Source organism: Nonomuraea sp. NPDC049504 (assembly GCF_040676845.1).
GTDB classification, from domain to species: Bacteria; Actinomycetota; Actinomycetes; order Streptosporangiales; family Streptosporangiaceae; genus Nonomuraea; species Nonomuraea salmonea.
Genome location: NZ_JBFAPT010000008.1, coordinates 226,860 through 282,275 on the forward strand (window position 1 = coordinate 226,860; position 55,416 = coordinate 282,275).

At 72.8% G+C, this 55,416-nt stretch carries 55 protein-coding genes (2 of these 55 running past the window's edge); 34 read left to right on the forward strand and 21 right to left on the reverse strand.

Going from position 1 to position 55,416, the window contains the following annotated elements:
• The 4 genes in view from AB0K28_RS17900 to AB0K28_RS17915 are tightly spaced (at most 37 nt apart) and all read left to right on the forward strand, a layout consistent with a single transcriptional unit that may run on beyond the window.
• Positions 1-55: the 3' end of an SDR family oxidoreductase gene (locus AB0K28_RS17900; protein WP_364370938.1), read on the forward strand. It extends 743 nt beyond the left edge of the window; only the last 55 of its 798 coding nucleotides appear in the window; its start codon lies beyond the left edge, outside the window; it ends in the stop codon at positions 53-55.
• A 37-nt stretch (positions 56-92) separates the two neighbouring features.
• Positions 93-1,280, forward strand: a complete 1,188-nt coding sequence (locus AB0K28_RS17905; RefSeq protein ID WP_364370941.1) for a cytochrome P450 — start codon at positions 93-95, stop codon at positions 1,278-1,280.
• Between the two features lie 13 nt (positions 1,281-1,293).
• Entirely contained in the window at positions 1,294-1,503 is a 210-nt protein-coding gene (locus AB0K28_RS17910) for a ferredoxin (RefSeq protein ID WP_345388421.1), read from the forward strand.
• Positions 1,504-1,510: 7 nt separating this feature from the next.
• Complete coding sequence (locus AB0K28_RS17915; RefSeq protein ID WP_364370944.1) at positions 1,511-2,512, forward strand: NAD-dependent epimerase/dehydratase family protein; 1,002 nt, start codon at positions 1,511-1,513, stop codon at positions 2,510-2,512.
• A 93-nt stretch (positions 2,513-2,605) separates the two neighbouring features.
• Here the strand turns inward: AB0K28_RS17915 and AB0K28_RS17920 are convergent, their stop codons facing one another.
• Genes AB0K28_RS17920 through AB0K28_RS17930 form a run of 3 tightly spaced genes read right to left on the reverse strand, consistent with a single transcriptional unit; the run spans position 2,606 to position 5,092 of the window.
• On the reverse strand, positions 2,606-2,812 hold the full coding sequence (locus AB0K28_RS17920) for a ferredoxin (RefSeq protein ID WP_364370947.1): 207 nt from the start codon (positions 2,810-2,812) through the stop codon (positions 2,606-2,608).
• 2 nt (positions 2,813-2,814) lie between these two features.
• Positions 2,815-4,011, reverse strand: a complete 1,197-nt coding sequence (locus AB0K28_RS17925; protein WP_364370950.1) for a cytochrome P450 — start codon at positions 4,009-4,011, stop codon at positions 2,815-2,817.
• A 25-nt stretch (positions 4,012-4,036) separates the two neighbouring features.
• Positions 4,037-5,092, reverse strand: coding sequence for a methyltransferase (locus tag AB0K28_RS17930; RefSeq protein ID WP_364370953.1), 1,056 nt, complete (start codon positions 5,090-5,092; stop codon positions 4,037-4,039).
• 214 nt (positions 5,093-5,306) lie between these two features.
• Between AB0K28_RS17930 and AB0K28_RS17935 the strand changes: the two genes are divergently transcribed.
• Positions 5,307-5,705, forward strand: a complete 399-nt coding sequence (locus tag AB0K28_RS17935) for a SchA/CurD-like domain-containing protein (protein WP_345388411.1) — start codon at positions 5,307-5,309, stop codon at positions 5,703-5,705.
• Here AB0K28_RS17935 and AB0K28_RS17940 read toward each other — a convergent pair.
• The gene (locus AB0K28_RS17940) at positions 5,682-6,689 is read right to left on the reverse strand and encodes a methyltransferase (protein WP_345388409.1); all 1,008 of its coding nucleotides are present in this window, start codon (positions 6,687-6,689) and stop codon (positions 5,682-5,684) included. The genes AB0K28_RS17935 and AB0K28_RS17940 overlap by 24 nt on opposite strands.
• Positions 6,690-6,889: 200 nt before the next feature.
• Here AB0K28_RS17940 and AB0K28_RS17945 point away from each other — a divergent pair, with 200 nt between their 5' ends.
• The 8 genes from AB0K28_RS17945 to AB0K28_RS17980 all read left to right on the forward strand — a co-directional run bounded on the left by AB0K28_RS17945 (position 6,890) and on the right by AB0K28_RS17980 (position 11,577).
• Positions 6,890-7,627 carry an SDR family oxidoreductase gene (locus AB0K28_RS17945; protein ID WP_364370958.1) on the forward strand — a complete coding sequence of 246 codons (738 nt, stop codon included), beginning with the start codon at positions 6,890-6,892 and terminating at the stop codon, positions 7,625-7,627.
• Positions 7,628-7,645: 18 nt separating this feature from the next.
• Positions 7,646-8,497, forward strand: a complete 852-nt coding sequence (locus AB0K28_RS17950) for an LLM class flavin-dependent oxidoreductase (protein WP_364370960.1) — start codon at positions 7,646-7,648, stop codon at positions 8,495-8,497.
• 31 nt (positions 8,498-8,528) lie between these two features.
• On the forward strand, positions 8,529-8,909 hold the full coding sequence (locus AB0K28_RS17955; protein WP_345388407.1) for a SchA/CurD-like domain-containing protein: 381 nt from the start codon (positions 8,529-8,531) through the stop codon (positions 8,907-8,909).
• Positions 8,906-9,814, forward strand: coding sequence for an NAD(P)-dependent oxidoreductase (locus AB0K28_RS17960; RefSeq protein WP_364370964.1), 909 nt, complete (start codon positions 8,906-8,908; stop codon positions 9,812-9,814). Before AB0K28_RS17955 ends, AB0K28_RS17960 begins: the two co-directional genes overlap by 4 nt.
• Positions 9,811-10,263 carry a DUF1772 domain-containing protein gene (locus tag AB0K28_RS17965; protein WP_345388403.1) on the forward strand — a complete coding sequence of 151 codons (453 nt, stop codon included), beginning with the start codon at positions 9,811-9,813 and terminating at the stop codon, positions 10,261-10,263. The genes AB0K28_RS17960 and AB0K28_RS17965 overlap by 4 nt, the downstream gene beginning before the upstream one ends.
• Before the next feature lie 85 nt (positions 10,264-10,348).
• Positions 10,349-10,609 (forward strand): acyl carrier protein, encoded by a 261-nt coding sequence (locus tag AB0K28_RS17970; RefSeq protein WP_345388401.1) that lies wholly within the window; start codon positions 10,349-10,351, stop codon positions 10,607-10,609.
• 1 nt (position 10,610) lies between these two features.
• A complete protein-coding gene (locus AB0K28_RS17975; RefSeq protein ID WP_364370968.1) occupies positions 10,611-11,066 on the forward strand; it encodes an SRPBCC family protein in 456 nt (151 codons plus the stop codon).
• Between the two features lie 37 nt (positions 11,067-11,103).
• A complete protein-coding gene (locus AB0K28_RS17980) occupies positions 11,104-11,577 on the forward strand; it encodes a DUF1772 domain-containing protein (protein WP_364370971.1) in 474 nt (157 codons plus the stop codon).
• Between the two features lie 92 nt (positions 11,578-11,669).
• On the opposite strand, the gene AB0K28_RS17985 is transcribed toward AB0K28_RS17980, so the two are convergent.
• Positions 11,670-14,246 (reverse strand): FtsX-like permease family protein, encoded by a 2,577-nt coding sequence (locus AB0K28_RS17985; RefSeq protein ID WP_345388395.1) that lies wholly within the window; start codon positions 14,244-14,246, stop codon positions 11,670-11,672.
• A 5-nt stretch (positions 14,247-14,251) separates the two neighbouring features.
• Positions 14,252-14,986, reverse strand: a complete 735-nt coding sequence (locus AB0K28_RS17990; RefSeq protein WP_345388393.1) for an ABC transporter ATP-binding protein — start codon at positions 14,984-14,986, stop codon at positions 14,252-14,254.
• 175 nt (positions 14,987-15,161) lie between these two features.
• On the opposite strand from AB0K28_RS17990, the gene AB0K28_RS17995 reads away from it, so the two are divergent.
• Together AB0K28_RS17995 and AB0K28_RS18000 are read left to right on the forward strand one after the other, a co-directional pair.
• The gene (locus tag AB0K28_RS17995) at positions 15,162-15,731 is read left to right on the forward strand and encodes a MarR family transcriptional regulator (RefSeq protein WP_364370975.1); all 570 of its coding nucleotides are present in this window, start codon (positions 15,162-15,164) and stop codon (positions 15,729-15,731) included.
• Positions 15,732-15,924: 193 nt separating this feature from the next.
• Positions 15,925-16,200, forward strand: a complete 276-nt coding sequence (locus AB0K28_RS18000) for a hypothetical protein (RefSeq protein ID WP_364370978.1) — start codon at positions 15,925-15,927, stop codon at positions 16,198-16,200.
• Positions 16,201-16,265: 65 nt separating this feature from the next.
• Here the strand turns inward: AB0K28_RS18000 and AB0K28_RS18005 are convergent, their stop codons facing one another.
• Positions 16,266-16,529, reverse strand: coding sequence for a hypothetical protein (locus tag AB0K28_RS18005; RefSeq protein WP_364370981.1), 264 nt, complete (start codon positions 16,527-16,529; stop codon positions 16,266-16,268).
• Between the two features lie 194 nt (positions 16,530-16,723).
• Here AB0K28_RS18005 and AB0K28_RS18010 point away from each other — a divergent pair, with 194 nt between their 5' ends.
• Together AB0K28_RS18010 and AB0K28_RS18015 are read left to right on the forward strand one after the other, a co-directional pair.
• A complete protein-coding gene (locus AB0K28_RS18010; protein ID WP_364370984.1) occupies positions 16,724-19,702 on the forward strand; it encodes an ABC transporter permease in 2,979 nt (992 codons plus the stop codon).
• Positions 19,699-22,338, forward strand: a complete 2,640-nt coding sequence (locus AB0K28_RS18015; protein ID WP_364370987.1) for an FtsX-like permease family protein — start codon at positions 19,699-19,701, stop codon at positions 22,336-22,338. Before AB0K28_RS18010 ends, AB0K28_RS18015 begins: the two co-directional genes overlap by 4 nt.
• A 76-nt stretch (positions 22,339-22,414) precedes the next feature.
• On the opposite strand, the gene AB0K28_RS18020 is transcribed toward AB0K28_RS18015, so the two are convergent.
• On the reverse strand, positions 22,415-22,930 hold the full coding sequence (locus AB0K28_RS18020) for a helix-turn-helix domain-containing protein (protein WP_345388372.1): 516 nt from the start codon (positions 22,928-22,930) through the stop codon (positions 22,415-22,417).
• A gap of 87 nt (positions 22,931-23,017) precedes the next feature.
• Between AB0K28_RS18020 and AB0K28_RS18025 the strand changes: the two genes are divergently transcribed.
• The 3 genes from AB0K28_RS18025 (at position 23,018) to AB0K28_RS18035 (ending at position 25,572) form a co-directional block, all read left to right on the forward strand.
• Positions 23,018-23,665, forward strand: a complete 648-nt coding sequence (locus AB0K28_RS18025) for an NAD(P)H-binding protein (protein ID WP_345388370.1) — start codon at positions 23,018-23,020, stop codon at positions 23,663-23,665.
• 238 nt (positions 23,666-23,903) lie between these two features.
• Entirely contained in the window at positions 23,904-25,013 is a 1,110-nt protein-coding gene (locus tag AB0K28_RS18030) for a C45 family peptidase (protein WP_364370991.1), read from the forward strand.
• Between the two features lie 154 nt (positions 25,014-25,167).
• Positions 25,168-25,572 (forward strand): spore-associated protein A, encoded by a 405-nt coding sequence (locus AB0K28_RS18035; protein WP_364370994.1) that lies wholly within the window; start codon positions 25,168-25,170, stop codon positions 25,570-25,572.
• 105 nt (positions 25,573-25,677) lie between these two features.
• Here AB0K28_RS18035 and AB0K28_RS18040 read toward each other — a convergent pair whose 3' ends face one another.
• The 5 genes from AB0K28_RS18040 to AB0K28_RS18060 all read right to left on the reverse strand — a co-directional run bounded on the left by AB0K28_RS18040 (position 25,678) and on the right by AB0K28_RS18060 (position 30,634).
• Positions 25,678-26,577, reverse strand: coding sequence for an ADP-ribosylglycohydrolase family protein (locus AB0K28_RS18040; RefSeq protein ID WP_364370997.1), 900 nt, complete (start codon positions 26,575-26,577; stop codon positions 25,678-25,680).
• A gap of 26 nt (positions 26,578-26,603) precedes the next feature.
• Positions 26,604-28,394, reverse strand: a complete 1,791-nt coding sequence (locus tag AB0K28_RS18045; protein ID WP_364371000.1) for an FtsX-like permease family protein — start codon at positions 28,392-28,394, stop codon at positions 26,604-26,606.
• A 5-nt stretch (positions 28,395-28,399) separates the two neighbouring features.
• Entirely contained in the window at positions 28,400-29,137 is a 738-nt protein-coding gene (locus tag AB0K28_RS18050; protein ID WP_345388360.1) for an ABC transporter ATP-binding protein, read from the reverse strand.
• Positions 29,134-29,664 carry a PadR family transcriptional regulator gene (locus tag AB0K28_RS18055; protein ID WP_345388358.1) on the reverse strand — a complete coding sequence of 177 codons (531 nt, stop codon included), beginning with the start codon at positions 29,662-29,664 and terminating at the stop codon, positions 29,134-29,136. Before AB0K28_RS18055 ends, AB0K28_RS18050 begins: the two co-directional genes overlap by 4 nt.
• A 94-nt stretch (positions 29,665-29,758) precedes the next feature.
• Positions 29,759-30,634, reverse strand: coding sequence for an AraC family transcriptional regulator (locus tag AB0K28_RS18060; RefSeq protein WP_364371004.1), 876 nt, complete (start codon positions 30,632-30,634; stop codon positions 29,759-29,761).
• Between the two features lie 261 nt (positions 30,635-30,895).
• On the opposite strand from AB0K28_RS18060, the gene AB0K28_RS18065 reads away from it, so the two are divergent.
• Genes AB0K28_RS18065 through AB0K28_RS18085 form a run of 5 tightly spaced genes read left to right on the forward strand, consistent with a single transcriptional unit; the run spans position 30,896 to position 35,525 of the window.
• Positions 30,896-31,819, forward strand: a complete 924-nt coding sequence (locus AB0K28_RS18065) for a PmoA family protein (protein WP_364371007.1) — start codon at positions 30,896-30,898, stop codon at positions 31,817-31,819.
• Positions 31,816-33,126, forward strand: coding sequence for an ABC transporter substrate-binding protein (locus tag AB0K28_RS18070; protein ID WP_364371010.1), 1,311 nt, complete (start codon positions 31,816-31,818; stop codon positions 33,124-33,126). Before AB0K28_RS18065 ends, AB0K28_RS18070 begins: the two co-directional genes overlap by 4 nt.
• Positions 33,123-34,070 carry a sugar ABC transporter permease gene (locus tag AB0K28_RS18075; RefSeq protein WP_345388350.1) on the forward strand — a complete coding sequence of 316 codons (948 nt, stop codon included), beginning with the start codon at positions 33,123-33,125 and terminating at the stop codon, positions 34,068-34,070. The genes AB0K28_RS18070 and AB0K28_RS18075 overlap by 4 nt, the downstream gene beginning before the upstream one ends.
• Complete coding sequence (locus AB0K28_RS18080) at positions 34,067-34,990, forward strand: carbohydrate ABC transporter permease (protein WP_364371013.1); 924 nt, start codon at positions 34,067-34,069, stop codon at positions 34,988-34,990. Before AB0K28_RS18075 ends, AB0K28_RS18080 begins: the two co-directional genes overlap by 4 nt.
• Positions 34,991-34,997: 7 nt before the next feature.
• Complete coding sequence (locus AB0K28_RS18085) at positions 34,998-35,525, forward strand: hypothetical protein (RefSeq protein WP_364371015.1); 528 nt, start codon at positions 34,998-35,000, stop codon at positions 35,523-35,525.
• A 15-nt stretch (positions 35,526-35,540) separates the two neighbouring features.
• Here the strand turns inward: AB0K28_RS18085 and AB0K28_RS18090 are convergent, their stop codons facing one another.
• Positions 35,541-37,838 (reverse strand): tetratricopeptide repeat protein, encoded by a 2,298-nt coding sequence (locus tag AB0K28_RS18090; protein WP_364371018.1) that lies wholly within the window; start codon positions 37,836-37,838, stop codon positions 35,541-35,543.
• A gap of 407 nt (positions 37,839-38,245) precedes the next feature.
• On the opposite strand from AB0K28_RS18090, the gene AB0K28_RS18095 reads away from it, so the two are divergent.
• Complete coding sequence (locus tag AB0K28_RS18095) at positions 38,246-39,271, forward strand: LacI family DNA-binding transcriptional regulator (protein ID WP_364371021.1); 1,026 nt, start codon at positions 38,246-38,248, stop codon at positions 39,269-39,271.
• On the opposite strand, the gene AB0K28_RS18100 is transcribed toward AB0K28_RS18095, so the two are convergent.
• Positions 39,256-40,728, reverse strand: a complete 1,473-nt coding sequence (locus AB0K28_RS18100) for a glycoside hydrolase family 43 protein (RefSeq protein ID WP_364371023.1) — start codon at positions 40,726-40,728, stop codon at positions 39,256-39,258. The genes AB0K28_RS18095 and AB0K28_RS18100 overlap by 16 nt on opposite strands.
• Positions 40,729-40,852: 124 nt before the next feature.
• Between AB0K28_RS18100 and AB0K28_RS18105 the strand changes: the two genes are divergently transcribed.
• From AB0K28_RS18105 to yicI, 4 genes are read left to right on the forward strand one after another with little or no spacing between them, the layout of a single operon-like run.
• Positions 40,853-42,205, forward strand: a complete 1,353-nt coding sequence (locus AB0K28_RS18105; RefSeq protein ID WP_364371026.1) for an extracellular solute-binding protein — start codon at positions 40,853-40,855, stop codon at positions 42,203-42,205.
• Between the two features lie 51 nt (positions 42,206-42,256).
• Complete coding sequence (locus tag AB0K28_RS18110; protein WP_345388328.1) at positions 42,257-43,183, forward strand: sugar ABC transporter permease; 927 nt, start codon at positions 42,257-42,259, stop codon at positions 43,181-43,183.
• Positions 43,180-44,064, forward strand: coding sequence for a carbohydrate ABC transporter permease (locus AB0K28_RS18115; protein WP_345388326.1), 885 nt, complete (start codon positions 43,180-43,182; stop codon positions 44,062-44,064). The genes AB0K28_RS18110 and AB0K28_RS18115 overlap by 4 nt, the downstream gene beginning before the upstream one ends.
• 5 nt (positions 44,065-44,069) lie before the next feature.
• Entirely contained in the window at positions 44,070-46,304 is a 2,235-nt protein-coding gene (gene yicI / locus AB0K28_RS18120) for an alpha-xylosidase (RefSeq protein WP_364371031.1), read from the forward strand.
• On the opposite strand, the gene AB0K28_RS18125 is transcribed toward yicI, so the two are convergent.
• Positions 46,289-47,458: an NADH:flavin oxidoreductase gene (locus tag AB0K28_RS18125; protein ID WP_364371034.1), complete on the reverse strand. Its 1,170-nt coding sequence runs from the start codon at positions 47,456-47,458 to the stop codon at positions 46,289-46,291. The two genes, yicI and AB0K28_RS18125, sit on opposite strands and share 16 nt — an antisense overlap.
• Positions 47,459-47,551: 93 nt before the next feature.
• Here AB0K28_RS18125 and AB0K28_RS18130 point away from each other — a divergent pair, with 93 nt between their 5' ends.
• The 3 genes from AB0K28_RS18130 (at position 47,552) to AB0K28_RS18140 (ending at position 48,975) form a co-directional block, all read left to right on the forward strand.
• A complete protein-coding gene (locus AB0K28_RS18130; RefSeq protein ID WP_364371037.1) occupies positions 47,552-47,755 on the forward strand; it encodes a hypothetical protein in 204 nt (67 codons plus the stop codon).
• A 100-nt stretch (positions 47,756-47,855) separates the two neighbouring features.
• On the forward strand, positions 47,856-48,425 hold the full coding sequence (locus AB0K28_RS18135; protein WP_364371040.1) for a DUF5709 domain-containing protein: 570 nt from the start codon (positions 47,856-47,858) through the stop codon (positions 48,423-48,425).
• A gap of 10 nt (positions 48,426-48,435) precedes the next feature.
• Positions 48,436-48,975 (forward strand): hypothetical protein, encoded by a 540-nt coding sequence (locus AB0K28_RS18140; protein WP_345388318.1) that lies wholly within the window; start codon positions 48,436-48,438, stop codon positions 48,973-48,975.
• A gap of 52 nt (positions 48,976-49,027) precedes the next feature.
• Here the strand turns inward: AB0K28_RS18140 and AB0K28_RS18145 are convergent, their stop codons facing one another.
• The 3 genes from AB0K28_RS18145 to AB0K28_RS18155 are packed head-to-tail and all read right to left on the reverse strand — an operon-like array spanning position 49,028 to position 53,896.
• Positions 49,028-50,983, reverse strand: coding sequence for an alpha/beta fold hydrolase (locus tag AB0K28_RS18145; RefSeq protein WP_364371043.1), 1,956 nt, complete (start codon positions 50,981-50,983; stop codon positions 49,028-49,030).
• On the reverse strand, positions 50,959-52,746 hold the full coding sequence (locus tag AB0K28_RS18150; protein WP_364371046.1) for an N-acetylglutaminylglutamine amidotransferase: 1,788 nt from the start codon (positions 52,744-52,746) through the stop codon (positions 50,959-50,961). The genes AB0K28_RS18145 and AB0K28_RS18150 overlap by 25 nt, the downstream gene beginning before the upstream one ends.
• Before the next feature lie 7 nt (positions 52,747-52,753).
• Positions 52,754-53,896, reverse strand: a complete 1,143-nt coding sequence (locus AB0K28_RS18155; RefSeq protein WP_364371049.1) for a glutamate--cysteine ligase — start codon at positions 53,894-53,896, stop codon at positions 52,754-52,756.
• Between the two features lie 187 nt (positions 53,897-54,083).
• Between AB0K28_RS18155 and AB0K28_RS18160 the strand changes: the two genes are divergently transcribed.
• The gene (locus tag AB0K28_RS18160) at positions 54,084-54,740 is read left to right on the forward strand and encodes a DUF2071 domain-containing protein (protein WP_364371052.1); all 657 of its coding nucleotides are present in this window, start codon (positions 54,084-54,086) and stop codon (positions 54,738-54,740) included.
• On the opposite strand, the gene AB0K28_RS18165 is transcribed toward AB0K28_RS18160, so the two are convergent.
• Complete coding sequence (locus tag AB0K28_RS18165; RefSeq protein ID WP_345388313.1) at positions 54,699-55,250, reverse strand: YetF domain-containing protein; 552 nt, start codon at positions 55,248-55,250, stop codon at positions 54,699-54,701. The two genes, AB0K28_RS18160 and AB0K28_RS18165, sit on opposite strands and share 42 nt — an antisense overlap.
• Positions 55,251-55,375: 125 nt before the next feature.
• A protein-coding gene (locus tag AB0K28_RS18170) for a MarR family transcriptional regulator (protein ID WP_345388312.1) crosses the window boundary here: on the reverse strand, positions 55,376-55,416 show its 3' end. Its footprint extends 433 nt past the window's final position; 41 of the gene's 474 nt are visible here — the last part of the coding sequence; its start codon lies beyond the right edge, outside the window; its stop codon occupies positions 55,376-55,378.

Here is a 55,416-nt window from a genome sequence, read left to right on the forward strand (position 1 = left end):
CGAGGCCAACGGGAACGTCAGCGGTCAGGTGATCCACGTGGCCGGGGGCCATTGAGCCGCCCGGCCGTTCAGGACACGGAGCAGGAGAGAAGATGACCACAGCACCGCCCGCCTTTCCCCAGGCGCGCGTCTGCCCCCACCTTCCACCCCCGGCGTACGCGGAGCTGCGCGGGGGACCGGCGCTGCGCCGGGTGACGACCCACGCCGGGCAGCTCGCGTGGCTGGTGACCCGCTATGATCAGGCCCGTACGCTGCTCAAGGACCCGAGGCTGTCGTCCGACCGCAGGCGTCCAGGCTTCCCCGTCATCTCGGTGCAGGTCCAGCTGCTGACCGAGCGCAAGCGCCAGGCGCTGATCGGGATGGACCCGCCGGAGCACGACGAGCAGCGGCGGATGTTCCTGCCGGACTTCACGCTGAAGAAGGTGCGCGAGCGGCGCGCCGACATCGAGCGCATCGTGCACGAGTCACTCGACGACATGCTGGAGCACGGCCCGCCGGCCGACCTCTACCAGGAGTTCGCCCTGCCCGTGCCCTTCCGGGTGATCTGCCGGCTGCTCGGCGCCCCCTGGGAGGACCGCGACTTCTTCCAGGACGCCATCCGCCGGCTGGTGCGCACGTTCGACACCGCCGAGGGCCGCCAGGCGGGCGCCGAGCTGCTCGCCTACTTCGAGCACCTGGTCACCGAGTACAAGAAGACCCCCGACGGCGCCGGGCTCATCGGGCGGCTGGCCGGCACCGGCAGGATCGGCGACGACGACCTCGCGCTCGCGGCCATGTCGCTGCTCATCGCCGGCCACGAGACCACTGCGGCGATGATCTCGCTGGGCGCGGTCACGCTGATGGAGAACCCCGACCAGCTCGCCGCCATCCGCGCGAACCCCGAGGCGATCACGCCGGCCGTGGAGGAGCTGCTGCGCTTCCAGTCGATCGCCGACAGCGCGAACCTGCGGGTCGCCACCGCCGACATCGAGATCGACGACGTGGTGATCAAGGCGGGGGAGGGCGTGCTGATCCCCGGCTCGCTCGCCAACAGGGACGCCGGCGTCTTCACCGACCCCGACGTCTTCGACCCGAGCCGCGACGCGGGCGGGCACATCGCCTTCGGCTACGGCAGGCACCAGTGCCTCGGCCAGAACCTCGCGAGGCTGGAGCTGCAGATCGCGCTGACCGCGCTGTGGCAGCGCATCCCCACCCTGCGCATGACGGTGCCCGCCGAGGAGCTGGCCCCCCGCCCGCCCGGCGCGATCCAGGGCATCGACGCGCTGCCGGTGACGTGGTGAGAGGGGGAGCGGCATGAGCGTCGTGGGTGACCAGCGGGTGTGCGTCGGCGCGGGCATGTGCGCGCTGACCGCGCCGGGCGTCTTCGACCAGGACGAGAACGGCCTGGTGGTGGTGCTCACGGAGACGCCCTCAGGACAGGCCATGGACCAGGCGCTGCGCGCGGAGCGGCTGTGCCCGTCGGGAGCGGTGCGGGTCGGCACGCTCTCTCGTCCAACGGAATGAGGATCGGATGCGCATTCTCCTGCTTGGCGGTACGGAGTTCGTCGGCCGCGCCGTGGCCGAGGCGGCGCTGGCCAGAGACTGGGACGTGACCGTGTTCCACCGGGGGCGGCACGCGCCGCCGCCCGGCGTGCGGGCCCTGGAGGGCGACCGCAACCTGCCCGACGGCATGCGGGCACTCGCGGACGGCGAGTGGGACGCGGCGGTCGACACGTGGTCGGGCCCTCCCCGGGTGGTCCGCGACACGTTGCGGCTGCTGGACGGCCGGATCGGCCACTACACCTACGTCTCCAGCCGCGGCATCTACGACTTCCCCGTGCCCGCGCCGCTCACCGAGGAGCGGCCGGTGGTGGCCGGCTCGCCGGACGGCGAGGAGATCGGCTACCGCGACGCGAAGGCGGGCGGGGAGGTGGCCGCTGAGCGGGCGCTCGGCGAGCGCGCCCTGCGGGTGCGGCCCGGCCTGATCTTCGGGCCCCGCGAGAACTCGGGGCGGGTGCCGTGGTGGCTGCGGCGCGCCGCCCGGGGCGGGGTCCAGCTCGCGCCGGGGCCGCGTACCTCGTCGCTGCAGTACATCGACGCCCGCGACCTGGCCGCCTTCGTCCTGGACGCGGCGGGCCGCGGCCTGCACGGCGCCTACAACCTCGTGTGCCCGCCGGACCACGCCACGATGGAGGCGTTCGTCACCGCCTGCGTCGAGGTCACCGGCGCCGGCGCCGAGCTGCGCTGGGTCGACCCCGAGCCGATCCTGGCGGCGGGGATCCGGCCCTGGGTCGATCTGCCGGGCTGGCTGCCGCCCGGCGACATGTACGAGCTGCTGCACAGGACCGACGTGTCCAGGGCGGTGGCGGCCGGGCTGCGCTGCCGTCCTGTCGAGGAGACCGTGGCCGACACCTGGGCCTGGTTGCGTGACGTGGGCGGCGACGTGCCGGAGAGCTCCCAGAGCGCTTATCGCGCGGACCACGTCCCGGCCGACCTGGACCCGGACCTGGAGGCGAAACTCCTGGCCGGCTGAGCCAGGGGCAGGAGCGTCCGGCTCGGCGCGGGCCGGAGACGAGGCGGCCGCCGGCGGTACATCCGCCGGCGGCCGCTTCATGCCGGGCCCCGATCAGTCGCCCGCACGGGCGTCGAACAGCCGGATCGTGCCCGTCGGGCAGCGCCTGGCCGCCTCGCGGACGAGGTCGGCGAGCGCGGCCGGCGGCTCCGGGTCGCGTACCACGACCACGGTCTCGTCGTCGTGGCCGAACACCTGCGGCACGGCCGCCACGCACAGGCCGCTGCCGCAGCACGTGTCACGATCCACCGTCACGCGCATGCTCACCACTCCACCGGAATCCTCAGCAGCCCGCCGATCAGCGTCCCCTCACTGCGTCCCAGCTCGGCCGAGGGCACGGCGAGCCGCAGGCCGGGGAAGCGGCGCAGCAGCGTGTCCAGCACGATCTGCAGCTCCAGCCGGGCCAGCGAGGCGCCGATGCAGAAGTGCGGCCCCACGCTGAACGTCAGGTGGTAGTTGGACGGCCGCGCCACGTCGAACTCGTGCGGGCAGCAGAACACGCTCTCGTCCCAGTTCGCCGACTCGACCGCCGGGATGACGCTCGTGCCCTTCGGCACCGTCACCCCGCCCACCTCGATGTCGTCGGTGACGTAGCGGAGCATCGACAGCGAGCCGTTGAGCAGCTTGAAGCGCAGCACCTCCTCCACCGCCGACGGCACCAGCGACAGGTCCGCGCGCAGCTTGGCGAGCTGGTCGGGGTGGGCCAGCACCTTCGCCACCATGTAGCCGATCTGGCTGGCCGTGGTCTCGTAGCCGACCAGCAGGAGCAGCCGGCACCACCAGTGCAGCTCGTACTCGCTCAGGCGGGTGTCGTCGTCCTCGTGGACCTGCGTCAGCGCGCTGATCAGGTCGTCACGGGGGTTCGCCCGCCGCTTCTCGATCAGCGCCCCCATGTACGCGCTGATCTCGCGCATCGCCGCGCCGATCTCGGGCCCCGAGTACTTGCCGGTGGACAGGAACCGGTCCGTCCAGCCGCGGAAGCGGTCCTGGTCCTCGGGGGGCACGCCCAGCAGGTCGCAGATGACCCGGATGGACAGCGGGAACGCGACGGCCTCCGACACGTCGGCCGGGCACGGCCCGTTCTCCATCTTGGTCACCAGCTCGTCCACGATCTCCTGCACCTTGGGGCGCAGGTTCTCCACCATCGTGGCGGTGAACGCCTTCATCACCAGCCGCCTGACCCTGGTGTGCTCAGGCGGGTCGGGGTCCATCCGCTCGTCCTGGAACATCTTGTTGTTCGAGGTCATGCGGGCCGCGTCGGGGCGGTTGAGATTGCGGCTGACCCGGTGGTCGGTCAGCACGGACCGCACGTCCTCGTACCGCGTGACCAGCACCGCCCGGTCGCCGCTCGGCAGCACCACGGGGAGCACGGGACGCTCGCGCAGGTCCGTCAGCTCGGCGGGCACGTCGAGAGGGGAAGGGCGCGGGAACGGGTACGGGACCGGCTGTTCGCTGCTCATCTGGTCACCTTTCTGATCAGGCGGCTCACACCGGCCGCGCCTCGACGATGCTGTGGGGCGGCTCCGTCGGGTGGATGTCGACGACCTCGAAGCCCGACTCCTCCACGAGCCGCGTCCAGTCGGCGACGGTCCGCTCCCGGCCGCCGTTGGTGACCGCCATCGAGATGTCCATCAGCTTGATGTAGTGGGGGTCGTTGCCCTCTGGGACGACGCCGTCCACGATCAGCACGCGGGCGTCGGCGTCGTCGCCGATCGCCTGCCTGATCCTGCCCAGCACCTTGCTGCACTCGGCGTCCGCCCAGTCGTGCATGACGGCCTTCAGCGTGTACGCGTTCGCGCCCGACGGCACCTCGTCGAAGAAGCTGCCGCTGACCAGCTCGACCCGGTCGGCGACGCCCTGCGCGGCGAGCACCGGCGGCGCCGTCGCGATGGCGGTCTCGATGTCGAACAGGATGCCCCGCGAGTCCGGGTAGCGGCGCAGGATGGCCGACAGGAACCGGCCCTGGCCGCCGCCGATGTCGGCGATGGTGGCGAAGCGCCCGAAGTCGAAGGAGTCGGCGATCTTGGGCGCGCGGCTCTCGTTCAGCTCCGACATGGCCTTGTGGAACGCGGCGGCGAACTCGGGAGCCTCCTGCTCCAGGTACTCGAAGAAGTTCTTGCCCTCCCGCAGCTTGCGGCCGTTGGGCTCGCCGGTGCGCACGGTGTCGTAGGCGTAGCCCCAGCAGTTCCACACGGTGGTCTCGCCGTAGAAGTAGGCGAGGTACCTGAGCGAGCCCGGCACGTCGCTGCGCAGGTACTGCGCCTTCGGCGTCAGCTCGAAACGCCCGTCGCCGCGCTCGGCGAACACGCCGACGGACGCGGCGGCGCGCAGGAACCGGTGCAGCGTGGGCGCGTGGCTGCCGGTCCGTGCGGCCAGGTCTTCGACGCCGCACGGGCCGTCGGCGAGCAGGTCGGCGACGCCGAGGCGGGCGAGCACGTTCAACGTGCCCGCCACCCATTTGCCGGCCAGCATCATGAGCAGTTCCTGCTGCTCCTCGCCGGGACCCTGCGCCGGTACGCGGTCGGTCGAGGTCGTGGTCATCCCGATTCCTCCTTCTGGGTGACAGGTCGTTTCCGCCGCCTTCGGGCCGGTCAGGGGCCTGCCATGCCCGGCAGGCTGCCACCGGCGGCTCAAGGGCGGATCAAACCGGCATGGAGCGCGTGCCGGGCGTTCCGGCCGAGCGGTTCGCGAGGGCGTTTCGAGCCTCGCCGCGCATCCTGGGGACCCACGTTCGCGATCTCCCCGAGGAGTTGCCATGCCGTACACGGCGATCACTTATGACATCAAGGGCGGACACGAGGACGAGGTCGCCGAGGTGTTCGCGAACTTCCGGCGGCCGTCGGGGAACGTCGTCCCCGGGGCCGACGGCGGCCAGGCCGGCCGCATCCTCGCCACCGCGGTGTTCATCAGGGACAGCATGCTGGTGCGGTTCATCGAGTACGAGGGCGACCTCGACGCGGTGATCAGGTTCATGGCCAGCCAGCCGGGCGTGGCCGAGGTCGAGCGCAAGCTCGCCCCCTACCTGAACAAGCCGCGCGACACCGGCACGGTCGAGGGCTTCACCAAGACCTTCAACGCCAGCCGGCTGCGCTGCATCACCCAGTTCGCGGTGCCCAGGAACCCGGAGCCCTCAGCCTCTGCGGCAGACCAGTAGCGTGTCGAAGTCGCCGAGCGGCCGGTGCTCCAGCGCGGTGAAACCGGCCGCCGCGGCGTGCTGCCTGACCTCCTCGACCGGATACTCCGAGCCGCCCTCGGTGACCAGCATCATGTCGAGGCTGATCACCAGGTTCTCGATCAGGGCGGGGCCCTCGTCGAGCATGCGGTCGTAGATCACCAGCGCGCCGCCCGGCTTGACCGCCGCGCCGGCCTTCTCCACCAGGAAGCGGCGGCTCTCCTCGTCGTAGTCGTGCAGCACGTGCCCCAGGACCACGACGTCGGCGCGGGGCAGCGGGTCCTTGAAGAAGTCGCCGCCGTGGAAGCTCATCCGCTCGGTCAGGCCGAGTCCTGCCATGTGCTCGTCGAAGAACGGCTCCATCTGCGGCAGGTCGAACACGGTGCCGGTCAGGTCGGGGTGCGCCTTGGTGATCTGGCCGGCCAGGTTGCCCCGGCAGCCGCCGACGTCGAGCAGCGTCGCGTGGCCGGAGAAGTCGAACGCCTCGATGAGCTGCGGCCCGAGCACCTGGGTCAGCGCGTCCATCATGTGGATGAACCGGCCCAGGATCTTCGGGTCGCGCAGGACGTCCTGGAAGTCGCCCTTCGCCTGCGGCTCGCCGGTGCGCAGGGCCTCGGACAGCTTGCCCCAGGCCGGGTAGAGGTTGTCGTTGGTCCTGCGCATGAACCCGCCGATGTACGTCGGCTGCTCGCGCACCAGATACTGGTCCGCGCCGGCGGCGTTGCGGAAGCCGTCGCCCTGGCGTTCCAGCAGGCCGAGCGCGGTCAGCAGGTGCAGGAAGTCGCGCAGGCCGCGGCCGTGCAGCCCGAGCCGCTCACGCAGCTCCTCCTCGGTGGCCGGGTTGTCGTGCAGGACGGTGAACAGGTCCAGCTCCACCGCGGTGAGCAGGGCCTTGGCCTCGCAGAAGGCGTTGCACAGCCGGATGAGCCCGGTAGGGGTGGTGACGTCCGGAGCGATGCCCGTCATACGTGACTTCCTTTCTCGCAGCCCTGGCCGACGGTCGTGCCGGGTCGCTCGCGACGCTTCCATCGCGAGGTGGAGACCGGCTCGAAGCCGGTTGGAGCGCGACGGCGGCGCCGCCCGGCCTCGACCGGGAATCGAGGGGCGGACCAGCCGGTGCCTGCACGATGGGCCGAGCCGTACGTCGCAGCGAGAGGAATGGTCTGGTGGATCAAGGGCTACGCGGCAAGCGCGTGCTGGTGACCGGTGGGACCAGGGGCATCGGTCGTGCCACGGTCCTGGCCTTCGCGCAGGCCGGCGCACACGTTCTGGCATGTCATCACACCGAGGGCGAGGACGCCGACACCCTCGCCAGGGAGCTGAAGGAGCTCGGCGACCGCAGCCGGGTGGTGCGGGCCGACGTGACCGACTCCGCGGACGCCCGCCGGCTGGCCGGCACCGTGGACTCCGAGTTCGGCGGGCTCGACGTCCTGGTCAACAACGTCGGCGTGGACGGCGCGGCCCCGTTCGCCAAGATCTCGGGCGAGGAGTGGCAGCGGCTGCTCGACCACAACGTGACCTCCGCCTACCTCGTCACGCAGTCGATGCTGCACCTGCTGGCCGACGGCGCCTCGGTGATCAACATCGGCGCGTCGGCGGCGCTGCGCGGGCGGATGAACGGCGTGCACTACTCCGCCTCGAAGGCGGCGCTCATCGGGTTCACCCGGGGGCTGTGCAAGGAGCTGGGCGCCCGCGGCATCAGGGTCAACCTGGTCGCGCCTGGCCTCACCGAGACCGAGCCGGGTGCGGGGCTGCCGCCGCAGGTCGTCGAGCGGATCGTGTCGATCACGGCGCTCGGGCGGCTCTGCCGGCCGCACGACGTGGCCGGCGCGGTGCTGTTCCTGGCGGGCGACACCTCCCGCTACATCAGCGGCGTGACCCTGAACGTGGACGGCGGGATCTGAGCGGCGGGCGGGAGACCCATGGACATCGGAGTCGGCGCGCCGAGCACCGTTCCCGGCACGGACGGCAGGGAGCTGGCCGAGTTCGCCCGCCGGGCCGACCGGCTCGGCTTCAGCACGCTGGCCGTGCTCGACCGGCTGGTCTACGACAGCTACGACACCGTGGTGACGCTGGCCGCCGCCGCGGCCGTGACCGAGCGCATCACGCTGGCGCCCACGATCCTGCTGGCCGCGTACCGGCCGAGTGCGACGCTGCTGGCCAAGCAGCTGGCGAGCGTGGACCGGCTGTCCGGCGGCCGGCTGGTCGTCGGCGTCGCGGCGGGCGGCAGGGAGGACGACTTCACCGCGACCGGCGTGCCGTACGGCGGGCGCGGGCGCCGCCTCGACGAGGTGCTGGAGGAGATGGAGCGGGTGTGGTCGGGGGAGGTCCCCGGCGTCGGCCCGCGCCCGCGGCGCGGGCGGATCCCGCTCTGGGTCGGCGGCAACTCGGCCGCGTCGATGGCGCGCGCCGCGAGGTACGGCATCGGCTGGATCTCCGGCAGCACCCCGCTGCACCGGTACGCCGAGGTCGCCGCCGCCGTACGCAAGAGCTGGGCCGACGCGGGCCGCACCGACCAGCCCCGGCTGGGCGCGCTGGCCTACGTGGCGCCCGGTGCGGACCGCAGGCAGGCCGGCGCCCGCTACCTGCTCGACTACTACGCCTACACCGGCCAGAAGGCCCGCTTCCTGGCCGAGAACGTGATCACCGACGACACCCGGCTGCGCGAGACGATCGACGGCTACGCCGCCGCCGGATGCGACGAGCTCATGCTGATCCCCTGTACGTCCGATGCCGGCCAGCTCGACCTGATCGCCAAAGTGGCCTTCGGCTGAGCCCGCGCCGACGATCCAGAAGGAGGACGCCATGCCGTACGCGGCCATCACCTACCGGGTCAAACCGGGTTACGAGGACGAGATCGCCGAGATCTTCGCCGGCTTCCAGCGGGTGGACACCCCGGTGTTCACCGGCGACGACGGCGCCGCGGCGGGCCGGTTGCTCGGCACCGCGGTCTTCATCAAGGACGACGTGATGGTGCGGATCATCCACTACGAGGGCGAGTTCGCCGCCATCGCCCGCCACATGGCCGGGCAGCGCGGGGTGCATCTGATCGAGGAGCAGCTCGCCCCCTATCTCCAGGAGCAGCGGGACACCGGCGACGAGGCCGGGTTCGGCCGGTACTTCCGCGACTCCGTCATGCGCTGCATCTCGCAGCTGTCCGTCGAGACCCACCCCGCGCAGCGATGAGCGAGCGGCCGACGTCGATCGCGGTGCTCGGGCTGGGCGGCATGGGCGCGGGCATGGCGCGGGCCCTCATCGCCGCGGGCGCGCGCGTCACCGCGTACAACCGGAGTCCTGACAAGGCCGTGCCGTTGCGCGAGGCGGGGGCCGCGATCGCGGCCACCCCGGCCGAGGCGGTGGCCGGCGCCGAGGTCGTGCTGCTCAGCCTCGCCGACGAGGCGGCCGTGGAGCAGGTGCTGTTCGGCGCGCTGGACGGGCGGCTGCCGCCCGGCGCGGTCGTCGTGGACACCTCGACGGTCACCCCGGCCTTCGCCGTGGAGGCCGAGGCGCGGCTGGCGAAGGCGGGGGTGCGGCGGGTCGAGGCGTGCGTGCTCGGCAACCCGGCGATGGCCGCGAAGGGCGAGCTGCGGGTCTTCGCCGCCGGTGCGGACGCGGCGGTGGCCGACGTGCGCCACGTGCTGGAGGCCATCGGGCAGGACGTCCGCGTGCTCGGGCCGACCGGGAACGCGAGCGCGCTGAAGCTGGCGTTCAACCTGATGCTGGGCGTGCAGATCATCGGGCTCGCGGAGGCGGTGACGTTCGTCGAGGCCATGGGCGTCGATCGGGGCGTGCTGCTGGACGTCTTCGAGCGCAGCGGCTGGCGCTCGCCGGTGCTGTCGTTCCGTGCGCAGTTCATGCGCGGGCGGACGTACCGGCCGGCGGCCTTCCGCGCCACGCTCATGCACAAGGATCTCCGGCTGGCGATCCAGGAGGCGCAGGCGCACGGGGCTGAGCTGCCGGTGACGGCGAGCGCCCTCGACCGCTACGCCGCCGTCCTGGAGGCCGGCCGCGGCGACGACGACGCCGCCACGGTCGCCGAACCGACACCCCGCGCCGAGCCGGCGACGGACGGCGGAGGTCAAGGGCCGTGATCACGGATCTGCTGGCCGTGGCGGCGCTGGTGGGCAGCGGGGTCGTGGCCGGGGTGCTGTTCGCGGTCGCGCTGAGCGTGCTGCCCGCGCTCCTCGCCATGCCGGCCGACCGCTACGTCTACACCCACCAGCTCGTGGGCCGCCGGTGGGACCCGACCATGCCGATCATCGTGCTGACGTCGATGGTCCTCGACATCGTGCTCGCGGTGCTGACCAGGGCCGAGCCGGCCGCGCTGTTCGCCACGGCGGCCGTCCTGCTGCTCGGGGTGTCGGTGGTCTCGCACTTCTGCAACGTCCCGATCAACCGGGTGGTCAAGGCCCTCGACCCGGACGAGGTGCCGCCCGACTGGCGCGACCCCCGCCCGCTGTGGCGGCGCTGGCACCTGCTGCGCACCGCGCTCGCCCTGCTGGGCGTGACGGTGAACGCCGTCGCCGTGGTGCTCGCCTGACCGCGTCGGGCACCGCGCCGCAAAGCCGGATGAGAAGTCAGAAAGCGCCGGAACATGGCGCTGCCGACCGAATGGAGAAACTGCAATGAGCGCCTTCGACATGGACGAACTGAAGGACATCCTGCGCAAGATGGGCGGCGTCGACGAAGCGGACCTCGACGGCGACATCGCCGACACGGAGTTCGCCTTCCTCGGCTACGACTCGCTGGCCCTGCTGGAGCTGTGCAGCCAGGTGGAGCGCCGCTACGGCGTCCAGATCAGCGACGAGGCCGTGCTGGACATGCCGACCCCGGCCAAGGCGGTCGACTACGTCAACTCGCTGCTGACGGCGAAGGCGGGTGCGTGACATGGCGGGGCACACCGACAACGAGATCATCATCAACGCTCCCATGCAGCTCGTCTGGGACATGACCAACGACATCGAGTCGTGGACCGAGCTGTTCAGCGAGTACTCAGAGGCCAAGATCCTCTCGGACCGTGACGGCACGATCCTGTTCCGGCTCGCGCTGCACCCCGACGAGAACGGCAAGGTGTGGAGCTGGGTGTCGGCCAGGCGCCCCGACGAGGCCACGAAGACCGTCCGCTCGCAGCGGGTGGAGACCGGGCCGTTCAAGTACATGTGGATCTACTGGGAGTACCTGCAGGAGGACGGCGGCGTGCGCATGCGCTGGGTGCAGGACTTCGAGATGAAGGCGGAGGCGCCGGTCGACGACGCGACGATGCAGGCGCGGCTCAACCGCAACACCCCCGTGCAGATGGCACTGATCAAGCAGAAGGTGGAGGCCGCCGCGGCCGCCCGCTGAGCGGTGCGGACGCGAGGGCCGGTGGCAGGCTGACCGTTTGGAGGAGCTCGTGCTGGAGATCGTCGTCCCGCTCGTCCTGCTGGCCAACGGGCTGGCCGCCGGGGTGCTGCTCGGCACCCAGATGGGCGGCTGGCCGCTGCTGGACAGCCTGCCACCCGACCGCTACGTGCACGCGCACGCCTTCTTCTCGACCAGGTTCGACCCGTTCATGCCCGCCTGCCTGCTGCTCACCACCGTCGGCGACCTCGCGCTCGCCCTGCTGGTGGACGGCCCGGTGGCGCGGGTGCTGTACCTGGTGGCGGCCGCGCTCTGCCTCGGCACGATCGCGATCTCGGTGACGAAGAACGTGCCGGTGAACCGGTGGGTACGCACCCTCGACCCCGACCACCTGCCCGACGACTTCGCGCAGCGCGACCCCCGGCGGCAGTGGGGCTCGTGGAACCGGGTGCGCACCGCCCTGTCCACCCTCGCCCTGATCGTCAACTGTGCCCTCGTCGGCCTGACCCTGTGACTCCCGCGACGTCACCCCCATGACGCCAAAGGCCGGCTCCCGTGCGAGAGGAGCCGGTCCTTGACGTGTCCTGTCGACGTCACATCCGCCGTTCACTCGGCTTTGGCGGCCTCCAGCACCGGCACGCTCGCCGCCCGGCGCGCGGGCAGCGCCGAGGTGAGCAGCGTCGCCACCGCCGCGCCCGCCACGAGCGCCAGGAACAGCCACCACGGCGGCGCCGGGCGCAGGAACGAGCTGCCGCTGGTGACGTACAGGAGCCCCAGGGTCCCGATGCCGATCACCAGGCCGAGCAGCGTGCCCAGCACGACCACGGTGGCCGCCTCCCAGCGGACGATCCCGCGTACTTGCCGCACGGTCGCGCCGACGGCACGCAGCAGCCCGAACTCGCGGGTGCGCTCAACCACGCTCATCGAGACCGTGGTCGCCATGCCGAACAGGGCCAGCAGCAGCGCCATGCCGACGAAGCTGTACGTCGAGCGCAGCGCCCTGGTCTGCGACTGCGATGCGGCGTCCACGTAGGCGTCCCTGTCGAGCACCCGCACCCCCGGCACCCCGGACAGGGCGCTCTCCAGCGCCTGCGCGGAGCCGCCGCGGACGAGCACCGCCAGCGTGGCCGCGTTGGTGTCGAGCCGGTCCATCGTCGCCGGGGCCACGAGTGCCTGGTCGGCGAACAGGTGGGACGGGTCGTGGTAGGAGCCGGCGATCTTGAGCGTGACCCGGCCCTGGAGGCCGCGTACCACGATGTCCTGGCCGCGCCGCAGCCCCCGCTCCTTCATCACGGTCGAGGCCAGCGCGATCTCCCCGTCGCGCAGGACGGGCGGCCTGCCGCCCAGCCGCAGGACCTCGCGCAGGCCGCTCTGCTCGGCACCGCTGACCAGGAAGCGGTACGGCTCGGCGCCGCCGGGCGACACCAGCGTGACCTCGCTCTGGGTCAGCAGCGCGCTCGCCGACACGCCGGGCGCGTTCGCGACCTTGGCCGCGACGTCGCGGGCCAGCGGCGCGGGCGCGCCCTCCGCGGTCCGCGCGGTCGAGGCGATCGCGTGTTCGGCGACCATCACCTGCCGCCCCGCCTCGATGAACCGGTCCTGCACCGACATCGTCACCAGCACCAGCGAGGCGACCAGCGCGACGCCGAGCATCAGCGACGAGGCCGCCGAGGAGACCCGGCGCGGGCTGCGCGTGATCGTGGCCCGCGCGAGCCGCCCGGTCTCCCCGCTGACCATGGTCCCGACCCGCCCCACCAGACCCCCGAGCGGCCCGACGAAGAACGGGGTGAGCACGGCCAGCCCTGTCACGCCCAGCATCGACGCGAAGAGCACCATCAGCGTGATCGCGAACGTGCGGTCCGAGCCAGGCGTGTCGCTGATCCGGACCGCCACGGCGACTCCGCAGAACAGGAGGGCGCCGGCGAAGAGCCCGCCCGCGAGCAGCAGCCGGGGCCAGCGGCGTTCGACCGGCTCGGCGACGGTGCTGCGCAGCGCCTCGATGGGCGAGACCGCCCCGGCGCGGCGGGCCGCCCGCCAGGCGGCGGCCTGGGTGACGAGGATCCCGGCGGCGGCGGGCACGAGCAGCGCGGCGACGCCGAACTGCGGGTCGGACGCGGAGACGTCGAAGCCGTCTTTGGCGAACAGCCAGATGATCAGCTCGGCCAGCGGGAAGCCGGCGGCCACGCCGCCCACCGCCGCGACCGTGCCCAGCACCAGCGCCTCCAGCCGGATGAGCCGGCCGATCTGGCGGGGCGTGGCGCCGATCGCGCCGAGCAGCGCGAGCCGTCTGGTGCGCTGCCTGACGAGGGTGCCGAAGGTGTTGGCCACCACGAACAGGCCGACGAAGATCGCCACGGAGGCGAGCATGCCGACGACGCCGGCGATCGAGGCGCCCTCGCCCGCCGCCGCCGCGGTCTGCGCGGCCCGTACGGACGCGGCGGTGCGTACGGTGGCCGTGTCGCCCAGCTCGCGGGAGACCTCGTCGCGCAGCCGGTCGGCGGACACGCCGGGAGCGGCCTTCAGCCAGACGCCCTGCCAGCTGCCCGGCGGCAGCATCGCGGCCTGCCGCACGGTCTCGGGCGGCGCCAGCACGAGGTCGCCCGCCGCCACCGCGCCGCGGTCCTGGACGCTGACGATGCCGGAGATCCGCACCTGGCGGGTCTCGCGCGGCAGCGTCAGCGTCAGCGGGTCGCCGACGCCCAGCTCGCCGGCGCGCGCCAGGTGCCGGATGACCACCACCTCGCCGTCGGCGGCCGGCGCGCGGCCCGCCTCCAGCCGGTACGGGCTCAGCCGCGCATCGGCCACCCAGGGACGCAGCAGCGTACGGCCCTCGGCCGCCGCCATGATCGCCTGCCCGTCGGCGCGGGTGGCCGTCACCGCGACCGTGGCGTCACCGGCCGCCGCGGCCACCCCGGGCCGGGAGGCGAGCCGGTCGAGCTGGATCCGGCCGTCCGGCGGCGCGAACGGGTCGGCGGGATCGACCGTGCCGCCCTGCACGAGCACGTCGGCGTTGGCGTACTCACTGGCGTCGCTGCCGGCCACCGCCTCCTGCGCGCGCAGCGCGAACTGCGTCGAGCCCGCGATGAGCGCGATCGAGCCCAGTGCCGCCAGCAGCGTGGCGGTGAGCCGCACCCAGCCCTCGGCGAACGTGCGGCGCGCGATCAGCCACAACGGGTTGCCCATGACGCTCAGCCCTCGATCTTGCGCATGCGGGCGTGCACGGCGTCGATGGTGGGCCCGGCCAGCTCGTCCACGATCATCCCGTCGGCCAGGAACAGCACCCGGTCGGCGTACGCGGCGGCGGCCGGGTCGTGCGTGACCATGACCACCGTCTGCTGGTAGTCGTCCACGGCGGCGCGCAGGAAGCTCAGCACCTCGGCGCTGGAGTTCGAGTCCAGGTTCCCGGTGGGCTCGTCCGCGAACAGTACCTCCGGCCTGGTCAGCAGCGCCCGCGCGACGGCGACCCGCTGCTGCTGGCCGCCGGACATCTCGGAGGGCCGGTGGCTCAGCCGGCCGCGCAGGCCGAGCGCGTCCACGATCGTGTCGAACCAGCCGGGCTCCACGTCGCGGCCCGCCAGCCGGCCGGTGAGCCTGATGTTCTCCTCGGCGGTCAGCATCGGCAGCAGGTTGAACGACTGGAAGACGAAGCCCATGCGGTCGCGGCGCAGCTCGGTGAGCCGGGTGCGGGACAGCTGGGTGAGGTCGGTCTCGCCGACCCTGATCGTGCCGGACGTCACCACGTCCAGACCGGCCAGGCAGTGCATGAACGTCGACTTGCCCGACCCCGACGGGCCCATGATCGCGGTGAACTCGCCGCGGACGAACGCGGCCGAGACCCCGCGCAGCGCGTTGACCGCGCCGTCGCCTGATCCGTAGGTCTTGGCCACCTGCGAGGCGACCATCACCTGGCCCGCCCCGGTCATCGCGCTCCTCCCGCGTGGCGGGGGAGCGGGCGCGGCGCGTCCTGCCGGGCCGTGGCCTGGCGTGTGCGGCTGCGGGTCGGCTCGGGCATGACGATCTCTCCTGGTCGGCGAATATTTGAACTCCTGCGAGATAATCTCACTGCGAGACTATATCGGATGGGACTACAGTGGGCGCATGCTCCAAGATCTGCTCGAGCGCTTCCTGGCCGGAGAGGGCGGCCCCGCCGCCGACCATGTGGGGCTCGGGATGTTGCTGGCCGAGGTGCACAACCAGAGCCGGGAGCGGCTCAACCAGGCGCTGCGCCCGCTGGGCCTCAATGTCCGCACGTTCGCCGTGCTGCTCGCGCTCCCGATGTACGGCCCGGTCAGCCAGCGTGATCTCATCGACCGCCTGCGCATCGACAAGTCCGCGATGGTCCGGCTCATCGACGAGCTGGAGGCTCGTGGGCTGGTCGCCCGCGAGCGGGCGCCGCAGGACCGGCGGGCCTACTGCATCGTGCTGACGCCCCAGGGCGAGCAGACGCTCGCGGCGGCGCGGCAGGCCACCGACCGGATCGGCGGCCACCTCTTCGGGCCGCTGCCGGAGGCCGAGCGCGGGCTGCTCGTCGAATTGCTGCGCGGCGTGGCGGAACGCGCCGCCACTTCTTCGCCGGACGTCACTTCTTCGCCGGGCGCCGCTCCTTCGCCGGGTGCCGCTCCTTCGCCGGACGCCAGTTCTTCCCCGGGCGCCACTGCCCCCCGCTGAACGCCGCGGCCCCCCCGCTCAGCGCCGCGGCCCCCCGCTGACCTGCGCCCCGTGCGAGGAGTGGTCAGGGGTCACTTGCGGTCGCCCGTTATGGCGACATTTCGGTATTGACACCCTTCGGGCAAGATCCGTAACGTGTCGGGTAAAGGCCGAAATTTAGGGCGCTCTTGAACGCCTTGCGGAAAGGAAAAGTGTGCGACGCAGACTGGCGAAAGTCGCTTCGATCCTCCTCACGACAGGATTCCTGACGGCGGGAGGCACCTTCCTCGCAACCACCTCCGCACAAGCGGAAACCACCCGTGCATCGAATGTCGCGGCCCCGCCGGCCGTATGGGTGGACTACAAGAACTACCTCGACTACGAGGCCTGCCGGCAGCAGGGCAGGGAAATGCTCGGCGGCGGCGTCGTCATCGCCTACAAGTGCGATTGGGACAGCCCTTACTTCATTCTGCGCGTACGCATCGAATAGGTGCGGAAAAGGTCCCGGTCAGGGCGGCGAAAGGTGCTCCGCCGCCCTGACCGGGTTTCATTCTCTCAGCGGTAGACGCTCAGCAGCCAATAAGGGCTGTCCCATGAGCAGTCCCAGTCCTTGATGATTCCGGCGTTCAGGAGTTCGCCGCCCTCGCGGGCGCACGCGGCGTGGGTCGCGTAATTCTTGTACGGTGACCAGCCGGCCGCGGCCTGCGCCTGCCACGTCGTTCCAGCCGCCGCTGGAGCGGCTGAGAGGAAGGTTGTTCCGGCTGCCAGGGCTGCCGCCGCCATAAGCGTCGAGGTTGCTCGCGCCAGTCTACGTCGCACGCTTTTCCTTTCCGCGGGAAACCGATTATTCGGCTTTTCAGGACACGCTACGGATCTTCACGGAGATCTGTCAACGCTGGATTTCGGACAGCACTTCGCCTGATCACCTTCCCGTATCGGCTGGCCGATCGCTCTTGCCGCCGGTCGCGCCCGCGTCCGAAGGTCGAGAAGGATCGGGGGAAGGAGAGGCGGGAATGCGGGCGCCGCTGGTCGTGAAGCGGGCCCTGGACGAGCCGTTGCTCCTGCTCGGCGCGTTCGGGGCGATCCTCCTGGCAACGACCACGCTGGTGGCGATGACCATGTACGCCGCCGCCGTCTCCGGCGCGGGCGTGCGCGAGGCGGTGCGGGACGCCCCCCACCGCCAGACGAGCGTCACCGTCACCGCCCAGGTCGACGCCACGACCTTCCCCCAGTACGACCGCCTGGTCCGCGACCGGCTGACCGAGACCTTCGGAGCGCCGCCCGACGTCACCACCAGCCTGCGCTCCGACTCGTACGTCATGCCGGGCGAGGACGACGAGGAGCTGCCCGGCCTGCTGCGCTTCGGCAGCCACGACGGGCTCGACCGGCACGCCACCCTGGTCGCCGGCAGGTGGCCCCAGGCCGGGGAGGACACGGTGGAGGCGGCGATCTCGGAGCCGGCGGCCACGGCCACCGGGTTCGAGGCCGGTGAGGAGTTCGTCACCAGGGCGCGCGGCGACGGCCACCCGGTCGAAGTCCGCGTCGTCGGCGTCTTCCGGCTCGACGACCCGCTGGGCGAGCGCTGGGCCGGCGAGGAGCTGCTGAGCCGGGGCGTGGAGCGCGGCGAGTACACCACGTACGGGCCCCTCACCGTGACCCCCGAGACCTTCGTCGCCGGCTTCGCCACCCGCGTCAGGGCCGTCTGGGCGGCCGAGCCCGGCTTCGGCACGCTGACCGCCGAGCGGCTGCGCCCGCTGGCGGCGGCCGTCGGCGGGCTGAGCCGCGGGCTGCCGGCGGCGGGCTGCGTCACCTGCCTGACCGCCACCGAGCTGCCCGCGCTGCTCACCCAGCTCGACAGCGCGTCCCTGGTGACCCGCTCGGTGCTGCTGATCTCGATGCTGCAGCTCATCCTGCTGGCCGGCTACGCGCTGGTGCTGACCGCGCGGCTGCTGACCGACCACCGCCGCATGGAGACGGCGCTGCTGCGCTCGCGCGGCGCGGGCACGGGCCGGCTGGTGGCGCTGGCGGGCGGCGAGGCCCTGCTGATCGCGCTGCCGTGCGCGGTGGTCGCGCCGCTGCTCGGGCCGCCGCTCATCGCGCTGATCGGCCTGCTGTCCGGGACTTCGGTGCGGCCTGAGCCGGACGCGGGGGCGTACCTCGTCTCGTTCGGGGTGGCGCTGGCCGCGGCCGTGCTGCTGGCGCTGCCGGCCGTGGCGGGCGGGCGGCGCACGTACGTGCAGGAGCAGTCGGCGCGCGGCCGTGGCCTGCGGCGCGCGCTGATCCACGGCGCGGGCGGCGACCTGGCGCTGCTGGCGGCGGCCGGGCTGGCGATCTGGCAGCTGCAGCGCTACGGCGGCCCGGTCACCGCGACGGCGGCGGGCGGGCTCGGCATCGACCCGCTGATCATCACGGGCCCCGCCCTGGCCCTGCTCGCGGGCGGGCTGCTGGGGCTGCGGCTCGTGCCGCGCGTGTCGCGGCTGGCCGAGCGGGTCACCGCGCGCCGCGCCGGCCTCGCGCCCGCGCTGGGCGCCTGGCAGGTGAGCAGGCGGCCGCTCAGGTACGCGGGCCCCGCGCTGCTGCTGACCCTGGCCATCGCGATCGGCGCCATCTCCCTGGCCACCACCGCCACCTGGCAGACCTCGCACCGCGACCAGGCCGACCACCAGGCGGGCGCCGACCTGCGGCTGCGCGGGCCCTCCGAGGGCCCTGAGCTGGGGGTGCTCGGGCGGGGGACGGCGTTCGCGGCGCTGCCCGGTGTCACCGCCGCCTCGCCGGCCTTCCGCGCGCAGACCGAGGTGGGCGGCGAGAGCGCGCTGCTGCTCGCGCTGGACGCGGGCCGGCTGCCCGAGCTGCTCCACCTGCGTCCCGACCTGTCGGCGAGGACCGTCCCGCAGCTCGCCGCCGCGCTCACGGGTGATCGGGGCGGCCGGCTGGAGCTGCCCGGCAGGCCGCGCGCCCTCACCGTGCGGGCCGACGCGCGCGCCGCCGGTCCCGGCAGGCTGGTGCTGTCCGACGCGCTCGGCGTCTGGCACGACCTGCCGCTCGGCGAGCTGCGAGAAGGCGCCAACACGGTCGAACTCGACCTGGCGTCGCTCGCGGGCCGCTCCGGCACGATCACCTATCCGCTGTCCGTGCGCGGCCTCGCGGGGGCGGGGGACCCGCGGCTGACCGGGCTGAGCGCGGACGGCGGTGACGTCCCGGTGAGCGGGGCGCTCGGCACCGCGCGCAGGCCGCTGCCCGTGGTGCTCACGTCCGGCCTCGCCGCCGCGCTCAAGCTGGCCACGGGGCGGTCCGGGGAGGTGCGCTTCTCCGGACTGGTCGTGCGGATCGAGGTCGTGGGCATCGTGACGAGCCTGCCCACCAGCGACGCCGGGCAGGAGGCCGTGCTGGCCGACTGGGAGTCGCTGCACGCGTACGAGCTGGCCGCCGCGCAGCCGTCCAGGCCCGCCACCGAATGGTGGCTCGCCACCCCCGACTCGGCGCCCGCCAGGCAGGTGCTGCGCCGCAACCCGCAATGGGACGTCACCGCGGTGGACCGGCACGAGCTGGCGGCGAAGCTGCGCGACGACCCGCTGGCCGGCGCGCTGCGCGGCGGGCTGACGCTGGGGTTCGCGGCGGCGCTCGGCTTCGCGGTGCTCGGCTTCCTGGTGAACGCGGTGGCCGCCGCGCGGGAGCGGCGGGCCGAGTTCGCCGTGCTGCGGGCGCTCGGCACCGGGCTCCGGCAGATGGCCGGGCTGCTCGCCACCGAGCAGGCGTTCGTCATCGGGTTGTCGCTCGCGTCCGGCACCGGGCTCGCCGTCGCCGTCGGCGGCCTGGTGGTGCCGCGGATCGTGCTGAGCGGGCAGGCGGCGGCGGTGGTGCCCGACGTGCTGTTCCGGTTTCCTTGGGCGTCCGTGGCGGTGCTGCTGGCGGTGGTGACGGCGGTGCTCGCGGTGATCGTCGCGGGGCTGGCCAGGCGCATGTGGCGGGGACAGAGCTTGGAGGAACGGTGAGGATCCCCCTGGGCGTCCGCACGCACGCGGGCACCGTCGCGCTGCTCGCCGTGCTGACGGCGGTCGCCTGCCTGCTGGTCTCCGGGCTGCCGCGGACCATGCAGGCGTCGTACGACGAGGCGCTGCGCAGGTCGCTGGCCGGGGCCGACGTGACGGCCGCCGATCTGACCGTCACCGGCGCCCCGGCGCAGCAACCCGGCGAGCTGCACTCGCGCGCCGAGTTCGCGTACGCGGCGCGGCGCTGGCGCGCACTCGTGCCGGCCGCGCTGCGCCCCCTGACCGGGCCGGGCGGCCACATCAGCGCCAAGACCTTCCGCACGCCCGCCGATGGGAAGGGCCCGATCCGCGAGTTCGTCAACCTCGGCTGGCTCTCCGACGCCGTCCGGCGCGTGAACTGGGTGCGCGGCCGTGCCCCGGGCGCGCCCACCACCATGCGGTACGCGGGAAGCACGATCCCCGTCATCGAGGTGGGCGTCGTCGAGGAGGCCGAGTCCCGGATGGGGCTGCGCGTCGGCGAGACCAGGCTGCTCGGCGAGAGCGTGCACACGGCCGTGCGCATCGTCGGCGTCTTCCGCGCCAAGGACCCGGCCGACCGCGCCTGGGGCCACGACGCCGACGTCCTGCACGTCACCCACGCCGTGCCCGCCGACGGGCCGGAAGAGCTGCACACCACCACGCTCATGGCGGACGCCGGGCTGGCCGCGCTGGCCGACCCCACCCGCAACCTCACCTACCGCTGGGTGTTCCCGCTCGACCCGCGCGCCGCGAACGCCCTGTCCGCGCCCGGCGTCCCCGCCGCGGTCGCCGAGTTCCGCCGGCAGGTGGACGTCCAGGGCACCGGCCTCATCAGCTACCGCCTGGCCACCGGGCTGCCCCAGCTCGTCACCGCCTTCCTGACCGCGCTCGCCGCCGCCCAGACCGTCCTGTACCTCGTGCTCGGCGGGCTGTTCGCGGTCGCGCTCGGCGTCATCGCGCTCGCCGCGCGGCTGCTGACCGACCGCATGGAACGCACGCTCGCCCTGGCACGGGCGCGCGGCGCCGCGCTGGGGCAGGTGGTGGCCGCGGGGACCGCGCTGACCGCGCTCACGACGGGGCCCGCCGCGCTCGCCGGGTACGCACTGGCGTACCTGCTGCCGGGTCCCGCGCCGCCGATCGTGCACATCGGGCCCTTGGCCGTGGTCGTCGTCACCGTGGCCTTCGCCGGGACGCGCGTGGCGCTCGCCCACCGCACCCCGCTGCGCGAGCGGCGCGGCGACCTGGCCGCGGTCCGGCCGTCCGCGCGGCGCGTCACGATGGAGGCGCTGGTCGTCGTGCTCGCGCTGGCGGGGGCGTACCTGCTGCGGGCCAGAGGGGTGCCGGGGACCGCGCAGCAGGATCCGTACCTACTGGTGATCCCCGTCGCGCTGACGCTCGCCGCCGCGCTGATCACCCTGCGCTGCCACCCCTACCCGCTGCGGCTGCTCGTCCGGCTGGCCGCGCGCGGGCGGGCCGCCGTGCCGTTCCTGGGGCTGGCCAGGGCGGCCAGGCAGCGCGCCACGGGGGCGCTGCCGGTGCTGATCCTGCTGCCCGCGCTGAGCCTGTCGGTGTTCGCCGCGGTGATCCACGACGGGATCACCACCACCCAGCAGATCGCGTCCTGGCAGAAGGTGGGCGCGCCCATCAAGCTCACCGCGGCCGGCCTCACGCCCGAGACGATCCAGCGAGTACGCACCGCGCCCGGCGTCGAGCGGGTGGCCCCCGCCATGACCGGCCGCGCGCAGATCACGGGCACCGGCGAACAGCCGTACGTCGTCGCCGTGGACCTCGCCCAGTGGCGGCGGGTGAACGAGGGCGCCCCGATCAGCCTGCCCGCCCTGTCAGCCGGCACGTCAGCCGGCACGTCAGCCGGCACGTCAGCCGGCACGTCAGCCGGCACGTCAGCCGGCACGTCCGCGCTGGTCTCGCCCGCGCTCGGCCCGCGCGGCGCCTTCGACCTCACCTGGCTTTCACCCGTACGCCTGAACGCCGAGGGCGTCATCGACGCCGTGCCCGGGTTCTACTCCAGCGGACAGTTCCTCCTCGTGCCGTGGGAGGTGCTGCCCTGGCACGCGGCCGACACCCTGCTCATCAAGGGCGACATCAGCCCCGCCGAACTGGCCCGGCTCGTCCCGTCGGCCACCATCGAGACGCAGGAGGCGGCGCTGCGGGCCATCCAGGCCGATCCGCTGACCGGGACCGTCCGGACGACGATGGCCGTGGTGACGGTGGCGCTGGGGGCGTACGCGCTGGCCGCGATCGTGCTGTCGCTCGTCGCCGGGGCCGAGGGGCGGGCGCGGACGGTGTCGCTGCTGCGCACGCTCGGGCTGTCCGACCGGCAGGCCAGACGGCTGACCCTGCTGGAGCTGCTGCCCGTCGTCGTCATCACCGCGCCCGTGGGCGTGGCCCTGGGCATGGGGCTGCCCGCCGCGCTCGGCCCCGGTGTTGACGTGTCGGTGTTCGCCGGCGGTCTGCCCGTCGCCGACCACACCCCTGGCCTGCTCACACCCGTGGCGCTGGCGGCGGGGCTGGCGCTGTGCGCGGTGGCGGGGGCGTACGCCCACACCGCCATGACCCGCCGCCGCGAACTCGACGCCGCACTCCGCGTCGGCACCGACTGACCGGACTCGAGGGGGACGCGGCCACGGGCGCGGACCGACGTGGCTCGCCGGCGTGCGGTCGCGGTCTGACCGGGCATCAAGGGGTGCGGCGGTCGCGGTCGCGAACCTCCTGCGGAACGTCATGCGCTCCGCCGGCTCGAGCCCGCTGGGCGTGAGCTGCGCCGGTTGGGGCCTGCTGGGCGTGAGCTGCGCCGGCCTGAGCTGGGGCCTCCTGGGCGCGGTCGTAGGCCTGCTGGGACGCCGACACGTCGCCGAGGTGCGTGACCGCCCATTCCTGGAGCGCGCGCAGCGGCTCGCCCAGGGTGCGGCCCGCCTCGGTGAGCGCGTACTCGACGCGGACCGGCACCTCCGCGTACACGGTCCGCCGCACGAGCCCGTCCCGTTCGAGCCCGCGCAGCGTCTGGGTGAGCATCTTCTGCGAGATGCCCTCGATGCGCCGGCGGAGCTCCGAGAAGCGGGCGCTGCCGTCCTGGAGTGCGCCCACGATGAGCACCGTCCAGCGGTCTCCGATGCGGTCGAGGATGTGGCGCGTCGGGCAGTCGGCGCGGTACGGGCTGCCGTGCAGCACCGTCTCGGATGAGGTGGTTACCACAAAGTGCCTTCTTCCCGTTGGAGAGCTGCACTCGTACGGTAATCGCAGCGCCTCCTCCGGCGCCATCCCCCTGGAGAAAGGCATCTCATGTCCCGTATCACCGTCGTCGGCGGCACCGGCTACGCCGGGTCGGCCATCGTCGCCGAGGCCGCCGCGCGCGGCCACCAGGTCACCGCGCTCAGCCGCTCACTCCCCGCCGCACCGGTTCCTGACGTCCACTACGTTCAGGGCGACGCGACGGACGAGGCGACGCTGGCGGCGGCCGTCAAGGGCGCCGACGTCGTCGTGGCCGCCCTCGCCCCGCGCGGGCCGCTGGCCGGCGCCTTCCGCGACGTCAACCGCACCCTCGCCCGCCTGGCCGACACCGCCGGCGCCGCCCTGTACGTCGTCGGCGGGTTCTCGTCGCTGCGCCCCGCGCCGGGGGCGGACCGTTTCGTCACCGATCTCAGCCACATCCCCGCGGAGCTCCACGACGAGATCCGCGCCGGAGCCGCCCTCATCATCGAGGACCTGCCGGCCACGCCCCCGACCCTGGACTGGGTCTTCGTCAGCCCGGCACTCAGATTCGGCGCCCACATGCCCGCCGAACGACTCGGCCGCTACCGGCTCGGCGACGACGTCGCCGTCCAGCCGGAGGACGGCGGCGCGATCTCCGCCGCCGACTACGCCCTCGGCTTCGTCGACCTCATCGAACAGTCCGACCACCACAGAACCCAGGTCAACCTGGCCGCGTAACGCGGGTCTAATTGGCCGTTGTGTCTAACTGGCCGCACTGCGTGCGGCCGGCTCGGTCGCCCTTGATGCCGTCGCCTGCCCCCGCTCTGGTCGCTGCGCTCCCGCCGCTCCTCCAGGCGCCGGCGGCTCCCTCGCGGGTCTGATTGGTCGCCTCATCCAGGCAACGGCGGGTTCCCTGCCAGTGGGTGGTCAGTGGGGGGTCAGGGGGCGGTCAGTGGGGGGCGGGAGGGTCGGGGGCATGAACATCACTCAAGTCGCGGGCGGCAGGCAGGACTTCCAGCTCGTGCGTCACATGACCGTACGGGGCGGGCAGATCGGGATCGGCAGGCGGCTCACCGACGAGGCGTTGCGGCTCGGCTGGCGGCCCCGTCCGGTGGACCCCACGGTGAACCGGGCCAGGCGGACCTGGTTCGAGCGGCACTGGCCGCAGCACCACGCCAGGATGGACGGCGCGGCCGAGGCGCTCGGCCTGGACCCCGACCAGGACGAGCTGGCCCTGGACGGGCTCGGCTACGTCCCGACCGGCTCCGCCTGCTCGGCCCTGTGGGTGCCGCCGTCGGCGTCGGCGGACGGTCACGGCAGGATGGCCCGTAACTACGACTTCTTCACCCTGACCGCGAGTGAGTTCAACGGCGGCGCACCGGGGCCGGACGAGCTGCCGATGGCCGCCCGCCCGTACGTGATCACCACGATCCCGGACGACGGCCTCGCCTCCACCGTGATCACCATGTCGGACCTCGACGGCTGCATGGACGGCATCAACGAGGCGGGGCTGGCGGTGACGCTGCTGATCGCCGACATCGAGAACACCGAGCCGCCGCAGGACACCACCCCGCAGGTCGGCCTGAGCAGCCTGCAGCTGCCCCGGTTCCTGATCGACACCTGCGCGACCGTGGAGCAGGCCAAGCAGGCGCTGCTCTGCGCCAAGCAGTACGACCACGGCGCGCCGCTGCACTACCTGGTCTCCGACGCGCACGGCGGCGCCTTCGTGTGGGAGCGCGGCGCGAACGGCACCGAGCACATCGTGGAGGTCGGCGACGGGCCGCTGTGCGTCACCAACCACCAGTTGCACCGCCACCCCGACCCGATGGCGCTGCCCGCCGACACCGAGGAGACGCTCGGCACGTACGGCCGGCTGCGCGCGCTGTACGAGCACAGCAAGGGCGTCACGATGTCGGAGCGCGACATGTGCGACGGCCTGGAGGCGGTGCGCGCGCCCGAGTTCGGGCCGTTCCGCACGCTGTGGCGTACGGTCTTCGACACCACCGAGCGGACCCTGTCGAGCTCCTTCTATCTGGGGGACGGGCGGTACACCGACGAGCTGGTCTTCAGCGCCCGCCGAGGGTGACCTGTGGCGTATGGGACCGTCCTTTACCTACGTTTGACACTGGTAGCAAAGGTGCATAAGTTGCACCGCACCACGTGTGTGGCGATCTTCGTGCCCGGTGCGGCGCGGCGAGCAGCCACCGCGCGACAGCTGGACGACGTTAGGAACGGCTCTTATGCGCAGACTCAACCGGGCCGGCGTGCTCGCGCTCACCAGTGCGGCCGCCCTCGCCGGATCCCTTCTCACGAGCGCCCCCGCGCAGGCGGCGTCGTCGCCCATCGCCGCGTGCGGCAGCAGCTATCACGTGATCGACAAGCACAGCCTGGGCGGCGCCACCGTCTACCTGCTCTACAACGGCAAGACCAACTGCGTCGTCACGTGGCGCAACAAGCCCAGCAGCAAGCGGGTCTACCTCAAGGCACTGATCCACCGCGAGCGCCAGCCGTGGAAGGTGGACGGCGGCAAATTCACCACCTACGCCGGGCCCGTCAAGATCGACGCCAGGGGCTACTGCGTCCAGTGGGGCGGCGACTACGGCAAGAAGCAGTGGACCTCGAAGTTCGGCCACTGCGGCAAGTGATCCACACCGCCTGAAGGTGACCCGGCCTGAAGTGACCCGGCCTGAAGTGACTCGGCCTGAAGTGACTCGGCCTGAAGTGACTCGGCCTGAAGTGACTCGGGTCGCCTAAGGGGCGGCGAGTGGCGGGGCGCCGGCCCACTCGGGCAGGGGCTCGCAGCGGGCCCGCCACTCCTCCGGCAGGCGCGTGGCCGCGTCGGCGGCCACGATGCCGCCGACGATGGCGCACGTGGTGTCCACGTCGCCGCCCGCCACCGCCGTCGTCCACAGGGCGCTCTCGTAGTCGTGGCGGTGCCGGGCCGCCACCCACAGCGTGAACGGCACCGTGTCGTGCGCCGCGACCTGCCGCCCGTTGCCGAGCATGCGGGCGGCCAGCTCGGGATCGCCGATGGTGAGCAGCCGCCTGGCCTCGGCGATGCCGTCGCGCACCATGCCGGGCGGCACGTGCTCCGCGACCCGGTCGAGGAAGAGCCCCGCGGGCAGAGCGGGCTCCGCCGCGGTCACGGCCGCCGCCACCGCCACGGCGACGGCGCCCGCCACCGCCTCGGGATGGGTGTGCGTGACCAGCGCCGACAGGGCCGCCTGGCGGGCCGCCTCCGCCACGTCACCGGCGAACCAGGCGCCGAGCGGCGCCACCCGCATCGCGGCGCCGTTGCCCCATGAGCCCTGCCCGTCGAACAGCTCGGCCGCCAGCGCCCGCCAGTCGCCGCCTTCGCGCACCAGCCTGAGCATCCGGTTCGTCGCCGGGCCGTAGCCCCGGTCGAAGTCGTGGCGCGTGGCGAAACCCGACGCCAGCTCGTCCTGGTCGACGCCGCCGCGATCGGCCAGCACCCGGTAGACCGAGCACGCCATCTCGGTGTCGTCCGTCCACTGCCAGGGACCTGGCGGCAGGCGGCGTGCGGAGAGCGCGGGACGGTTGGCGGGGACGAAGAACTGGGAGCCGAAGGCGTCGCCGAGCGCCAGTCCGTGCAGGGAGGCGGCGGCTCGCGCGAGGAGCTGACCTGACATCGCCTCCCATTATGGGACAGCTACGATCACGCCGCCTCGGCGCTGAGCGTCGGGGCCACCGGGCGCCGGGCCGCCAGCCGGGCGGGCAGGGCGACCAGCGCCGCCGTCACCACCACGGCCGCCGCCGCCACGGCGAACAACCCCCACGCGGGCGGCGTCACGGCGTTCCTGGCGCTGAACAGCAGGTTCATGAACGCGCCCAGCGGCACGCCGGCGAGCGCGCCCGACACCGCGGGCAGGAGCTGGGCGACGGACAGCCCGGCGGCCACCTGCCCGGGGGTGGCGCCGACGGCCTGGGCGATGGCCAGGTTCAGGCGGGCGTCCATGGCGGTGGTCCAGGTGAGGATCAGCGTGTTCACCACCGCCAGGACGACGATCAGCACGGTGACGGCGAGCAGCACCTGACGGTCGTGCTCGCCGCGCAGGTTCGGCAGGGCGGAGGAGCCGTTCAGGCCGTAGCCGCGGTCGTGCTGCGCCTGCAGGGCCAGCAGGGCGATCAGCGTGATCACGGTGACGGCGGTGGCGCACGCCTGCAGCACGGCGCGGTCCGGCCTGCGGGCGGTCAGCCGCAGCCCGAGCAGGAGCGGCGTGGGCAGCAGCGTGGACAGCGCGGTCAGCCAGGGCCGGTGCCGCGGGCGGCGCACGCCGGCGCCCAGTGCCGTGACGGTGGCCGTACGCAGGGCGTGCAGCGTGGGACGCAGCGTCGACAGCACCGCCACCACGACGGCCAGCACCGCGGTCGCGACCACGGCCGAGCCGGTCAGCGTGACGTCGCCGATCCTGCTCGCGGTGGGGCTGGCGATGGCCGGCATGGCCAGCCGGGCGGCCACGAGCCCGAGCACGTTCCCCGCCACCGCCAGCACCAGGTACTCGGTGAGCAGGACGGTGGCGATCACGCCGGGCGTGGCGCCAACGGCCTTGAGCAGCCCCGCCCTGCGCGTCTGCTCGGCCGTCCGCCCGGCGGCCAGCGCGGCCACGCCGGTGACGGCCAGCAGGTCGAGCAGCCACCCGCCGAGCACCAGGATCGGCTGGCTGTTCCTGAGGATCACCATGTCCTGCTGCGCCTTGAACCGCCAGGAGTGGAAGTTCACCCTCACGGCGTCGAGCTCGTGGTGGGCGTCGCGGAAGGTGTCGGCGGTGGCGGGGTCGCGCAGCTTGAGATCCACGGCGGTGGTCACCTTGAGGTCGCGAGCCTCCGCCAGAGCCCGCGCGTCGGACGTGGTCAGCCAGGCCAGCCCGCTGTAGTCACTGGGACCGCCGCCGGGCCCGATCTGCGCCGCCCACGGGTAGATGGAGGTGGCCGCCGTGACGGCGACCCCGACCACGGGGTACGTCCGCCCGGCGATCGTCACCCGATCACCGGGCCCGGCTTCCAGCGCGGTCGCGAACCCCCGTTCCAGAACCAGGCCGCCGGGACGCACCCACTCGCCCGAGGTCACCACCGGCCGCTCGACGGCGGCGGGCCGCTCGTCGATGGCATGCACCACGACGGGGGACCTGATCCCGTCGCGCGCGCTGAGCTCGCCGTAGACGATCCGGTACGGCCCCCGATGCGCGACGACCCGCGGATCCTCCGTCAACGAGGCCAGAGCCGGCGCCACGGCAGGGCCGGACTCCCCGGAAAGCACCACCACGTCGGGCCCAGCGGTGGCGGCACGCGTCTGCGCGTAGAGGGAGTCGCTGACACCGGGCAGAGACACCCCCACGGCCAGCGTCGCCGTGGCCACCGCCACCGCCAGCAGGAGCAGCACCCCCTGAACGCGATGCCGCCGCAGATCCGCCCGCACCAGCCGCGCGACGAGCACGAGAGAGCTCACGGCGGTCAGCCCTCCAGCCCGATGAGGCCGCCCAGCCCGCCCAGCCACCGGCCGCCGGTGCCGGTCATGACGGTGTCGCCGACGAACATGCCGTCGCGCATGGTGATCAGCCGGTCGGCCGTGGCCGCCACGCGCTCGTCGTGGGTGACGATCACCAGCGTCTGGCCCGAGCCGCGCAGGTCCTCGAAGATGCGCAGGATGTCGTTGGTGGCGGCGCTGTCGAGGTTGCCCGTCGGCTCGTCGGCGAGGACGACGCGCGGGTCGTTGACCAGGGCGCGGGCGACGGCGACGCGCTGGCGCTGGCCGCCCGACAGCTCCGACGGCAGGTGACGGGCGCGTTCTGCGAGGCCGACCCGTTCGAGAAGGCCGGCCGCGCGGCGTCTGGCCTGCCGGGGCGAGCGGCCGGCGAGCAGCGCGGGCAGTTCGACGTTCTCGGCCGCCGACAGCTCCTCCACCAGGTGGAACGCCTGGAACACGAAGCCCACGGAGCGCCGCCGCAGCCGGGCCAGGGCCCGCTCGCTCAGCGTGTCGATGCGCCGCCCGTCCACCCACACCTCGCCCTCGGTCGGCCGTTCGAGACCGCCCAGCAGGTGCAGGAGTGTGGACTTCCCGCAGCCGCTCGGCCCCATCACGGCCAGCGACTGCCCCTCGGGCACCTCCAGGTCGACCTCGTCCACCGCGCGTACCCGGCTCTGCCCTTGGCCGTGCGTCTTCACCAGGCCGCGGGTCTGCACCGCGATCATGCGTCCTCCGTCCCGGCGCCGGGTGTCCAGGCGCGTTCGCAGACGTCGAGCCAGCGCAGGTCGGCCTGCAGCCGCAGCACGACCCCTTCGAGCAGCAGGCCGGCCCCCGACCCGGGCGGCTCGGCGAGCGCCGCCTGCTGCGCCTCGCGCAGGCGGCGCAGCAGCTCGCGGCGCTGCGCGGCGACCAGCTCCACTGGGTCGGCCAGCCGGGCCGCCGCGGCGGCGGTCAGCTTGAGATGGAACTCCGCGAGGTCGGGCTTCGGCCAGCCCACCTCGCTCAGCCAGGCGGTCACCCGCTGCTGCCCGGCCGGCGTCAGCGCGTAGACCTTGCGCTCGGGCCGGTCGGGCAGGCCGTCGGCACGCTCGCAGACGACGAGCCCCGCCTTCTCCAGGCGGGACAGCGTCACGTAGATCTGGCCCCGGTTCATCGCCTCGCCGAGCGGGCCCAGGCTGCGGCGCAGCCGGGCGTGCAACTGGTAGCCGTGCGACGGCTCCTTGGCGAGCATCGCGAGCACCGCGTCCTGCATGGTCGCTCCCCTAACGGTTGGCTAATAGATAGCGGTTACCCAAGGGGAGTGTCAAAGCGGCGCACGCACCGCCGCCGTCGTACGCGCGGTGAGATCACATCGGCTGGCCGGTGAGGCGGGTGGCGTCCTGGCTGGGGGGCAGGCCGTACTGGCGGCGGTATTCGCGGCTGAACTGGGAGGCGCTGTCGTAGCCGACGCTGTGGGCGACGGCGGTGACGTCGCGGGGATGGGCGGCGAGCAGCAGGCGGGCCTGCTGGAGGCGGAGCTGCTTCTGGAACTGGATGGGGCTGAGCGCGGTCACGGTCTGGAAGTGCCGGTAGAACGCCGACGGGCTCATGCCGGCCGTACGGGCCAGGTCCTCGACGCGGAACGGCTCCGCGTAGTGCTCCTTGATCCACCGCACCGCCCTGGCGACGTGGCTGAGACTGCTGTCGGCCAGGCCGAGCTGGCGTACGGTGCCGCCCTGGTCGCCGGTGAGCACCCGCCACAGGATCTCGCGCTTGACCATGGGCGCCAGCACGGCCTGGTCGCCCGGCCGGTCGAGCAGGCGGACCAGGCGGGTCAGGGCGTCGAGGAGGTCGTCCGTCATGGACGCGACGGCGATGCCGGGCAGCGCGGGCTCCCGCCCCTGCGGCGGGTCGGCGTGGAGCAGCAGGTCGGCGATGGCGGACGGGTCGAGGACGAGCGCCAGCCCCACGGCGGGGTGGCCGGGGCCGATGTCCACGAAGTGGCCGGTGCACGGCAGGTCGATGGAGGCCACCAGGTAGCTGCCCGGCCGGTATTCGAGCACCCGGTCGCCCACCACGAGCCGCTTCGCCCCCTGGGCGAGCACCGCGAGCACCGTGCCCGACATGGAGGGCGAGGGCGGGCCGGGCTGCTCGATCCTGGCGATGTGCAGGCCGTCGACGGCGGTGGTCTCGTCGGGGCGGACGTGCCGGTCGAGCAGGGAGAGCAGCTCGTCGAGTCCCATCACTCCACCCTACGCCGAGCCGCCTCGCGCGCCCGTCCCGCCTGTATGTCCCTATCTCCCGAAGGGTCCCGCCTTTTTTACAGAAGGGTTGACCTTGTGGAAAGTCGGCTGTTACAACGTTGGAACAGCGCGTTGACAATCGTCTTTTCGGGCGGTCCGTTACCCACCTGCGGGCGGTATCGGCCCCGGCGACCCCGACCCCCACGGCGCCGCCCCCAGACCGGGCGCCAGGCCGCCATCCGCGAGGAGAAGGACTCACGCATGACCTTGGCACTGATCCACGCCCACGGCGACCGCATCACCGTGGTGCACGAGGCGAGCGGCACGGAGCTGTGCGCCTACGTCTACCGGCCGGAGGCGGCATGGGAGGCGCCCAAGCCCTACCTGCATCCGATCAGGACGCTGTCCGGCGGCCTGGTCACCGACTACCGCCCCAACGACCACCGCTGGCACAAGGGCCTCCAGCTGACCGCCTCCCACCTGTCGGGCCAGAACCTGTGGGGCGGCAACACGTACGTGCACGGCGAGGGCTACCTGCCGCTGCCCGAGCGGGTCGGCTCGATGGCGCACGTCGCTTTCGACGACGTCCACGCCCGGGTTGACAGCGCTGTCATGGCGGAGCGCCTCACCTGGCATCCGCACGGCGGCGAGCTGTGGGCCGAGGAGGAGCGCCGCATCGAGGTGCGCGACGTGGATCCGGAGTCCGGAAGCTGGTCGCTGACCTGGACCTCGGCGGTGACCAACCGGCGTGACGAGCCGCTGCGCTTCGGCAGCCCCACCACGCACGGCCGGCCCGCCGCCGGCTACACCGGGCTGTTCTGGCGCGGGCCGCGGGCGTTCCGCGGCGGCCGGGTCTTCACCGCCGAGGCGGACGGCGGCGACCTGATGGGCGTCCAGGCCCCGTGGCTGGCCTACGTCGCCGAGCACGACGGCCGCGACGGCCACGCCACGCTCGTCTTCGAGCACGCTCCCTCCAACGACCACCTGGGGGAGAAGGGCACGCACCCGGCCCACTGGTTCGTCCGCAGCGACCCGTTCGCCGCCGTCGCCCCCTCGTGGGCGTTCCACGACGAGCTGGTCCTCGACCCGGGCGAGACGCTCAGCCGCGCCTACCGTGTCGTCATCGCCGACGGCGCCTGGGACCGCGACAAGGTCGCCGCCCACCTCGCGGGGCACGCCTGGTGAGCGCGACGCCCGGCCGGCCGCTCGTCAGCCGCCGCACTTTCCTGGCCGCGGCCGCAGCGGGTCTCACCGGCTGCTCCTCGACGAGTACGACGGCGAAGCAGCAGGGCGTCACCCTCACCTTCACCTGGTGGGGCAACGACGACCGCGCCGCGCGTACCAGGGAGGCGGTCACGCTCTTCGAGCAGGCGAACCCCGGCCTCACGGTCCGCACCTCCAACGCCGAGTTCGGCGCGTACGTCCAGAAGCTCGCCACACAGGCGGCCGGCGGCGGCATCCCGGACGTGGCCCAGCTCGACTACCGGCAGATCTCCCAGTACGCGGGCGGCGGCGCCCTCCTGCCGCTGGACCCGTTCATCAAGGACGGCACGATCAGGACGTCGGAGTTCGACCAAGGTTTCCTGCGCACCGGCACCTTCGGAGGCACCCAGTACGCCCTGCCGCAGGGCCGCGGCATCACCGGCTACGCCTACGACTCCGCCCTGTACGCCGAAGCAGGCGTCCCGGCACCCCGGCCGAGCTGGACATGGGACGACTTCGAGGAGACCAACAAGGCGATCGCCGCACTCGGCCTGAAGGCGCCCGACGGCCGCCCGGTCAGGGGCGCCAACGACGGCGGCGGCAACGAGGACATCTTCGAGGTGTGGCTGCGCAGCAGAGGCGGGCAGCTCTACGCCGAGCAGAAGCGCATCGCCTTCACCGAGGACGACCTCACCGAGTTCTGGACCTACTTCGACCGGATGCGCAGGGAGGGCGCGATTGCCGCGGCCGAGGACACCGCGCAGGCCGGCAGCACCGAGACCAGCCCGATGATCAGGCGGCTGACGGCCGCCGACTTCACCTGGGACGCGCCGTTCCCCGGCTACGTGACGATGCTCGGCGGCTCCATCCGCTTCGCGCCGGTGCCGACGACCGGCGGGCACGCGGGCTCGTACTTCAAGCCCAGCATGCTTCTCGGCATCGGCGCGCACACCGAGCATCCCGAGGAGGCGGCCCGCCTGATCGACTTCCTGCTCAACGACCGGCGAGCGGGCGCCGCCCAGGGCTTCACCCGCTCCACCCCGCCCAACCGGCTGATCGCCGCGGATGTCGCCACCACGCTCGAGGGCCCCGAGCTGGAGACCTACCGGTACGCGCAGACCATGGAGAAGTACGGCATGGACGCGCCACCGACCGCCCCGCCGAGCGGCGACGTCGCCGTCCAGACCGCCTTCGGCCGCATCTACCAGCGCGTCATGTTCGAGATGTCCACGCCCAGGCAGGCGGCGCGCGAGTTCATCGACGAGGCGAACAGGGAGCTGCGGTCATGACCACCCTGACGACCCGCGCGCCCGCGCGCACCACGCCGTCGCAGAGCCCCCGCCGGGTGCGCGACAAGCAGTGGCCCGCCTACGTGTTCATGTCGCCGTGGATGATCGGCGCCGGCCTGCTGACGCTGCTGCCGATGGCGGTGTCGCTCTACCTGTCGTTCACCGACTACGACCTGTTCGACCCGCCGGAGTGGGTGGGCCTGCGCAACTACGCCGAGATGCTCTTCGAGGACCCGCGCTACTGGCGCTCGGTCGGCACGACCCTGCTGTACGTCGTCGTGGCCGTGCCGCTGAAGCTGGCACTCGCGCTCGGCGCAGCGCTGCTGCTGAAGAACCTCACCAGGGGCAGGGGCTTCTACCGCTCGGCCTTCTACGCGCCGTCGCTGCTCGGGGCGAGCATGTCGATCGCGCTGGTGTGGCGGGCGCTGTTCAACGACGGCGGCTCGGTGACCGACGTGCTCAAGTGGTTCGGCATCGACACCGGCGGCTGGGTCGGGAACCCGCATCTCGCGGTCTTCGCGGTGGTGCTGCTCGCGGTGTGGCAGTTCGGGGCGCCCATGGTGATCTTCCTCGCCGGGCTGCAGCAGATCTCACCCGAGCTGTACGAGGCCGCCGCCCTCGACGGCGCCGGCGCCTGGCGGCAGTTCGTCTCCGTCACCGTGCCGATGCTGTCGCCCGTCGTCTTCTTCAACCTGGTGCTGGAGATCATCCAGTCGTTCCAGGTCTTCACCCCGGCCTTCGCGATCAGCGGCGGCAAGGGCGGCCCGGCGGACTCCACCATGTTCTACACCCTCTACCTGTACGAACGCGGCTTCACCGCCTCCCACATGGGCTACGCGGCGGCGATGGCCTGGCTGCTGCTGATCGCCATCGGCGTGGTCACCCTGATCCTGTTCAGGACCTCGCGGTCCTGGGTCTTCTACGCCGACGAGGAGGGACGATGACCACCTCGCCCCTGAGCACCGGGCCCCTGAGCACCGGGCCCCTGAGCACCGGGCCCCTGAGCACCGGGCCCCTGACCACCGCGCCGGGCGCGGCCGTCCGGCGCGGGCTGCCGCACGTGATCGCCGCCGTCAGCCTGCTCATCCTGCTCTATCCGCTGGTCTGGCTGCTCGCCACCTCGGTGAAGCCGGCCGACGAGGTGGTGACCAGCCTCGACCTGCTGCCCAGCCACCTGGAGTGGTCGAACTACCTGACCGCCCTGGAGGGCGTGTCGGGCGTGCCGGTCAGCCGGTTGTTCGTCAACACGCTGCTGATCGCCGGCGGCTGCGTGATCGGGAACCTGCTGTCGTGCTCGCTGGCCGCCTACGCCTTCGCCCGGCTGCGGTTCAGGATGCGCAAGGTGATGTTCGGCTTCATGGTGGCGACGCTGATGCTGCCGCACCACGTCGTGCTGATCCCGCAGTACATCATCTTCAACCGGCTCGGGCTGGTGGACACGTACTGGCCGCTCATCCTGCCGAAGTTCCTCGCCACCGAGGCGTTCTTCGTCTTCCTCATCGTGCAGTTCATGCGCGGGCTGCCGCGCGAGCTGGAGGAGTCGGCGAGGATCGACGGGTGCGGGCCGTTCCGTACGTACTGGGCGATCACGCTGCCGCTGAGCCGGCCCGCGCTGATCACGACGGCCATCTTCACCTTCATCTGGTCGTGGAACGACTTCCTCACCCAGATGATCTACCTGTTCGCGCCGGAGAACTTCACGCTCACCATCGCGCTGCGCAGCTTCGTCGACCAGTCCAGCACCTCGGCGTACGGACCCATGTTCGCCATGTCGGTGATCTCGGTGCTGCCGATCGTGCTGTTCTTCTTCGTGTTCCAGCGCTACCTGGTGCAGGGCATGGCCACCTCCGGGCTGAAGGGCTGAGGGCGGGATGGCCCGCGTTCCGTCCGACAGGGCGCCCGGCGAGCCGTTCGGGCCGGGCTTGGCGCTCTTCGCCGACATGCTGCTGGCCGGGCTGCTGACCACCGTCGCGGCGCTGCCGGTGGTGACCGTGCCGGCCGCGTTCGCCGCCGCGTCCGCCGCGCTCAGGGAGTCCGCGACCGGCGGCGCGCACGTCACCGCCGCCGGGTACGCGCGGCGGCTGCGCGCCCGGCTCACCCCCGGGACGCTGGCCGCCGGGCTGCCGGGCGCCGGCGTCATGGCGCCCGCGCTGGCCCTGCTCGCGCTGGGGGCGCTGACCGTCGGGCTGCGGGCGATCGCCTCGCCGTACGGGCCGTCGGTCCGTACGGCGCTGCACCGCTCGGCCGGCGACCCGCGCGGCACGCTCCTGCTGGCCTGCGCGGTGCTGCTGGCGGTCCTGCTCGCCTGGGCGATCCCGCTGCTGGTGCCGCTGCTGCCGGGCCCGCTGGCGTTCGCCGCCGCCGTCGTGGACCTGCGTTCGGCGGGTGAGCGCGCCTGAGACCTGCGCCCCTGGTCAGGGGAGGGCGGCGAGTTTCTCGCGTACGGCGTCCGCCTGGGGCTGGCCCGACTCGGCGAGCAGGTCGAGTGCCCGGCGCCACGCGGCGCGGGCCTGTTCCCGTCCGCCGGCCGTGGCGTGCACGTCGCCCAGGTTGACGAGCGTCTGGGCGAGGAAGGAGCGGCTGTCCAGCTCCTCGAACACCGCGGCCGCCCGCCGGTAGTACGCCACCGCGTCGGAGTGCCGGCCCGCCCGGTGGTAGGCGTGGCCGATGGTGTCCCAGGTCAGCGCCTGGTTGTTGGGGTCGTCGAGCTGCTCGTACAGGGCGGCGGCCCGGCGGCAGTAACGCAGCGCCTGCTCGTACTCGCCGGTTTCCACGAGCACGTTGCCCGTCGTGTTGAGCGCCATCGCCTGCCCGATGAGGTCGTCGGCGGCCACGTACAGGCGCAGCGCCCGGGTGCCGTGGTGCAGCGCCTCGGCGTACTGGCCCTGCCGGTAGAGCAGCGCGCACAGGTTGACGTGGGTGTGGGCCTGGCCGACGCGGTCGCCGAGCCGGTCGTACAGGTCGAGCGCGAGCCTGATGTGCGGCTGCGCCTCCACGTGCCGGCCCAGGTTCGAGCAGGCCATGGCGATGCCGCGGTGTGCGATGGCCTGCGCGCGTACGTCGCCGAGCCGCTCGGCGGCGGCCAGCCCGGCGCGCTGGGTGGCGCGCCACTCGTCCCAGTGGCCCTGCCGGTAGAGGAAGTCGGTGACGACCCAGACGAGCTGCCAGGCGTGCACGTCGAACGCCTCGGCGGCGGCCCGCGAGATCAGGCCGAGCATCACGCGGTGCTCGCTCGCGTACCAGGCGAACGCCTGCTCGTAGCCGTCGAACGCGGTGACCGTCACGCCCGCCTGGCGGAGGGCGAGGGTGATGGGCTCGCGGTGCGGGTTGAGCAGGCGGGCGGCGGCGTGGCCGGTGTGCAGGTGGTGGTCGAGCAGGCGGTGCAGCGCGGCCCGCCGCTCAGCGGCGTGCGGGCGTACCAGCTCGGCGGCGTAGCTGCGCAGCAGGTCGTGCAGGCTGTAGCGGCCGGGCAGGTGCTCGGTGAGCAGGTGCGCGCTGCGCAGCTCCCCGACCAATGCGCGTAACCGTTCCCGGGTGACGCCCGCCAGGCTGGCCATCGCGGCGAGGGTGAGGTCGGGCCCGGGATGCACCGCCAGCAGCCGGAACAGGCGGGCCGTCTCGGCGCTCAGCGTCCGGTACGACCAGGAGAAGACGGCACGGGCGTCGGCCGCCGGGTCGCCCGCGTCGAGCGTGTCGAGGCGGCGGCGCCGGTCGCCGAGCTGGGCGGCGACCGAGGCCAGGGTGAGCGCGTGGGTGGCGGCGTGCGCGGCCGTGATCGCCAGCGCCAGCGGCAGCCCGGCGCAGCGGGCGATGATCGCCCCGGCCGCCTCGGGCTCGGCGGCGACGCGGGCCGCGCCCAGCCGGCCGGCCAGCAGTTCCCTGGCCTCGTCGTCGCGCAGCAGGTCGAGGGTCAGCGCGGCGGCCGCCTCCGTCGCGACCAGGCCGGTCAGCGTGTTGCGGCTGGTCACCAGCACCGCGCAGGACGGGGCCGCGGGCAGCAGCGGCTTGACCTGCTCGGCCTCCAGTGCGTTGTCCAGCACGATGAGGACCCGCCTGTCCGACAGCGTCGTGCGGTAGAGGGCGGAACGCGCGGCGAGGTCGTCGGGGATCTGCCGCGGCGGTACGCCCAGCGCCTCAAGGAACATGCCCAGGGCGTCGCGCGGGTCCACGGCGTCGCCCGACGGGCAGAAGCCCTTGAGGTTCACATAGAGCTGGCCGTCGGGGAACCGGCCGCGCGCCCGGTGCGCCCAGTGCAGCGCCAGGCACGTCTTGCCGACCCCTGCCATGCCGGAGACGACGCAGATCCGGGTGGCCGCGCCGTCCGCCTGCGGCCTCAGCAGCTGGTCCAGCTCCGCCAGCGCCTCCGTCCTGGCCGCGAACCTGGACACCCCGACGGGCAGTTGCCGTGGCACGCGCCGCCCGCCTTCGGGCTCCGCGCCGGAAGCCTCTTCGGCGGGCGGGGGAGGAGGGCCCGCCTGGGCGGCGGCGGCGAAGGCGGCCTGTTCGAGCGGGTCGAGCTGGAGCGCCTCGGCCAGCAGCCGGAGCGACCTGCTGCGGGGCCGCTCCACCGCGTCGCCCTCCAGCCGGCGGATCGTCCGTACGTTGACCCCGGTCTTGCTCGCCAGCTCCTCCTGGGTCAGCAGCGCCCTGTTGCGCCAGGCCCGGACGAGCGCTCCCAGACTCTGACCCTCCTGAACGATCCCAGCAGACATGGTGACCCCTCGATCCATGCGCATTGCCCATAGCCCCGTGCCCCCGCCGGGGTGGAGTCTACGAGACCATCCGTAACACCTAGGGGTGTCATGTCTGTTTATTTCGGAGGTGTGTCCGAAATGGCGGGATAAATGTTCTGAGCTGGGCATTGATCGTTTGATCGTGCGAAAAGCAGAGAATGTTGGCACGGTGGATCATCGCCCGGAGCCGCACGTGCGGCAGGCGGACCCCCCGTCGGCGAGAATGGCGTCACCGGCCCTTCATCTTCGCCGATGAAAGCGGCCGGCCACCAGGACGAAAACCGGTCATTCGCCGGACAGCGCATCGGGGTACGCCGCAAAGGCGGACCCCGGCGACCACGGCGTGCCCTATATGATCCGTCTTCTGCGGAGGCGGGAGTATGAACATGAATCGGGCACCGGGCATGGTGGACGTGGCACGCGAGGCAGGCGTGTCCCACGTCACCGTCTCCCGCGTGCTCAACGACCACCCCTCCGTACGCCCCGAGACCCGGGCCAGGGTCGAGGCCGCCATCGAGAAGCTCGGCTACCGGCGCAACAGCGTCGCCCGCGCGCTCAAGAGCCGCCGCTCCTCCACGATCGGCGTGGTGCTGGCCGGCGCCGAGCTGTACGAGCTGCCCAGGATGCTGCGCGGCGTGCAGAGCGCGGCCCAGCGCGCCGGCTACTGGGTGAACCTGGCGAGCTGGCAGGGCGGCAGCACCCGCGACTTCGCCGAGACGCTGCGGCGGCTCACCGACCAGGCGGTCGAGGCGGTCGCGGTGATCGGCGACCGGCCCATGGTGGTGGACGCGCTGGCCGAGATCGCCACCGACGTGCCGGTGACGGTCATCGTGTCCGGCACGGTGCCCAACCCCGACCTCGGTTTCGTCGAGCTGGACCAGGAGCTGGGGGCGCGGCTGGCCGTACGCCACCTGCTGAGGCTGGGACATCGCCGCATCGCCTACCTCACGGGCGCGCTGCGCACCTACGACGCGCGGGCCCGGGTGGACGGCTGGCGGGCCGCGCTGGCGGAGGTGCCGGAGGCCCAGGGCGAGCTGTTCGAGGGCGACTTCACCGGCAACAGCGGCTACCGGCTGGCCACCTACCTCGTGACCCGGCACGAGGCCGAGCCGCCGACCGCGATCTTCACCGGCAACGACCAGATGGCCATGGGGGTGCTGGCGGCCTTCGCCGAGCTGGGCGTGCGGGTGCCGCAGGACGTCTCGCTCGTCGGCTTCGACGACATACCGGGAGCCGCGTACCTGGTGCCCGCGCTGACCACCGTCCGTCAGGACTTCCTCGGGCTCGGCGAGCGCTGCGTCGAGCAGTTGCTGGGACGGATCAAGGGCGACGCGCCCGCGACCGAGCGCATCCCGCCCGAGCTGGTGGTCCGCCGCAGCACCGCCCCGCCCAGGGATCAGGCCGGCTCGTAGTCGAACCAGCCGAACCTCGCCCGCCCGCCGCCGGAGGCATAAAGGCCCAGGTAGACGCCGACGAACCCGCCGGCGCGCTCGGTGCTGAGGAGGGCGCGCCCGACCGTGCCGAGCGCGGTGGAGCCGACGCGGAAGGTGTAGCCGGTCTCGTCGCCCTCCACCTCCAGCACGACCTCCCCGTGCACCGGCGCGGCGGCCACGCGGGTGGGAACGCCCGACTCGCGTACGGTCAGCACCGCCTCGCCGTCGATGAGCGCGAGCGTCGCGTGCTGGTCCTGGTTCTGGAAGACCGCCAGCCCCGCCTCGGCGCCCGTGAAGGTGAGGCTGGTGCGGGCGCGGAACCGTACGTGCTGCTGCCGCCGCCCGACGAACGCCGGCACGCCCAGGGTCGAGAGCGGCTCAGGACCGGCCTCGATCTCCAGCCCGTCGCCCGTCAGGTGATCCACCGGGCCGCGCAGGCTGTTCCACTCCGGCCCGAGCACCGGCCCGTCGAAGTGCTCCCGCCCGGCCGGGGGCTCGTCCTCGGGGAGGGCGGCGGCGATCGAGGGGAGGCGTTCGTCCAGGCGGACCCCGCCTGACTCAGGGGCGAAGACCGGCCCGGCGGGCGTCCAGGTGACGGGCACCAGGAAGGTCTCGCGGCCCAGCGTGTGGGTGCCGTCGATGGGGCGGACGCCCAGCGTCACCGCCCACGTCTCGCCGTCGGGCGTGTCCACCAGGTCGGCGTGCCCCACGTTGTGCACCGGCTCGCCGGGGCCCCGGTGCCGGTGGGTGAGCAGAGGGCTGCGCGGGTCGGTGACGTACGGGCCGGTGACGGTTTCCGCGCGGGCGGCGGTGACGCTGTGGTTGCGCTCGGTGCCGCCCTCGGCCGCGATCAGGTGGTACGTCCCGTCCCGCTTGTACAGGTGCGGCGCCTCCACCCACGCCCCTCGTACGGCGCCGTGCCACAGCACGTGGGTCGGCCCCACGAGCTTCAGCCGCTCGAGATCCAGCTCCCGCATCCACAACTCGCCCGGCCCGACGTCACCGGCGGCGTCCCGGCAGGCGGTGAACCAGCAGCGGCCGTCGTCGTCAAAGAACAGCGAGGGGTCGATGCCCTCGGCCTCCAGCGGCACCGGGTCCGACCACGGCCCGGCCGGGTCGTCGGCGGTGGCGACGAAGGTGATCCGGCCGCGCCGCCGCACGGCGAGCGTGGACACGACGTAGAAGCGGCCCTCGTGGTGGCGGATGGTCGGCGCCCACAGCCCGTCGGAGACGTCGAGCCCCTCCAGCGGCAGCAGGCCCGGCCGGTCCACCACGTGGCCGAGCTGCCGCCATCGCACCAGGTCACGGCTGTGGAAGACGGGCAATCCAGGGAAGTACGCGAACGACGAGGTGACCAGGTAGAAGTCGGCCCCGACCCGGCAGATCGACGGGTCCGGATGGCAGCCGGGCAGGACGGGGTTGCGAAAGGTGGGCACGGGGGCGGGCTCCGGTGGCGTGTTACAAAAAAGGTCTTGACAGAATGACAACGTTAACATCAGGTTAGAAACCCCACGCAAGACCCGGCCCCCCGCCGGAGAGCACCTGTCCGAGGAGACCGCCATGACCCCACACTCCCTGCCCTCGCGCCGCAGGCGCAGGACGCTCCTGGGCGCCGCCGCACTGGTCGCGGCCCTGACGGCGTCGCTGGCCGCATGCGGTTCGAACGAGCCGGAATCCTCGGGCACGGCGGCGAGCGCGGACGGCCCGATCACGCTGCAGTTCTGGACCTGGAGCCTCAAGGGCAGCGACCCCGGCGCGCAGGCGATCGTGGACAAGTACCACGAGCTCAACCCCAACGTCACGGTCAAGCTCTCGGAGGTAGGCGGCACGTCCGACACCGCCGCCAAGCTGCTGGCCGCCGACCAGGCGGGCGACACCCCCGACGTGGTGCAGATCGAGTACCGCGGAGTGCCCGCGCTGGTCGTGGCGGGCGCCGTCAAGGACATCACGGCCGACGTGGCGTCCGTCAAGGCGAACGTCGACCCGAACATCTGGGCCCAGACCACCTTCAACAACCAGGTGTACGGCGTCCCCCAGGACATCGGCCCGATGGTGCTCACCTACCGCAAGGATCTGTTCGACAAGTTCGGCGTGAAGGTCCCCACCACGTGGGCCGAGTACGCCGACGCCGCCGAGAAGATCCACAAGAAGGACCCCGAGGCCTACATCGCCAGCTTCGCGGCCAGCCAGCTCGAGTTCTTCGCCGCGCAGGCCGCCCAGGCCGGCGCGCAGTGGTGGAGCACCGACGGCAACAGCTGGAAGGTCGGCATCGCGAGCGAGCCGTCGCTGAAGACCGCCGACTTCTGGCAGGACCTCGTCGAGCGCGACCTGGTCAAGGTGGAGCCGCTGCTCACGCCGGAGTGGAACGCCCAGGTCAACAAGGGCAAGATCCTCAGCTGGGCGGCCGCGGCATGGGCGCCGAGCGTGCTCTACACGGTCGCGCCCGACACCGCGGGCAAGTGGGAGTCGGCGCCGCTGCCGCAGTGGACGAAGGGCGACCCGGCCGTGCCGTTCCTCGGCGGGTCGGCGTTCCTGGTGCCGGAGAAGTCGAAGCACGCCGCCGAGGCGGCGAAGTTCGCGGCCTGGCTGGGCGCCTCGGACGAGGGCTCGAAGCTGCTGCTCGGCCTCGACCTCTTCCCCGGCGGCAACGCCGGCCGGCAGGCCACGCTCGGGCACGAGCCGCCTAAGCTGATGCCGCAGCAGAAGGACTTCTACCAGGTCACCGACCAGGTGATCAAGAACACCACGATCCCGGTCACCTGGGGGCCGAACGTCAACGTGGCTCAGAGCGCCTTCGGCGACGCGCTCAACAAGGCCGCGCTGGCCAAGTCCTCCTTCCGGGAGGTGTACCAGGCCACGCAGCAGGCGGTGGTCGCCGATCTGCAGAAGTCCGGTTACACCGTCACCCAGTAAGACGCGCGGGGCCCGCCCAGGGCCCCCGCTCGATCCCACTCTGGACGTCTCATGCCCGCCTCCTCCGCCGGCCGCCGCACCCGCCTGCGCGCCGTCGCCACCCCATGGCTGTTCGCCTCGCCGGCGATCGTGCTGTTCACGCTGTTCATGGTCATCCCGATCGGTTACGCGATCTACCTGAGCTTCCGCGGCTTCCGCGTCGAAGGCGGCGGGGCGTTCGGGCGGCGCGTGCAGACCTTCGTCGGGCTGGACAACTACACCGCCGCGCTCAGCGACCCCGAGTACGCCGCCGGGCTCGGCCGCGTGCTGCTGTACGGGGTGATCTCCATCCCGAGCGTGCTCGGCCTGGCCCTGCTGTTCGCGCTGCTGCTCGACACCCCGAGGGTGCGGGCGCGCGGCTTCGCGCGTACGGCGATCTTCCTGCCGTACGCGGTGCCCGGCGTGATCGCCAGCCTGCTGTGGGGCTTCCTCTACCTGCCCAGCACGAGCCCGGTCACCTACATCGCCCGCGAGCTGAACGCGGGGCCGCTGGACTTCTTCGGCTTCCCCGCCCTCTACTTCTCGCTGGCCAACATCGCGCTCTGGTCGGGCGTCGGCTTCAACATGATCATCATCTTCACGTCGCTGCGCGCCATCCCCACCTCGGTCTACGAGGCGGCCCGCATCGACGGGGCCAGCGAGCTGCAGATCGCCTGGCGGATCAAGATCCCGCTGGTGGCGCCCGCGCTCGTGCTCACCGGCCTGTTCTCGGTGATCGGCACCCTCCAGCTCTACAGCGAGCCGGCCACGCTACGGCCGATGACGACCACGATCAGCTGGACGTGGGTGCCACTGATGAAGATCTACCAAGAGGCGTTCGCGAACGACAACCTGGGCGGGGCCGCCGCCGCGTCCGTGGTGCTGGCCGTCGGCATCCTCGCCATCTCGCTGCTGTTGCTGCGCTTCTTCCAGCGCCGGACCTTCGGAGACAACGCATGACCGCCGTCACGAGCACCGGCGACCGCCAGTTCGGCCGGCGACGCGGGGTGCAGCGGCGCAGGCCGCGGCTGGCGCTGGTCGTGCTGCTGCTCGGCGCGCTCTACTGCCTGACCCCCGTCGCCTGGGTGGTGCTGGCCTCGTCGAAGACCTCGCGTGAGCTGTTCACCACGTTCTCGTTCGCGCCGGGCACCGGGCTGATCGACAACCTGATCGACCTCAGCACGTACGGGGGCGGCCAGTTCTGGAAGTGGGGCCTCAACTCGCTCATCTACGCGGGGCTCGGCGCGGTGCTGTCGACCCTGGTGGCGGCGATGGCCGGTTACGCCCTGGCGAAGTTCCGCTTCCGCGGCCGGCAGGTGCTGTTCTCGGCGATCCTGGCCGGCGTGCTGGTGCCGGGCGTGGTGCTGGCGGTGCCGCAGTATCTGCTGCTGGCCGCCGTCGGCCTGGCGGGGACGCACTGGTCGGTGCTGCTGCCGGTGATCATCAACCCGTTCGGCATCTTCCTGTGCCGGGTGTTCGCGGTGGCGTCGGTGCCGGAGAGCACGCTGGAGGCGGCCCGCCTGGACGGCGCCGGCGAGCTGCGGATCTTCGTCACGATCGTGCTGCCGATGATGATCCAGGGCCTGGTGACGGTGTTCCTGCTGCAGTTCGTCGGCATCTGGAACAACTTCCTGCTGCCCTTCATCATGCTCTCCGACCAGGACAAATACCCGATCACGCTGGGCCTGTACACGTTCCTCGGCAAGGGCGCGGGCGACGGCGACCTCTACTCGCTGGTCATCACCGGCTCCGCCGTCGCGGTCATCCCGCTGATCATCCTCCTGCTGGTCCTGCAGCGCTTCTGGCGCGCGGACCTGCTCGCCGGCGGCCTGAAAGGTTGATGGGCATGAAGTTCACCGACGGGCTCTGGCAGCTGCGTCCCGGCGTCACCGCGCTGTACGCGGCCGAGGCCTACGACATCGACACCGGCGCCGACGCGATCACCGTGACCGCGCCCACCACCGTCATCACCCGGCGCGGCGACACCCTCAACCGCCCGGTGTTGACCCTGCGGCTGTCGTCACCGCTGGAGAACGTGATCCGCGTCCGCATCGACCACCACAGGGGCGGCGGCGAGCAGCGCGGCTTCGACCTGCCGGGCGACGGCCCGGCCAAGGCCGACGGCACGACGCTCACCAGCGGCGCGCTCAGCGCCACCGTGACGCCCGGCGCCCCCTGGAACCTGGCCTTCCACGCCGACGACCGGCCGCTCACCACGAGCGGGCACAAGTCGATCGGCTACTTCCAGCTCGCCGCCGACGCCCAGACCGACCCGGGGCCGGTCGGCAAGCCCAGGACGGGGCCGTCCGCCCACCTCGCCCAGCAGCTCTCGCTCGGCGTCGGCGAGGTGGTCTACGGGCTCGGCGAGCGCTTCGGACCGCTGGCGAAGAACGGGCAGACGGTCGACATCTGGAACGCCGACGGGGGCACCTCCTCCGAGCAGGCGTACAAGAACGTGCCGTTCTACCTCACCAACCGCGGCTACGGCGTCTTCGTCAACCACCCGGGGCACGTGTCGTACGAGGTGGGGTCGGAGGTGGTGCAGCGGGTGCAGTTCTCCGTCGAGGACGAGAGCCTGGAGTACTTCGTCATCTACGGGCCCACCCCCAAGCAGATCATCGAACGCTACACCGCGCTCACCGGCCGCCCCGCCCGGCTGCCCGCCTGGTCGTACGGGCTGTGGCTGTCCACCTCGTTCACCACCGACTACGACGAGCGGACCGTCACCTCCTTCATCGACGGCATGGCCGAGCGTGACCTGCCGCTGTCGGTCTTCCACTTCGACTGCTTCTGGATGCGCGAGTTCAACTGGTGCGACTTCGCCTGGGACCCGCGCGTCTTCCCCGACCCCGAGGGCATGCTGGCCCGGCTGCACGCCAAGGGCCTGCGGGTCTGCGTGTGGATCAACCCGTACATCGGGCAGCGCTCGCCGCTGTTCGCCGAGGCCGCCGAGCGGGGCTACCTGCTGCGGCGGCCGGACGGCGGCGTCTGGCAGTGGGACATGTGGCAGGCCGGCATGGGGCTGGTCGACTTCAGCAACCCCGACGCGACGCGGTGGTTCCAGTCGAAGCTGCGCGGCCTGCTCGACCAGGGCGTGGACGCGTTCAAGACCGACTTCGGCGAGCGCATCCCGCTCGACGTCGTCTACCACGACGGCTCCGCGCCCGAGCGCATGCACAACCTCTACACCCAGCTCTACAACGAGGCCGTGTTCGAGGTGCTGGAGGAGCGGCGCGGGCGGGGCGAGGCGGTGCTGTTCGCCCGCTCGGCCACGGCCGGCGGGCAGCGGCTGCCCGTCCACTGGGGCGGCGACTCCGGTTCCTCGTACGAGTCCATGGCCGAGAGCCTGCGAGGCGGCCTGTCGCTGGCGTTCTCCGGCTTCTCGTTCTGGAGCCACGACATCGGCGGCTTCGAGGGCACGCCCGACCCCGGCGTGTTCAAGCGGTGGGTGGCCTTCGGGCTGATGTCATCCCACTCGCGGCTGCACGGCTCGTCGTCCTACCGGGTGCCGTGGGCGTTCGACGAGGAGGCGGTCGAGGTCACCCGGCTGTTCACCAAGCTCAAGCTGCGCCTGATGCCGTACCTGTACCAGGCGGGCGTCGAGGCGCACGAGAGCGGCACGCCGGTGATGCGGCCGATGGCGATGGAGTTCCCCGGCGACCGCACCGCCGCCCACCTCGACGCCCAGTACATGCTCGGCCCCGACCTGCTCGTCGCGCCCGTCTTCACCCCTGACGGGACGGTGGAGTTCTACCTGCCCGACGGCACGTGGACGAACTACCTGACGGGGGAGCGGGTCGAGGGCGGGCGCTGGCGTACCGAGCGGCACGGCTTCACCTCGATGCCGATCTACGTCCGCGAGGGCGCGGTGCTGCCCGTCGGCGCCAGGGACGACCGGCCCGACTACGCCTACCTCGACGGGCTCACCCTGCGCGTCTACCCCGGGCCCGACGGCGAGACCACGCTCACCGTCACCGACCCCGCGACCGGCACGCCGGCCCGCTTCACGGTCACCCGGTCGGGCGGCGAGGTGTCGGTCACCTCCACGGCCCCCTCGGGCTGGCGTCACGAGCCCGCCTGAGCGATCGGGCAGTGCGTGCCCCGGTAGATCGTGGGCATGCAGCGGTTGCAGTGGATGCAGGTGGAGGTGACGCCCGGGTCCTGCCTGATGCGGTCGATGAGGCCGGGCTCCTTGAGCAGGGACCGGCCCATGGCCACGAAGTCGAAGCCCTCGGCCATGGCCCGGTTCATGGTCTCCAGGCCGGTGACGCCGCCCAGCAGGACCAGCGGCAGGTGCAGGGCGCGGCGGAAGGCGCGGGCCTGGTCCAGGAGATAGAGGTCCTCGTACGGATATGTCCGCAGGAATCGCCCGCCCATGGCGCGGACGCCCCACCGCTGCGGCGGCCGGAACGCCGCGGCGAACTCCTTGACCGGCGCGTCGCCGCGGAACAGGTACATGGGGTTGAGCAGCGAGCTGCCCGCCGTCAGCTCCAGCGCGTCCAGGCTGCCGTCCGCCTCCAGCCAGGCGGCGACCTGCAGGCTCTCCTCGGGGCGCAGCCCGCCGCGGACGCCGTCGTCCATGTTGAGCTTGGCCAGGATCGCCAGCCGGCCGCCCACCGCCTCGCGGACGGCGCGGCAGATCTCGCGGGCCAGGCGGGCTCGCTTTGACAGCTCGCCCCCGTACGCGTCGTCGCGGCGGTTGAGTCTCGGGCTGAGGAAGGCGCTGGCCAGGTAGTTGTGCCCGAGGTGGATCTCCACGGCGTCGAACCCCGACTCGGCGGCGACGCGAGCGGCATCGCCGTGGGCCCGCACGATGCGTTCGAGGTCCTCCCGGGTGGCGGCCCTGGTCATGCTCATGCCGAGCAGGTTCGGCCGCCTGCTGGGCGCCAGCGCGGGAAGCCTGGTGGAGGCCGGGTTGGCCACCGGGCCCGCGTGCCCGAGCTGGGCGGAGACGGCGGCGCCCGCGCCGTGCACGGCGTCGGCCAGCCGCCGCAGCCCGGGGGCCGCCTCGGGCCGCATCCAGAGCTGCCGCCGCTCGGTCCTGCCCTCGGGGCTCACCGCGCAGTACGCCACCGTGGTCATCGCCACGCCGCCCTCGGCGAACGCGCGATGGAAGTCGATGAGCGCGTCCGACACGAGCGCCTGCGGCGTGCGGCCCTCGAACGTCGCCGCCTTGATGATCCTGTTGCGTAAGCGCAGCGGCCCGAGCCTGGCGGGCGCGAACACCTCGTTCATGCCGCCCACTCTCGCCAAGCAAGCGCTTGGACGCAAGCGTACCGCCTCCCACCTGGGCGTTCGCTGCTCGACGCGCGGGGTAGCCGTAGCCGCATGACCACTCCTGATGAGAACGCGGCGAAAACCGACACTGAGCCGCTGCTGGACGCGGCCCAGGAAGACGAGCGGAACGCCCGCGAGCCCGCGGACGAGCCCAGGCACGCCGGCCAGGTGGCGATGGAGGAGGCCCTGCGCCAGTCCGGCCAGACGGCCGAGGACCTCACCTCCGGCACGGAGGACGGCGAGCCGGCGGAGTGAGGCGGCCCCGCGCTCCTGGCGGCCCGCGCTTCGCCTGGCGGGGCGCGGGCCGCGTTACTGCGGAGACCTTGGGGGCAGCGGGCGACATGAGGGAGTTGAGATGAGTCATCACGTACCAGAGCACGATCCTCGTTCGCGGTTCGAGGACGAAGGCATACCGGATCTCCAGGACGGCACGCCGCAGCAGCAGTGGGCGGTCGATCCGCAGGAGGCGCCCCTGCCCGCCGACGAGCCGGTGGCCGTGGAGGAGTTCGGCACCACCGACGACGAGCAGATCCAGGGCGAGTCGCTGTCCGGGCGGCTGGATCGGGAGGTGCCCGAGGACCAGCCCCAGTTCGGGGTGGAGGAGGGCGCGACCGCCGGGCGCCGGGACGGTGACGACTTCGACGCGCCCGCCGTGGACCGGGTGACCGAGGAGGGCGGCCTCGGCGTCGGCTCCGACCTCGACACCCGCCGCGAGCGGGACAGCGGCATCGACCCCGTGCCGGGCGCGCAGCCGGAGGAGCCGTCCGGGCAGGTGTGGGACGAGCCGCGGCCCGCCGGTCGCCTCGTCGCCTCCGACGAGGGCGCGCACGGGGACGACGAGCCCGACGAGATCGCCACCGAGGTCGGCCCCGACGGCGGCGGCTTCACCGCCGAGGAGGCCGCCATGCACATCGAGCCGGAGTGAGGGGAGGACCATGGCGAGCAAGGACGACGACGACAAGCGCCGGGAGCAGGACAAAGGCACGACGTTCGACCCCGACCTGCACAACATGGGCGGCGACGTGGGGCCCGCCGGCATCCCCGGCTCCGACGACTCCGGGTACGCCGAGCCCATGGGATACGTCACGGGCCGCGACGACGAATGGTCGGTGACGGCGGGGTCGGGCGAGAAGTCGGTCGCGGCCCGTACGGACGAGATCGAGGACCACGTCGCCACCTACGGCCCGAGCCCGCACCCGATGCCGGAGGACCGGCGCGAGCAGCGGGGCGAACCGGGCGACCCGGGTTTCCGCGTGCAGGGGCCGGTGGACGAGTCGGAACACGGCCTCATCGTGGACGACGAGGGCGAACCCCCGTCGGAGCCGGAGGGCGCGCTGCGCGGCGGCGAACACATCAGCGCCGACGTCGACTGGGTGGCCTCGGACGAGGAGGACGACCCGGACGGCGGCTCCGGCCGCACGGGCGCCGACGACGGCGGCTACCTCCCCGGTGAAGGCACCGGCCGCCCCTACTGACGCACCGCGACGGCGCGGGCCATGGCGCGGCCCCGGCCGGTGGTGTGCGCGTTCAGCGGTGGGGGTGCAGATGGGCGGAGAGCCAGTCCGTGACCCTGGTGACGTAGCTGACGCGGTTGGCGATGCGGCGGATCTCGTGGCCCTCGTCGTCGAAGACCAGCGACTCGCAGGGCAGGCCGAGTGCGGCGGCCGCGGCGATCACCTGCTCGGCCTCGTACAGCGGGACGTTGGTGTCCTGGGCCCCGTGCACCACCAGCAGGGGAGCGGTGAGGCGGTCGAGGGCGCGCAGGGGTGACAGGGCGCGCAGCAGGTGGCGGTCGGTGTCCGGATGGCCGTACTCGCCGACCGCCGCCGCGGCGATCCACGGTTCGGTACGGGCGTAGAAGGTCTCGAAGTCGGCGATGCCGCTCACGGTCACGCCGGCCCGGAACAGGCCAGGATGGGTGACGAGCGTGGCCAGCGTCAGGTAGCCGCCGTACGACCAGCCCATGCAGGCCAGCCTCGACGGGTCACCGGCGCCGATGCGGGTCAGCTCGGCCGCGCAGTCGGCGACGTCGTCGATGGCGCGGAAGCGCAGCTCGCGGTCGTCGGCCTGGCGGAAGGCCCGCCCGTACCCGCCGGAACCGCGCACGTTCGGGGCGAACACCCCGATCCCGGCGGCCAGCAGGCTCTGGTAGAGCGGGTTGAAGGCGGGCCGCTCCTGGTCCTCGGGCCCGCCGTGCAGGAACAGTACGTACGGCGCGGGCCCCTGCGCGTGCGGCGGCCGATAGAGCCAGGCGGCGAGCTCCAGCCCGTCGCGCGCCGGGAAGCGCACCAGCTCGGCGGCGGCCGCCGTGGGCAGCCGCCCCGCGCCGGCGGCGTAGCGGTAACGGCCCTGGTCGAGGTCGCAGAGCACGACGTGCGACGGCTCCTGCGGGCACTCGGCGGCGAGCGCGGCCAGGGCGCCGTCCCAGCCGATGCGGGCGGAGGTGACCACGTCGGCCGGCGGGGGCGGGAGGTGCCGGAGCCGGCCGCGTTCGAGGTCCATGACGTCCAGCTCGGAACGGCCGTGCGCGTTCCACACGAGCAGCGCGCGGCGCCCGTCGGCGCTCAGCGCGAACCGGTCCAGCTCGGCGTCCCGCCGCTCGGCCAGCACCACGGCCTCGGCCCCCTGGTGCACGGCGAGCAGCGCGGCGCGGTCGCGGCCGGCGTCCGACACCAGGTACGCGGTCCTGCCGTCGGGGGAGAGCGCCCCGTCGTCGGTGGAGCCGGGCAGACCGGGCAGCAGGAGCCGCTCGCCGCTCGGTTCGTGCCCGCCGAGCGCCTCGGAGCGCAGGTCCACCACGTACATCCGGCGGCGGCCCCGCGGCCCGCGCCGCAGCAGCATCCTGGCGTGGTCGCGGCTGATCGCCACCGGCCGCAGCAGCGGACCTGCCGCGATGATCTGCCGCCCGCCGGTGACGGCGTCCACGAGCACGGCCCTCGACACGCCGTCCGCCGACGTCTCGGTGACGAGGACCGTCTCTCCGCGCGCGGTCCAGCGCACCAGCGACGCCGACCCGCCGTCGGGCGCGGCGAGCAGCCGCAGGTCGCCGCCGTGCGGCTGAACGGTCCACACCTGCGTGTGCTCGCCGCCGCCCGGCGCGACGAGCACGGCGAGATGTGCTCCGGTCGGCGCCCAGCTGACGTCCACCACCGGCTGCGGCCCCGTGTCCACGACCCACTCCTCGCCCGTCCCGAGCAGCGGCCTGATCCACACGCGCGGCGATCCGTCGTGGTCGCTGACGAAGGCGACCGCACTGTTGTCGGGCGCCAGAGCGGGCGCCAGGCAGCTCCACGCGGTCAGCCCGGACACCCCTGGCACGTACGACGGCCCGCCGAGCAGGAACCCGTCCGGATGCGGATGCTCCTGCCAAGCCAGGTGGTCCAGGCGGGGGAGCGCGAACGGGTACACCGGCCCGGCCCCGCCCACGGGCAGGCGGGGTTCGCCGGCGGGGCGGGTCATCACAGCCCGTGCGTCTGCAGCCACAGCTCCAGCAGGCCGAGCTGCCACAACGTGTTCACGCCCGTCGGCGTCCTGTCCCGTTCCGGGTCGGCGAGCAGCCGGTCCACGTAGTCGCGGCGGAACAGCTCACGCTCGCGCGCCGCCCGGCTGGTCAGCACGTCACGCACGAGGTCGAGCAGCGCCCCGTCCACGTGCCGGATCGCCGGTACGGGAAAGTACCCCTTCGGCCGGTCGATGACCTCGGCGGGCAGCAGCCGCCGGGCGGCGTCCTTGAGCACGCCCTTGCCGCCGTGGGCCAGCTTCAGCTCGGCGGGGCAGGCCGCGGCCAGCTCCACCAGCTCGTGGTCGAGGAACGGGGTGCGCGCCTCCAATCCGTGCGCCATCGTCATGTTGTCCACCCGTTTGACCGGGTCGTCCACCAGCATGGCGGTGGTCTCCAGGCGCAGCACGGCGTCCAGTGCGGTGTCCGCCCCGGGCCGGGCCAGGTGCTCGCGCACGAAGTCGCCGCTGGCGTCGTGGCCGAGCAGGCGTTCCTTGGGCAGGATCGCGGCCAGCCCGTCGTGCGGCCGGTCGAAGAACGCGCGCGCGTAGACGTCCGCGGCCTGCTCGCGGGGCACGTCGGCCAGCGGCGGGAACCAGCGGTAACCGGCGAACACCTCGTCGGCCCCCTGCCCCGACTGCACCACTTTGACGTGCTCGGCGACCTCCTGCGCCAGCAGGTAGAAGGCGACGCAGTCGTGGCTGACCATCGGCTCGCTCATCGCCCGCACCGCGCCGTGCAGCCCGTCGAGCAGCCGCTCGTCCGGGATGCGGATGCGGTGGTGGTCGGTGCCGAAGCGGCGGGCGACCAGGTCGGAGTACGCGAACTCGTCGCCCCGCTCGCCGCCCGCCGCCTCGAAGCCGATGCTGAACGTGACCGGCGGCTCGTGCTCCTCCTCGGCCAGCAGCGCCACGATGAGGCTGGAGTCCAGGCCGCCGGAGAGCAGCACGCCGACGGGCACGTCCGCGACCGTCCTCCTGCGTACGGCGGCGCGCAGCGCGTCCATGACGGCGTCCCGCCACTCGCGGCCGTTCAGCCCGGCCGCCTCCGGGAGCGCGCCGCGGGTGTGGGGCGGGTCCCAGTAGCGGTGGTCGGTGCGGGCGCCGTCCGCCTCGATCACCCGTACGGTCGCCGCCGGCAGCTTGCGCACCCCCGCGAGGATCGTGCGCTCGCCGGGCACCAGCGCGTGGAAGGTCATGTAGTGGTGCAGCGCCACCGGGTCGATGGCGGTGTCCACGCCGCCCGCCGCCAGCAGGGCGGGCAGCGAGGAGGCGAAGCGCAGCCGGCGGCCGTCCTCGGCGAGGTACATCGGCTTGATGCCGAGCCGGTCGCGGCCCAGGATCAGCCGGCCGGTGGCGCGTTCGTACACGGCGAAGGCGAACATGCCCTTGAACCGTTCGACGCAGCGCGGACCCCACCGGTGGAACGCCTTCATCAGCACCTCCGTGTCGGAGGTGGAGGAGAAGCGGTAACCGGCGCCGCGCAGCTCGTGCCGCAGCTCGGCGTAATTGTACAGGCAGCCGTTGAACACCACGGCCAGCCCCAGCTCGACGTCCACCATCGGCTGGGCGCCCTTGTCCGACAGGTCGATGATCTTCAACCGCCGGTGGCCCAGCGCGACGGCGCCGCGCGACCACAGGCCGGAGCCGTCGGGGCCGCGCGCGTCCATCGTCTCCGTCATCCGCCCGACGGCTTTGATGTCGGCCTCTTCACCGTCGAAGCGCAGCTCTCCGCTCAATCCGCACATGGCACGCTCACGACGCCGACCGGTACGCGGGCGGATCGCCTGGACGATCCCACCCGTACGCCCTGGTCTCGGCCAGCAGCAGGTCCACCACGTCGGTCAGCCGCCCTCGCCTGGCGAACGCGCGCCGCTGCCGCTCCGCGGACGTCCCCCTGGCCAGCGCCTCCTTGAGCAGCACGGATACGAGCTCCGCGTCGCCCGCCTCCTCCAGTTGCGGCCGCAGGCCCTCGACCAGCCGCCTGATCACGACCGGCGCCAGGCGGGGCACGCCGCTCACCGGGTCGATCAGCTCGCCCTCCAGCCCCGAGCGGGCCGCCTGCCAGGAGGCCGCGCGTACGGCGGCGAGCTGCACGGTGCGCTCCACGCCCTGGCGGATCTCCTGCAGCTCCCTCGCGACCATCGCGCGGAACAGGCCGGCGATCAGCACGATGTCCTCGACGCGCGGGCAGGAGTCGCAGATGCGCAGCTCGACCGTGGGCACGTGCTGCGAGGGACGGATGTCGGAGTAGATCATCCCGGGGTCGGTGATGACGCCGGTGCGGATCAGCTCCTTGATCATCTCGTCGTACTCGGCGGCGGAGTCGTACTTGTCGATCGGGCCCGCCGTGGGCCAGCGCTGCCAGATCAGGCTGCGGTAGCTGGCGTACCCCGTGTCCTCGCCGTCCCAGTACGGCGAGCTGGCCGACAGCGCCAGCAGCGGCGGCACCCACGGCGTCAGCCGGTGCGCCACCGCGACGGCCAGATCGGGGTCGCGCACCTGGGCGTGCACATGCGTGCCGCAGATGAGCTGGTCCCTGGTGAGCTGCTGGTAGTCGCTCAGCATCTGCTCGTAGCGGGGCTCCTGCGACACCTTCTGCTCGCGTCTTTCGACCAGCGGCGCGCTGCCGGCCGCGACGATGCCCAGCTCCACCGCGTCGGCCTGCTCGACCAGCCCCCGGCGCAGCTCCCCGAGGTCGCGCGCCAGGTCGTCCAGCTTCATGAACGGCGCGCTGTTGGACTCCACCGTCGAACGTTGCAGCTCACGCGCGTAGCTCTCCGGAGGCAGCGAATCCAGCAGGAGGTCGGCTCGCGCGGCCAGGCGGCGGGTGGAGAGGTCGACGACGTGGAACTCCTCCTCCACCCCCACCCGAATCGCTTCCTCGTCTCCCTCCACGACCATCACCCCTTGTTCAGTGGAATCCTGTGGACCTCTCCACTCCCCACAGAAAGGGCAAATGCACCTAATTCCCCGAGGTCAAAGCTCACGGACTACCCGTCCGCGCCCGGGGCAGGGGAACCGGATGCGACCCCCGCCGTCACCCCGCGTGCGCCGTCCGGTGATGTACCACCGGTGGACGCGGATGACGTTCCTGCACTGGCGCTACCACCCGGACCAGGTGCAGGCACGGCTCCCCGCGGGGCTGGCGGCCGAGACGTTCGACGGGTCGGCGTGGGTGGGGCTCACGCCGTTCCTCATGCGCGACGTACGGCTCCCCGGCCTGCCCGCGCTGCCCTGGCTGTCCGCGTTCCCCGAGACGAACCTGCGGACGTACGTACGCGACGAGCGCGGCCGTACCGGCATCTGGTTCCTGTCCCTGGACGCCGGCCGCCTGGCCGCCGCGCTCGGTGGGCGTGGTGGCTACGGGTTGCCCTACGCCTGGTCGGACATGTCGGTCGAGACCCGCGACGGCCGCACCCGCTACCGGTGCCGCCGGCGGCTGCCCGGCCCGTACGGCACCCGCTGCGACGTGGACGTGACGCTCGGCGTGCCGCTGCGGGAACGCGAGCGGGACGACCTGGCGCACTTCCTGACCGCCAGGTTCCGGCTGTTCAGCCTTGTGGCGGGCCGCCTGGTCACGGCCGAGGTGGAGCACCCGCCCTGGCCCCTGCACCATGCTCGGCTCGACGGCCTGGACCAGGACCTCGTACGCGCCGCCGGTCTGCCCGCTGCCGAGGGGCCGCCGCTGGTGCACGGCTCACCGGGCGTCCCGGTGCGGGTCGGCCTGTGGGGCCGGTGAGGGTCCGGTGGGCGCTGGTGGGTCGCCGGTCCTGCGGGCGACGACGCTGATCATGCCGTTGGGCTCCAGGTACGCGCATTCGACCTCGGAGATGTCCTGGAGGCCGTGCAGCCGCAGCTGGCTGAGCACCTCTTCCCTGGTCATGAACTCGCGGCGCATGACCCGGTGGTCCAGCCGCCCGTCGGCGATGAGCGGCCGGGGGCGGGCCTTCAGCAGCCGGGCCGCGAGCGGCCAGCGGTAGGCGATCGCGTCCACGGCGATGCTCCACAGCAGGATCGTCGCCACCAGCAGCAGCCCGTCGGCGATCGACTCCGAGCCGCCGCTCAGGCCGCCCGCCGCGGCCTGGGCGACGAGCACGACCAGCAGCACGTCCGTGAGCCCCAGCCCGCCCGACTCGCGCTGACCGGCGAGGCGCAGCATGACCAGCAGCGCGAGGAACGTCACGGTGCCGCGTACGAAGATCTCCAGCACCGGCGTGCTGAGCAGGAAGATCGCTCCCCAATCGGGCATGCGTGCCGCCTACCCGCTCGTTCGCGCGGGAAATCCCGCCGCCGGGTGAATTCTGCGGGTGCGTGGCCTACGCGGGCGCCGGACGAGCCCGAGCCCGGCGCCGCAACCGGCGTCAACGGTTGCGGTCAGCGGGGGGCGGAGCGGAGGACGCCGAGCTCCTCGTTCA

Coding starts and splice junctions, on each gene's coding strand:
- AB0K28_RS17975 (WP_364370968.1), top strand. CDS start 10,611: ATGGCGGGGCACACCGACAACGAGATCATCATCAACGCTCCCATGCAG.
- AB0K28_RS18065 (WP_364371007.1), top strand. CDS start 30,896: ATGACCTTGGCACTGATCCACGCCCACGGCGACCGCATCACCGTGGTG.
- AB0K28_RS18055 (WP_345388358.1), bottom strand. CDS start 29,664: ATGCAGGACGCGGTGCTCGCGATGCTCGCCAAGGAGCCGTCGCACGGC.
- AB0K28_RS17970 (WP_345388401.1), top strand. CDS start 10,349: ATGAGCGCCTTCGACATGGACGAACTGAAGGACATCCTGCGCAAGATG.
- AB0K28_RS17960 (WP_364370964.1), top strand. CDS start 8,906: ATGAGCGAGCGGCCGACGTCGATCGCGGTGCTCGGGCTGGGCGGCATG.
- AB0K28_RS18150 (WP_364371046.1), bottom strand. CDS start 52,746: ATGTGCGGATTGAGCGGAGAGCTGCGCTTCGACGGTGAAGAGGCCGAC.
- AB0K28_RS18010 (WP_364370984.1), top strand. CDS start 16,724: ATGCGGGCGCCGCTGGTCGTGAAGCGGGCCCTGGACGAGCCGTTGCTC.
- AB0K28_RS17985 (WP_345388395.1), bottom strand. CDS start 14,246: ATGGGCAACCCGTTGTGGCTGATCGCGCGCCGCACGTTCGCCGAGGGC.
- AB0K28_RS17905 (WP_364370941.1), top strand. CDS start 93: ATGACCACAGCACCGCCCGCCTTTCCCCAGGCGCGCGTCTGCCCCCAC.
- AB0K28_RS18140 (WP_345388318.1), top strand. CDS start 48,436: ATGGCGAGCAAGGACGACGACGACAAGCGCCGGGAGCAGGACAAAGGC.
- AB0K28_RS17995 (WP_364370975.1), top strand. CDS start 15,162: ATGCTCCAAGATCTGCTCGAGCGCTTCCTGGCCGGAGAGGGCGGCCCC.
- AB0K28_RS17940 (WP_345388409.1), bottom strand. CDS start 6,689: ATGACGGGCATCGCTCCGGACGTCACCACCCCTACCGGGCTCATCCGG.
- AB0K28_RS18105 (WP_364371026.1), top strand. CDS start 40,853: ATGACCCCACACTCCCTGCCCTCGCGCCGCAGGCGCAGGACGCTCCTG.
- AB0K28_RS17990 (WP_345388393.1), bottom strand. CDS start 14,986: ATGACCGGGGCGGGCCAGGTGATGGTCGCCTCGCAGGTGGCCAAGACC.
- AB0K28_RS18115 (WP_345388326.1), top strand. CDS start 43,180: ATGACCGCCGTCACGAGCACCGGCGACCGCCAGTTCGGCCGGCGACGC.
- AB0K28_RS17920 (WP_364370947.1), bottom strand. CDS start 2,812: ATGCGCGTGACGGTGGATCGTGACACGTGCTGCGGCAGCGGCCTGTGC.
- AB0K28_RS18035 (WP_364370994.1), top strand. CDS start 25,168: ATGCGCAGACTCAACCGGGCCGGCGTGCTCGCGCTCACCAGTGCGGCC.
- AB0K28_RS17915 (WP_364370944.1), top strand. CDS start 1,511: ATGCGCATTCTCCTGCTTGGCGGTACGGAGTTCGTCGGCCGCGCCGTG.
- AB0K28_RS18085 (WP_364371015.1), top strand. CDS start 34,998: ATGGCCCGCGTTCCGTCCGACAGGGCGCCCGGCGAGCCGTTCGGGCCG.
- AB0K28_RS18130 (WP_364371037.1), top strand. CDS start 47,552: ATGACCACTCCTGATGAGAACGCGGCGAAAACCGACACTGAGCCGCTG.
- AB0K28_RS18090 (WP_364371018.1), bottom strand. CDS start 37,838: ATGTCTGCTGGGATCGTTCAGGAGGGTCAGAGTCTGGGAGCGCTCGTC.
- AB0K28_RS18160 (WP_364371052.1), top strand. CDS start 54,084: ATGACGTTCCTGCACTGGCGCTACCACCCGGACCAGGTGCAGGCACGG.
- AB0K28_RS17950 (WP_364370960.1), top strand. CDS start 7,646: ATGGACATCGGAGTCGGCGCGCCGAGCACCGTTCCCGGCACGGACGGC.
- AB0K28_RS18080 (WP_364371013.1), top strand. CDS start 34,067: ATGACCACCTCGCCCCTGAGCACCGGGCCCCTGAGCACCGGGCCCCTG.
- AB0K28_RS17935 (WP_345388411.1), top strand. CDS start 5,307: ATGCCGTACACGGCGATCACTTATGACATCAAGGGCGGACACGAGGAC.
- AB0K28_RS18135 (WP_364371040.1), top strand. CDS start 47,856: ATGAGTCATCACGTACCAGAGCACGATCCTCGTTCGCGGTTCGAGGAC.
- yicI (WP_364371031.1), top strand. CDS start 44,070: ATGAAGTTCACCGACGGGCTCTGGCAGCTGCGTCCCGGCGTCACCGCG.
- AB0K28_RS18165 (WP_345388313.1), bottom strand. CDS start 55,250: ATGCCCGATTGGGGAGCGATCTTCCTGCTCAGCACGCCGGTGCTGGAG.
- AB0K28_RS18050 (WP_345388360.1), bottom strand. CDS start 29,137: ATGATCGCGGTGCAGACCCGCGGCCTGGTGAAGACGCACGGCCAAGGG.
- AB0K28_RS17925 (WP_364370950.1), bottom strand. CDS start 4,011: ATGAGCAGCGAACAGCCGGTCCCGTACCCGTTCCCGCGCCCTTCCCCT.
- AB0K28_RS18060 (WP_364371004.1), bottom strand. CDS start 30,634: ATGGGACTCGACGAGCTGCTCTCCCTGCTCGACCGGCACGTCCGCCCC.
- AB0K28_RS17930 (WP_364370953.1), bottom strand. CDS start 5,092: ATGACCACGACCTCGACCGACCGCGTACCGGCGCAGGGTCCCGGCGAG.
- AB0K28_RS18075 (WP_345388350.1), top strand. CDS start 33,123: ATGACCACCCTGACGACCCGCGCGCCCGCGCGCACCACGCCGTCGCAG.
- AB0K28_RS18025 (WP_345388370.1), top strand. CDS start 23,018: ATGTCCCGTATCACCGTCGTCGGCGGCACCGGCTACGCCGGGTCGGCC.
- AB0K28_RS18095 (WP_364371021.1), top strand. CDS start 38,246: ATGAATCGGGCACCGGGCATGGTGGACGTGGCACGCGAGGCAGGCGTG.
- AB0K28_RS18110 (WP_345388328.1), top strand. CDS start 42,257: ATGCCCGCCTCCTCCGCCGGCCGCCGCACCCGCCTGCGCGCCGTCGCC.
- AB0K28_RS18030 (WP_364370991.1), top strand. CDS start 23,904: ATGAACATCACTCAAGTCGCGGGCGGCAGGCAGGACTTCCAGCTCGTG.
- AB0K28_RS17910 (WP_345388421.1), top strand. CDS start 1,294: ATGAGCGTCGTGGGTGACCAGCGGGTGTGCGTCGGCGCGGGCATGTGC.
- AB0K28_RS17955 (WP_345388407.1), top strand. CDS start 8,529: ATGCCGTACGCGGCCATCACCTACCGGGTCAAACCGGGTTACGAGGAC.
- AB0K28_RS18125 (WP_364371034.1), bottom strand. CDS start 47,458: ATGAACGAGGTGTTCGCGCCCGCCAGGCTCGGGCCGCTGCGCTTACGC.
- AB0K28_RS18040 (WP_364370997.1), bottom strand. CDS start 26,577: ATGTCAGGTCAGCTCCTCGCGCGAGCCGCCGCCTCCCTGCACGGACTG.